Origin of the sequence: Neisseria animaloris (assembly GCF_900637855.1) — a bacterium.
Lineage (GTDB): Bacteria > Pseudomonadota > Gammaproteobacteria > Burkholderiales > Neisseriaceae > Neisseria > Neisseria animaloris.
This window is the reverse complement of record NZ_LR134440.1, coordinates 1,608,278-1,663,926: the sequence shown is the minus strand read 5'-3', so window position 1 is coordinate 1,663,926 and position 55,649 is coordinate 1,608,278. Positions and strand designations below refer to the sequence as shown.

Here is a 55,649-nt window from a genome sequence, read left to right as displayed (position 1 = left end):
CTTCATAAGTAGTTTGTCCATCTTTATGGGTAATGATGGGATTAATGAACACGCGAGGCTCATTTTGTTCTTCCGACAAGTCCATTACCACAACCCGCTCATGCACATTAACCTGCGTGGCGGCAAGGCCGATGCCGCGAGCTTCATACATGGTTTCAAACATATCGGCAACCAACGTCCGGATACGTTCGTCAATTTCTGCAACAGGTTTAGCAACGGTATGCAAACGCTCGTCGGGATACTGGAGAATATTCAATAAAGCCATAAAATTGTCTCGGTAATAACTGTTATGTGTGTTTAATGCTATGATGGTAGCAACATTCAATGGTAAAATAATGTAGTTATTTTTTAGGATATATGAAGAGCTCAAAGCTAATTTCGTTAACTTGAAGCTCAACCGTTAATTAACGCTAAATTGATTCGATTTCAAGGGGAACGATCATGCAAAAACATATTATAACCCTGCTTTGTGCCGTTGGTTTGGCAATTTCCGCCCAAACCGTTGCTGCCGAGCTTAAAATCCGCCCCAACGCTCCTACGCGTTATGTTGTAAAACAGGGGGATACATTATGGGGCATATCCGGCAAATACCTTTACAGCCCGTGGCAATGGAGCCGCTTATGGGGGGCAAATCGCAATGCGATACGCAATCCCCACATGATTTATCCAGGCCAAGTGTTGGTATTACGATACGTCAACGGACAGCCTCAACTGGGATTTGAAAACAACGCTGCCGATAACGGCGGTATTCCGGTCATCAAACTGACTCCTCGCGTACGCGAAGTGTCATCTGGGTACGGCATTCAAACCATTAATGTCAACTTCTACCGCATGTTTATGCAACATCCACAGGTTATTCCGCAACAGCAAACCCAAAATGCACCTAAATTGATTGACGGTCCCGACAACCGGATGCTGTACAACAAAGGTGATCGGGTATACGCCTACGGTATTACCGAGCCGGGCCGCTACCTCGTTTACCGTGCACGCAAAGACATTTTGGATCCTGAAACCAAAAAATATTTAGGCCAAGAAGTCGTGTTCAGCGGCATTGTAAGCACTTTGCCCTACACCAACAGTGCATTGGATGCCCGTAGCGAAAAAGATGCCCAATACCTGAAAGACAACGAATACTATACCCGCCTGAATCCTTTTGTAAAAATACCTACGCAAACAGCTCAGCCGATGGTAGTGGAAGAAACGGTTTCCGAAATCCGCAAAGGCGACTTTTTGCTGAAAATGAAAGATGAAGGCAACAGCTTCCATATGATGCCTCATGCACCCAGCCGCCATATTGATGCGAAAGTAGTGTCCATTTTCGATGGCGTAAGCGAAGCGGGACAATTCCAAACCATTACCTTAAACAAAGGTGAAGCCGACGGTTTAGACAAAGGTACCGTATTAAGCCTCTACAAACGCGGTCGTCAGATTAAAGTAGATTTGGAAGAAGGCAAAAAAGGTAACCGCAGCGTGGTGAAATACGTTTCTATCCCTTCGGAAGAAGCAGGTTTAGCCATGGTATACCGTACCAGCGAACACCTTGCGTCAGCCATCATTTTAGAAAGCCTGACCAATATTACCGTTGGTGATGTCGCTTCTGAGCCCGGCCAAGACTTAGACAATATGCCCGATGATGCCCGCCATGTGAAAAATGCGCCACAAGATTCACACGACACCGAGCATAATGAATACAACATAAAAAGCAACATTAATCTTTATTAAAAAAGGATATTTTAAAAAGCACACCTTAACGGTGTGCTTTTTTAATTGCTTACGTCATAAGACAATTAATTACAAAAGATTCTTTTCGTAAATATTTCTTGAAATGTATTAACAAAGAATTACAAAATAGATAGAATTATATATAAACAAAATATCACGAACATTATTAAATGCCGATTAAAAATAAATAGTCTTACTTCACATTTAAGACACTACGGGGATTTGCCATGAATGATTCAGAACGATCCGCTTGGATACGGCTTGCGCTTACGCCATACATCGGTGCTGAAAGCTTTTTGGCACTAATTCAACACTTCGGCAGTGCACAAGCCGCACTAGCAGCACCTGCCGGAACTGTAGCCAAGCTGGTTCGCCACAAACAGGCTTTGGCTGCGTGGGAAGGAAAAAACCATCAGGCTGAAACCGCCATGGAAGCAGCTCTTGCATGGGAGCAGCAGCAAAACTGCCGCCTCATGCTACTATGCGACAGCGATTTTCCTATTATGTTGACTGAAGGCATTACGCCGCCGCCATTATTGTTTTTACGCGGGCGCACCGAATTGCTGCATCAACCTTCAGTCGCCATAGTAGGCAGCCGCCATGCCACTCCTCAAGCCATGCGTATCGCAAAAGATTTCGCACACGCTATGGGGGAAAACGGTATTGTAGTGGTTTCGGGAATGGCTGCCGGCATTGACTCTGCCGCCCATCAGGGTGCGCTACAGAGCAAATGCGGCACCGTTGCCGTATGGGGAACCGGAATAGACCGCATTTATCCGCCATCGAATAAAGAGCTGGCCTATCGAATCGCCGAAACCGGCTTGATTGTGAGCGAGTTTCCTTTAGATACCCGCCCGCTGGCAGGCAACTTCCCACGCCGCAACCGCATTATCGCTGCTCTCTCGCAAGCTACTTTAGTGGTAGAAGCCGCACCTGAATCAGGTTCGTTGATTACTGCCAAATTGGCTGCCGAAATGGGCCGCGAAGTGATGGCCGTTCCCGGCTCGATCGACAACCCGCACAGCAAAGGCTGCCATAAGCTGATTAAAGAAGGTGCGAAGTTGGTCGAATGCTTGGACGACATTTTGCAGGAATGTCCGCAACTGTTGCAAAAATCCCCCCTGCCTCCATATCCTGTACACAGGACACAAAAGGCAGAAACACAACAAGAGGAAAAAGCAGTACCGTTCCAAACTATACCGCAGCCAACGGACAGGCCGTCTGAACAGCCGTTTTTGGCCGCAATGGGGTATGACCCTGTCCACCCCGACAGTTTGGCACAATCATTAAACCTGCCTGCCGCCGATATATACGCACAACTGCTGGAGCTTGAGCTTGAAGGCATTGTGTCAGCAATGCCGGGCGGACGTTACCAACGAATCAAATAAAAACAAGGAAACATCATGGCTGAAGTAATTGCCTTTTTAATCAAACATTTTCATGATTTCGATGCATGCCCGCCTCCCAGCGACCTAGGTCAGATTCTGGAAGACATCGGCTTTGACGACATTGAAATCGGACACGCCCTGATGCTTCTCGAAGTATTGGCCAACAGCCCCAGCGTTTCCACCACGCAATACCGCAGCGATGCTTTGCGCGTATATTGCCCCGAAGAGCTGGAAGCACTGCCGCAGGAAGTGGTGGACTTGCTATACTTCCTTGACAAGGCACAAGCCATTAACGGGGAACAGCGTGAATTCGTCGTACATGCCCTGTTGCACATGCCGCCGGAAGAAATTACCGTAGATATGGCAAAAGTTCTTACTTTGTTGATATTATGGGCGCACAAATCGGAGCCGCCTATTTTGATCGGCGATGAATTAATGATGGCCTTGCACGGCAAATCCATCATGCACTAACCCGAACGGATATAGCAGGAAACCTCTGCAACCATACCTATTCGGATGTAATCCAATATATGGAAGCATACCATCGGGTATGTACCACAGATACAATTGTATACAGATTTAAAGCCGACAAAACCACATACTGCTCGTTCATTATGAATAAAACCGTATGGCCTTTCAGTTGGCTATGCTTCTGAAAAAAGGCCGTCTGAAGCAGCAAGCCCTGATTCAGACGGCATATCCGCGTTAAGGCGGGCAATATAATAGGGCTGAAGCAGCTTTTATCGCCATATAACATGCAAGCAAAAATTATGTGGCTCAATAAATTAAACAGGCCGTCTGAATAAAATTTTCAGACGGCATCAGTTTCCCTGACGCTGTATTAATATCAATAATTTTTCAGGAACCAACAATGGCAAAAAACCTATTGATTGTGGAGTCGCCCTCCAAAGCCAAAACGCTGAAAAAATATCTCGGAAGCGATTTTGAAATCCTCGCTTCCTACGGTCATGTGCGCGATTTGGTGCCTAAAACCGGCGCGGTCGACCCCGACAATAACTTTGCCATGAAATACCAAATGGTCAGCCGCAACGCCAAGCACGTCGATGCCATCGTTGCCGCCGCCAAAGAAGCTGAAAACCTTTATCTGGCAACCGACCCGGATAGGGAAGGCGAAGCCATCTCTTGGCACTTGCAGGAAATCCTCAAATCCAAACGCGGCTTGAAAAACATCAAGCCGCAGCGCGTCGTGTTTCACGAAATCACCAAAAACGCCGTGCTCGATGCCATCGCCCACCCGCGCGAACTCGAAGAAAATCTGGTCGATGCCCAGCAGGCGCGCCGCGCGTTGGATTATCTGGTCGGCTTCAACCTTTCCCCCTTATTGTGGAAAAAAATCCGCCGCGGCTTGAGCGCAGGCCGCGTACAAAGCCCCGCCTTGCGCCTGATTTGCGAACGCGAAAACGAAATCCGCGCATTCGAAGCGCAGGAATACTGGTCGGTACATCTCGACAGCCACAAAGGCCGCAGCAAATTCACCGCCAAACTCGTGCAATGGAACGGCGAAAAGCTAGAACAATTCTCCCTGCCCAACGAAGCCGCGCAACAGGCCGTCTTAAAAGGTTTGGAAGGGCAAGAAGCCCAAGTGGCCACCATCGAAAAGAAAAAACGCAGCCGCAACCCCGCCGCACCGTTTACCACTTCCACCATGCAGCAAGATGCCGTGCGCAAACTCGGCATGACCACCGACCGCACCATGCGTACTGCCCAGCAACTGTATGAAGGTATCGACGTAGGGCAGGGTGCCATCGGTTTGATTACCTATATGCGTACCGACAGCGTAACCCTGTCGGACGAAGCCTTAACCGAAATCCGCCACTACATCGAAAACAAAATCGGCAAAGACTACCTGCCTTCCGCCGCCAAGCAATACAAAACCAAATCGAAAAACGCACAAGAAGCGCACGAAGCCATCCGCCCGACTTCCGTGTACCGCACCCCCGAAAGCGTGAAGCCCTTCCTGACTGCCGACCAATTCAAACTCTACCAAATGATCTGGCAGCGCACCGTAGCCTGCCAAATGAACCCCGCCAAGTTCGACCAAACTACCGTCGATATTGCCGTGGGCAACGGCGTATTCCGCGTAACCGGCCAAGTGCAAACCTTCGCAGGCTTTTTGAGCGTGTATGAAGAAGGCACCGACGACAACGACGAAGACGAAGACAACAAAAAACTGCCCGAAATGAAAGAAGGCGAAAAACTGCCCGTCGACAACATCTACGGCGAGCAGCACTTCACCACCCCGCCGCCGCGCTTCAACGAAGCAACGCTGGTAAAAGCACTCGAAGAATTCGGCATCGGCCGCCCCTCTACCTACGCCAGCATCATTTCCACCCTGAAAGAGCGCGAATACGTAACGCTGGAGCAAAAACGCTTCATGCCTACCGACACCGGCGACATCGTCAACAAATTTTTAACCGAACATTTCGCCCAATACGTCGATTACCACTTCACCGCCAAACTCGAAGACCAGCTCGACGAAATCGCCACCGGCAAACGCGAGTGGATTCCCGTGATGGACAAATTCTGGAAAGGATTCCACAAACAGGTTGAAGAAAAAGAAGGCATCGAACGCGCCAAATTCACCACCGAAGAGCTTGACGAAATCTGCCCGAAATGCGGCAACCACAAGCTGCAAATCAAATTCGGCAGAATGGGTCGCTTCGTCGCCTGCGCCGGTTATCCCGAATGCAGCTACACCCGCAATGTCAACGAAACCGCCGAACAGGCCGCCGAGCGCATCGCCAAAGAAGCCGCAGAACAAGCCGAACTCGAAGGCCGCGAATGCCCCAAATGCGGCGGCGGACTGGTTTACAAATACAGCCGCACCGGCAGCAAATTCATCGGCTGCGCCAACTATCCGAAGTGCAAACACATCGAACCTTTGGAAAAACCCAAAGACACCGGCGTAGAATGCCCGCAATGCAAAAAAGGCCGGCTGGTCGAGCGCAAATCACGCTACGGCAAACTGTTTTACAGCTGCAGCACCTATCCCGACTGCAACTACGCCACTTGGAATCCGCCGGTCGCCGAAACCTGCCCGAAATGCCAATGGCCGGTGCTGACCATCAAAACCACCAAACGCTGGGGCGTAGAAAAAGTCTGCCCGCAGAAAGAATGCGGCTGGAAAGAACAAATAGAACCGCCTGCTCCGAAAGGCAGTAAAGAAACAGAAGAGTAGCAATAGAGGCCGTCTGAAACAATGTTTTCAGACGGCCTTTGCTTTACAATACAGCCCAAACCATTATCCGATTTCCGTACTCATGAAACATTCCAAACATCAAAATCAAGTCCGCATCATCGGGGGCAGCCACCGTGGTAGGAAACTGCATTTCAACGATGCCGACGGCCTGCGCCCTACTCCCGACAGCGTGCGCGAACGTGTGTTTAACTGGTTTGGGCAGGATTTAACCGGAAAAACAGTATTGGATTTATTCAGCGGCAGCGGTGCATTGGGCTTGGAAGCGGCCTCAAGAAATGCCCGCCGGGTCGTATTGGTGGAAAACAACCGTAGAACATTTGAAACGCTGAAACAAAACAATCGGCTGTTGGGTTTCCGGCAAACCGAAGTCGTGTTTTCAGACGGCCTGTCTTATCTGAAAAATAATCCCCTCTGTTTTGACGTGGTTTTTTTAGATCCCCCGTTTGCATGGAATCGTTGGCCGGAATTGTTCGAATTGTTAAAAGGCCGTCTGAAAACAGAGGCGGTTATTTATCTTGAAGCAGGTGCTTTGCCTGATATACCGGAATGGCTGAACGTTTTTCGTGAAGGGAAATCCGGATTAAGCCGGTTCAAGCTTCTGGTACACGCAACCGAATAAATAACGGTAAAAACATGAGGCCGTCTGAAAAGCTCTTTTCAGACGGCCTCGGTTTGATTGAAACGGCACTAAGTTATTTGCCCGCTTCTTTAGCCTTATCGGCGGCCTCCCGGGCAGCGGCGGCGGCATCATTGGCTGCTTCTTTGGCGGTATTGACGGCTTTATCGGCCGCATCTTTAGTGGCTTCGGCTACTTTAGACGCGGCCTCTTTTACCGATTCTCCGGCTTTTGCGCCTATTTCCTTCGCATCTTTAACAGCGTCTTTAGTGGCTTCTTTGGCTTTTTCGGCAGCAGCTTTTGCAGAATCTTCCGCTTTTACACCGGCCTCTTTAGCTGCGGCTACTGCGTCGCTTACGGCAGAAGAAGCATTTTCTTTGACTTCTTTCACATCGGAAGCCACGGCCTGCGTAACATCTTTTGTTTCCTGCTTAACTTCTTGCGAACATGCGGCCAAAGCAGCAACAGATAGGATAACCGTAAGGAATTTTTTCATATTTTTCTCCATATTTAATATTTGGGTTGATACCGGGCAAGTTTTTTAATCATAACATAATTTAAGATGGGTTCAGACTGCAAAGAGTTTTGATGCAAAATCAAAATCCAAAAAAGGCTTGACATTACTCTTTATGGCAATTAAGATACGCAGCTTAACGGGTCGTTAGCTCAGCCGGTAGAGCAGCGGACTTTTAATCCGTTGGTCGAAGGTTCGAATCCTTCACGGCCCACCAAATTAAAAAAGCCAAGCGAATTGCTTGGCTTTTTCTTTTTGAATAATATGCGTAACAAGCATTCTTTCTTTTCCAATATATCTAACGCCACCCGCTGTTTGCAGCCGAATGAATAATATCTCCGAGCAATAAACGGTTGCTATTATCAGAAAAATCAATCATCCGGCTTTCAATCCAAAACCTTTTCTCAACGCAAACTGTGCAGGAAATGCATGTGTTTATGGTATTGGTCGATAATATCGTTTATCACGCCTTCTTTGCTCCAGCCCATAATGTCATAATCTTGGCCCCCTTCTCCCAAATGCACTTCGGCACGATAGTATTTTTGGCCTTCTGTGATTTCCTGTGCGTTGCTATTGTCCGACTGAACAAAAGCCGGTTGGATATGTTCGGAAGCAACCACCTGGTAAGTAAAGTCGATTTCATTTTCATGATTGGTAGTCAGCATAATCTGGCCGGTTTCCGGATGAACGACGTTGGCTTCAATGCCCAGATTGCGGAGTTCTTCCGCCACTTCGTTGCAGGCCTCTGCCACTAAAGTATCGACAAAACGGTAAACGGTTTTCTGGTCGGGAAAATCCATAATGACTTGCAAACGCTCACGCCACGCACCTTTGGCACGAAGCATCGGCGCTGCCGTAGGTGCGGCGAGTTGTTGCACCAGTTGTTTCTGCATATCAATATCCAAGGCTTTAAACAAACCGTACATTGCTATCATCAATACGGTAACGAAAGGCAAAGCGCTGGCAATTGCCATAGTCTGCAATGCGCCCAAACCACCTGCCAATAGTAAAACTATGGCAACCACACCTGCTCCAACCGACCAATAAATTCGGTAAACAACCCCTTTACTGGTTTCGCCGTGGGCACACAGCATGTCCATAACCAATGCTCCTGAATCGGCGGAAGTAACAAAAAAGACGACGACCATAAACAGGGCAACATAGATGAACAGCGTAGAAAACGGCAGTTGCTCCAAGAAAGCAAATAATGCCAGCGACACATCTTGTGAAACAACGCTGCCCAGCGAAGTTATACCTTGGTTCAAAATCATATCGATAGCGGAATTGCCAAAGAACGTCATCCACATAAAGGTAAAACCGGTAGGCACCATTAGCACGCCGATTACAAACTGGCGGATTGTGCGGCCACGCGATACCCGTGCAATGAACAATCCGACAAACGGAGCCCAGCTTAGCCACCACCCCCAATAAAGAATAGTCCAACCGCCAATCCAATCGGTTTTTTGATAAGCAAAAAGATTGAAGGTCATATCAACAATATTGGAAGTGTAATGGCCAATATTTTGTACCAATGCCTGCAATAGAAATACAGTTGAGCCGGCAAACAACACAAACAGTAATAATATTACTGCCAAACTGAGATTGAGTTCGGAAAGCATTTTCACGCCTTTATCCAAACCCGATGCCACGGATAGTGTGGCCAGCGCGGTAATGGCCGCAATCAGGATAATCTGCGTGGTAGTTGATACGGGAATAGAAGGAAACACATGATTTAGACCGGCATTAACCTGCAATACGCCGTAACCTAAAGAAGTAGCCACGCCGAAAAGTGTGCCGACGACAGCAAACACGTCGACCGCATGACCGATTGGGCCATTAATCTTATCGCCGATCAACGGGTAAAGTGCCGAACGTAATGTTAGCGGCAGATTGTGGCGATAGCTGAAGAACGCCAGAATCAACGCTACAATTGCATAGATCGCCCAAGCATGCAGCCCCCAATGAAAGAAAGTCAGCCTCATGGCTTCACGTACGGAGTTTACTGTACTGCCACCTCCCATAGGAGGGGACAAGAAATGCATAACCGGCTCTGCCACACCGAAAAACATCAAGCCGATGCCCATGCCGGCAGAAAACAGCATAGCAAACCAAGAAATATTGTTGTAATCGGGTTTGGCATGATCCGGACCGAGCCGGATATTGCCGTAACGGGAGATGCCCAAATAAAGGGTGGCCAACAGAATAATGGCTACGGTTAATACATAATACCAACTGCCGTTGGCCACAATAACCGCCTGGACGGCTTTAAATACCCGGTCGGCAGCTTGCGGGGCAATAACGGCAAACAGGATGATGGAAATGATGATAGCGGATGAAGAATAGAAAACCGCCGGGTTGATTTGACCGCCTGCGGCGGAATGAGGTTTGTGTTCAGACAATGTTCTTCCTTTCTTGGGTTTGGGGTGCATTGAAAGCCGTTTAAGCCTACTGGCAGCCATTCTTACGATTGGAGATTGCTGAATCCTATCATCTTGAGGTTTATGTGTAAAATTTTCAATTAATATAAAAATCTCATCATATAATGAAAAATAATCATTCTCTTCAATCTTTTTTTCTTTACACAAATTAAATTTCACCTAATTTTTCTATAATTCAAGCCTCTTATTATGTATGTGTCGGAAATATTTCAACCTTACAATTTCGGAAATATATAGGAATCAATCCCCATGAAAATAAAAAATAAAATTTTGGCTACTGTGATGTCTGCCGCGCTGTTGGTTCTTTCAGGACAAGCCGCTGCCCAAAAAAACAGTTTGTCGCGCATTGAGGCTTTGGAGCAAGTTAAAGTTTCTCCGGTTCAGGCTTTAAACATCGCACAAAAGCAGGTTAAAGGCAAAGCTACCGAAGTTCATTTGAAAAACCCTTATGGCAATCCTGCCTATGAAGTTGAAGTCCGCGATGGACAACAAGAACATTCGGTCTTCGTAGATGCCGTAAACGGTAAAGTGCTGGGCAGCAAAACCAAGCATAAAATGAAACTTGCAGGCTCGCCGGCTGTTTCATTGGAACGTGCCATCCAAATAGCCCACGGCAAAGTGGGCGGACAGGTTTTGGAAGCCGATTTGGATTACAAAGCAGGCCGTGCCTTGTATGAAGTAGAAGTTTTATCCGCAGACCGCGTGCCTTATAAAGTGATTGTTGATGCGGAAAACGGCAGCGTGATCAATTCATATGTAGATTATGATTAAACCGTAACAATATAATAAGAGGCCGTCTGAAATGCTTTCAGACGGCCTCGAGATTATTATCTGCTTAACCTAAACCGAGACCATGAACACCATAAAAAGCAGATAAGCTTTTTTTACTGATTTGTTTCTTTTGGTGGTGTGTTCTATAGTAGCAGCGTAACCATAGGGTTAATTAAGAAAGGGGTGAGGATGCGAGTGTTATTGGTAGAAGACGACAAAATGATCGGCCAGGCCGTTGAAGGCAGTTTGAAAGATGCCCGTTACACGGTGGATTGGGTGCGCGACGGCAAAGCTGCACTCGATTCGCTAGCCTCACAACCTTACGATGTGGTGTTATTGGATTTAGGATTGCCGCAAAAAGACGGTTTACAGGTGCTTGCAAGCCTGCGTTCTCGCGGGTTGGATGTGCCTGTATTGATTCTAACAGCAAGAGATGATCTTGAAAGCCGTTTACAAGGTTTAGATAAAGGTGCCGACGACTATATTATCAAGCCGTTCGACATGTCCGAAGTGCTGGCCCGCATCCGTGCCGTACTGCGTCGTCATGGCGGCAGTGCAGTCAATGAATTGGATAACGGTGCATTGCAGCTTGATCCTTCTACTTATCACGTTAAACGTCTTGATACAGGGGAAACCATTTTCCTTTCCAATCGTGAATTCGCCATTTTACATGCCCTGATGCAGCGACCCGGCACGATTTTTTCGCGTGCGGACTTGGAAGATAAAGTATACGGCTGGGGAGAAGAGCCCGAAAGTAATGCCGTTGATTACCTAATCCATGCTTTGCGCAAAAAACTCGGGCACGACAGCATTAAAAATGTACGCGGCGTAGGCTGGCTGGTTCCCAAGAAAGCGGATTAGTCTTTAGAATATACAGGCCGTCTGAAAAAAAATTAACAGGACCCTATACAAACATGCCCCGCCGCCCCTCCATACAGCTACGGCTGTCTATCTTTCTTACCCTGATTATCTTGCTAACGGCAGTGATTGCAGGTATCGCCTCGTTTTTTACCATGTTCAGCGAGGCGCGTGAGTTGCAAGACGACTTGTTGCGTCAAACTGCCATCCTGATACAGCAACCGGCCGACGCAGGCTATGCCGATATCGACAGCGATATTCGCATTTACATACAACCGCTCAACGAAAAACACCGCTTCAATTTACCAAACGATGTAGACGAAGGCTTCTACGACATTACCGATAAAAAGAAAAACGACCCATACCGGGCTTATGTCCACACCTACCCCGACGGCCAACGGGTTGCATTCATTCAAGAAACCGAATTTCGCGATGACGTAGCGGCCGATAGTGCATGGTATGCCGTTATGCCTCTGTTGATACTCGCCCCGATAGCACTATTGCTGACCGCACTGATTATCTACTTGACACTGCGCCCTGTCAGACAACTTTCCGCACAAACTGAGAACCGCAACGAAAACGATTTATCTCCCTTACCCACCGAGCAAATTCCCCGCGAAATTTACGGCTTCGCAGAAGCCGTTAACCGCCTTCTGGAACGGGTTGGAGAAGGCGTGCGCCAGCAACAACGTTTCATTGCCGATGCCGCCCATGAACTGCGCTCCCCGATGACTGCTTTATCATTACAGGCCGAAAGGCTTTCTACACGCAATCTGCCGGAAGGCACTGCTTTTTTAGTAGAAGATTTGCGCGAAGGCATCCGCCGCAACCGCCGTCTGCTTGAGCAGTTATTATCCATGGCCCGCATGCAAACCGAAGAAGAACGGCCGCGGGAAAACATCAATATCAGTCGCCTGTATCAACAGCTGATACAAGATGTATACCCGCTGGCCGATGCTAAAAATATCGATATCGGCACAGATGTCGGCAATGAAAATGTTCATGTATTCGCCAACGAAACAGAAATCTACACCTTGATGAAAACGCTGACTGAAAATGCCATCTGTTATACACCCGAAGGCGGGCAAATCGATTTACACGCCAGACGGAACAACAGCGGATGCGTTTTGGAAATCGAAGACAGCGGTAATGGTATTCCGCCCGATGAACGCACCCGTGTATTCGATCCCTTTTACCGTATCCTCGGCAACGATACGGAAGGCAGCGGTCTGGGTTTATCCATTGCACAAACCATTGCTAAACGCTACGGAGGTAGGATTACTTTAAGCGATGCCAAACAATTCCCCAGCGGCCTGAACGTAAGCGTGTGGCTGCCTTTACAGGAAGCACCAAAGTAAAACCGGAGGCCGTCTGAAAAATTTTTCAGACGGCCTTTTAAAAAAGATTGACATATAAAATTAACCGCTGTACTATTCCAATTCTTCGGGTCGTTAGCTCAGCCGGTAGAGCAGCGGACTTTTAATCCGTTGGTCGAAGGTTCGAATCCTTCACGACCCACCACATTTTCCAAGCCTAAACAAACGTTTAGGCTTTTTTCTTTGCCACCGCCTATCCTGGGATGTGCCAAATTTGTGCCATGATCTAGACCGGCACCGTCCAATAATGCAGCATGTTCGTGCAGATGTTCGGGAGCGAGATGGGCATACCGCTGCACCATACTGATGCTCTCCCAACCGCCCATCTCCTGCAACGCAGCCAGCGGGACACCTGCCTGAACAAGCCAGCTTGCCCATGTATGGCGCAAGTCATGCCATCGAAAATCGGTAATACCCGCTTCTGCCAGCGCATTCTTCCAAATCCGCGAACTGATGCTTTTCACCGGACGGCCGTTCGGATAGGTAAAAACAAAAGACGGGTGTTTGCCCATCTGTTTTTCCAACACGCCGAGTGCCGTCTGATTCAACGCAACCCCTATGGCACGCCCCGCTTTGGCTTCGTCGGCATCAATCCATGCCGTCTTTCGGCTCAGATTGATTTGTTCCCACTTCAGTTCCAAAACATTCCGCTGCCGCAAGCCCGTATTCAGACTGAACAAAGCCATGTCCGCCATATATTCGGGCAATGCGGCGACCAATCTTTGGGCTTCCGTGCGGTTAAGCCAGCGGATACGCCGTTTAGCTTCGCGGTATAGCGTGATTTTCGGTACATCGTCCAACCATTGCCATTCTTTCGCCGCCTTGTTCAAAATGGCTCTGATCAACGCAAGGTAACGGTTTTTGGTACTGTCCGAACAGCTAAGGCCGCTGATGGTGTCCATGATGAAATCACGGTTCAGATGGTGCAGGAATACGCCTTTGAATTTCCCCAAACCGCGTAAACGGCTGATGTCGTCCCGAATACTTTTCTTTTTACCTCCTTGCTCCTTAATCCATCGGACGGCCGCTTCTTCCCACAGTCGCACAGGTTTCTGCCCCAAGTGTTGCTGCTGCCACAACTCGTAAGCTAGTTTATCGTGCAGTTTTTGGGCTTCTTCCCTGATTTTGGTGCCAGCAGACTGTCGAATTCTACGACCGCCTGCCGTTGTGATGTCAACATACCATATGCCATTGTTTCGTTTGTAAATCGGCATTTTTCTTCACTCCTACTTTTGAGCGAAGCCTGCAACTCCCCATTTTCCAAACCACGAAGAAATGCGTCAAGTGCAGACTGGGTTATACAATATTTACGACCGGGCTTGGATGCTACTAATCTGCCCTCTCTGATATGTTCCCGTATTGTTTCCGGGTGACACTTGCAGTACTCAGCAGCTTCATCCACATCATATGTATTCATAGCTGTTCACTCATATACTGTTTCATACACCGTGTACGTTGCTGTTTTCAGAAATTCGGCCAGTTTTCCGATAGCAAGATGCCGTTTTATTTTCGGCTCAAGTATCAAAAAAATCCTGGGGCTGACGTAAAAAAACAGGCAGTAAAATCTGCCTGTTTCTGTTTGTACCGGCAACAGCCGGTAGTGCGGGTAGTTGTTTTCGGGCGGAGTAAAGCCGGGCGGTATCTTAATGGTACCGACAATAGGTGTAGCATCACTCAGCATGATGATTCTCCAAGTAATCTCAAAACAAAGAGCCAAAATGGTTGAACTATTTTTCTGATCTTTTTGTCATCAAACGATTTGTATAAATTGCAAGCCAAGAACCTAACACCATAAATGCAAAAATTCCGCCTACTAACCACATCTTAAATGTTTCACTGCCCCAATCTGATTCTCCATTTGCAATGCTTAAAACACTGTCTAATAAAACAATAGTAAAAACGATGCCCGCCAATAACATAACAAGGATTATAGCGACTCTCATACTTTACTCCCTATACCAATAATGTTTATTTAAGATTCAAAACTACTAAAAGAAGTAGTAATCCTATACCCCATGCGGCAGAAACAAGCATCAACAGCTTTTTCATGCTATCTATAAAGGCTGCATTAGCAGCCTCTACGTCCTCAATAACACGTTTAGAAACCGACGCATAAACACGATCTTCAGTTTCTTTTATCTGATTGCTGGCTTGTTGAGCCAGCTCAACCAAAAGCTGCTCGCGGTAGGTTTCAAGTTTTGCGGCGGCTACCGTGATGTTTTCGGCATGGGTGGCAATAGCTTCGGCGGCTTGCTCCTGATGTGAAGAAAGCTGTGCAAAAGATTCATCAAACATCTGTTGTTGCATCAGAAGAACCGCCATTACCGGATCATCTTTGGAAATACGAAGACCTGTAAGGCGGAATACTTCAGATATGATGTGGTCAGTTTCACTACTCATCGGCCGCACCGTTTTGCTGATTCACCCAAATGGGAAGATTTTTTAGTTGTGCGAATAAGTCGCGTTTTACAGTACGCAAGCGTTGGCGTGGCATGATGCCCCAATCTGACGATGCCTCAATTTCAGCAAAGGTTAGATTTGCTGAAGTCATAGCCTGAATATCTTTTTCGTAAGTATCAGGATTACGATGCGCGACTTTAATAACCCCAATAATCTTGGACTTATTGTCTTTATAAACCGAAAAATCAGTAAATACCTTGTTATCGGAAGATTTAATAGCACCGTTATATTCATTCAACCAAACAACAACATCTGCATCTATGGCATTGATGGTTTGAGATAAACCTACAACACAATCTTCCAATGCTTGTCCGCCCATAATCGGCACATGGAGAATCAGACGCACACCGTTTTCTTTCAGTAATTCGTCCACATGGTTTTCAGCCATGTAACTCATTAGTGGTACAAACGTTGCTGCCCCGTTGTCCACTACTGCAATGCCATCAGTTTCAATTAGCTTTTCAATCAAACCATCAAACATACGGGTATCAATAGTATTGTCTGCTGTAAGGATGTTAATGATTTCAGGTTTCAGTGAAGCATACCTGCTAAAAGTTTGGTTTACCGGGTCGGTATCGAAGCAAACAACTGGAACCTCATTTTTTCCTTCAACAGCCAAAAATTGGGCAATAATCATGGCTGTAAACGATTTACCAACTCCACCCTTGCCCTGGACAATCAAATGTGCTTCTTTCATTTTATTTCCTTTTTTAAAACGGCCTATCGACCAATCTTTTTACACATTAAAAAACGCCTTAAATCAGGCGCGCTTTAGTCTGTAAAAAGACCGGCGGAGAATGCTAACTCCGCCGGTTGAAGTTGCTCCGGTAGGGTTGGATGGAGGAATGAAACCGGAGCCGAGTGAACTATTTCACATCTACCCAACGACCGCCTTCTTTTTCAGTGCCAACATATTTGACTTTGTCGCCGGTAGTCGTCCATTCGTGGTCGAAATATGCCCGGCAGTAACTGGGTTTTGAATTTTTGACGTATGAGATGTGTACCGTATCATACCAACCGTCTCGTCCACCTTTACCGTGAGGCACATATTTTTGGACGGTATAGGTTGATCTCATTACACGATTCAATTCGCTTGCATCACAACGGCCGGCACCGTTGACCAATGCGTTTACCAAATCAGGCATTTGCCCTTCATGGCTCGACGGACAAAGATTTAAGAAATCCTTACGCGCCTGCAAAGTTTTGTGTAAGCGTTTATGTTTGATGGAGAAATACCGCCTGATAGACGGTTCACATTCAGACGGCCTGTCTCCGCTGGATAAACATAAAACAGCTTCGCAGGCCAAGCGGGTATCACCCGTCAATACATCGGATGCCTGAGCAGGGAATGAAACAAAAGCGGCAACCGCCGCCGAAACTGCAAAAATTTTCTTCATTGACATGTCTCCGCAAGAAAAGGATAATCGCCATACCCCTATGGTTTTATCCCTTTTAAATTAAACAGGCCGCTTTGGAAACAAAGCGGTTTTTTATTGCCACTTCACAGCCTGGACTGTGTAGCCGGTTCCTTTTTCGGACTGCACGATATTGGCGCAGGCATCGGGATCGTTTCCCCGCATAAACAGATCAACCTGCTTTGACGCAGCCTCGAGCGAATCATAAGTGCCGATTACCGATACCGGCACAGGCTTACTGATTTGTATATTGAACATAGTCGTTCTCCTTTTACATAAAAAAGTTGGTAAATAAAAAAGGCCGTCTGAAAATCATGGTTTCAGACGGCCTTTACGGTAAGGCGGGCGTTTCAATGTCCGTGTTAAGATTGGATTTCCACGTCTTCTCTTTACACAAAACAGGAAACGCCCATGAACATTGAATGGATCAGCTTGATTCTGTCGCTGTCTGCAATCGTTTTAAGTTTTATCAACTACCGGCACAGAGTAAAGCCAAGCATAAGAATTGTTTCGGTAACAAAAGGTTTTCATGAAGACATAATCGTTATAGAAATGGAAAGGCTCAAGCACGGTTATCATTTTTACAGTATAAAAACAGCCTGTATGGAAAAATGTACGATTATCGACTACGGGCAAGGCATTTACAGTCCGAGAATCCCCGTCAATCTTCTGCCGAAGAAGAAAGAAAACTTAGGTTATTGGATAAACCCCAAGTCGTCTTCAGATGACGAATCCTGCCTTTTTTGGTTTGCCGTGTCCAAAACCAATAGAGACCGTTGGCTTCGCTTGAAATTCAAAAGCGTCTCATTTCCTTATAAATCAAGCTGCTCGATTCCCATAATAGAAGAAGAGGTTTTAATCGTATAACTTAACGCCAATAAACAAAATTATTGCTGCACAGGTAAGCAGTTTTGCCATATTCTCCGTTGAGCGGAAAGTCGATTTTTTTGTCCATGACCTCACAACGGTTTCTTTGCCGAAAAACCTCCCACTCTTTTTCATCATGCCATTCGTGCAGAGCAAAAATAACGAGGGAAATAATGGTAAGAAATACGGTAGTGGCGACAAGTCTGGACTCACCGGCCAAACGGTCGTCGATATAAGAGTTAAAAATAAGAAAAAGAACAAGGGCAACAACATACGATGAAAAATAAACCCAATCGTGAAACATCGACAGCTCCTTATAAATGCAGAAAAGCGGGCCTTTCACCCGCCCGAACCGGTATCGCGAGGTCTGTAAGCGTCTTCCCACCCCCTTTCGGCCGGAGCAGGTCGAACTCTCAAAGGCTGATTTATGCGTTAACGCCCTGCCACAGGCGAACTATGGTGTGCGAAAAAACATAACGGAGGCCACACCCGAGCCGCTTGCTGCATCCTCCCTGCCGAACGGGATTCAGCCCTAACCTTCGTTATGGTGAGGCCGTCTGAAAATCATCTTTCAGACGGCCTGCTGAAAATCAACCTAAACCATACTACCTCCTTATCCCAACATCCATAATACATAAAATAACCTTAGTTACTTTCCAAGCTGAATAGGTGTACAATACCCACACGGAAGCCCGCTTTAACAAACGGGCTTGGGTCTAGGTACAGACCTAAGACGGTGTACGAGACCGTCTTCTAAAGAGTGTGCGTCATCGGCACACTAAAAGGCTTAAAGCCCTGAATCTGCCCGTCAAGAGGCAGCCTCAAAAAATCAGTATGTAGTTTGGAGCTTGTCCGTAGATTATCGCTCCGCATCGGGGATACGCCCCGATTGTTAAATACGTTCAACAGCCGCCTGTTACCGGACGCCATTGCGCTACCCGGATGCGCGGCTTTTCTTTTGGTGGCGTGTTGAATGCCGCCAGCAACCGTTTGTGCTCCCACCGTTTCAGCGGTTTTGCTTACCCAAAGGCTCGAAGCCTTTTCTACGCCTGCCGCGTTGTTCCTGAGTGAAGCCCGCATTGGTTTTCAAATAAGGAACGGCACGGCTCCGAAGGCCGGTTGCTACGATTTCGAGTTGTTAAAGAACTATTCGGTATTACCCGTTGACTTAATTTTAAGATAACTTAAATTTAATCGCAAGAATTATTTTAAGAATACTTAAATTATAAACATATCTATCTGAAAAAAAAGGAAATTTGATAAATAAATAAGCCGCCTAAAGTGATTTAGACGGCTATAAAAGAATCAATATTTATGAATATGATAAAAAAGTGATTTTAAGTCATTGAAATTACAGAATTTAGATGGACATGGAATCTAATTGAAGTTAAATTCATCTTTTTCTTCGATAAATTCTATGCTCAACTAATATTCCGATGATCTGAATTTCTGCTTCATTTGAAGAGATAGTTGGGTAGTCAAGATTTAATGGCTGAAGACTGAACTGCCCAATATTGTCAATTTTATATTTTCTGAACAATACATCATCTCCAACTCGTGCTAATACAAACTCGCCAGGCTCGGGTTTCACAGCAATATCAATGAAAATAGTATCTCCTTCTAAAAACTCGTTAGCCATTGAATCGCCTTTTAAAGTAAAAGCGAATGTTGATTCTGAATTTTTCAGTTCACTCATGATGAAGTCTCCTGTTATTGGTATAAAAGGAGTTGCAACATCAAGATTTCTAATGTCATCGTAGCTCAAAAGAGGAATTTGTGTGGCGGTAATGCTTGAGATTAGTTTTGCGTTTGTAGTATCTCCTTCACCGCCTTTTAAAAGCCAACCAAAATCACAACCAAATAAAACTGACAACTCATATAAATTTTCAGCATTAGGTTTGGTTGTATTTGATTCCCACTGTGAGATAGCAACGTGGGATACATCCTTCAATTTTTTCGCCAAATCTTGTTGGGTCAAATTCATATCTTTTCTAAGTTTACGAATTCGCTCACCGATAGTTTTCATCTGCACAATCAAATCCAACTCTCAATTTTTCAAGGTTTAAGTTATCTTAACTGATGTTGATTTAAGTGTTCTTTATACATATAATTTAAGCAAACTTAAAAAAGAAAGTTCAATGATGCTTACGAAAGATGTTATCGACTTTTATGGAACTAAAATCGCGGTAGCAAGGGCGTTAGGTATTAGCCCTTCAGCAGTTACTCAGTGGAAAGAGATAGTCCCCGAAAAACAGGCATATCGCATTCAAAGGATGACGGGTGGTAAACTAAAAATAAATCCCCGTCTATATCAAGTACAAGAAGTCTTAAAAGCAAAGAAGCCGTAAACGAGAGTGGCTTTCCATGCTTATTTCAGAACTGCGCCCACTCCTAACCGAAAAATTCGTCCAAGTCTATGACGAGTTTATGCCTGTGTGCGCACATGATTTTCAGGCTGCATCGTTTCTTTCCAATCTGTTTTGGTGGAGCGACGTGGCCGATAAAGAGCCGAAGCGGTGCGGCTGGCTCTACAAGACCGCTGCGGATTTGAAGCAGGAACTCGGTCTAACACGGCGTGGCTATGAAAAGGTGCGCCGCACCCTGCTCAAGCTCGGCTTGGTGCAATACCGGCGTGGCGGTGTCCACGGCAGGATGCACTGGTATCTCAACCGCGAGGTTCTGTTGGCCAAAATCTACGAATTGCGGGGCATCCCCGTTCCCGAGGCGAACAGCCGTTATCAATACGACCGCGACAACTACCGCCTGCCGATGTTTATTCCGCTCGATTTGTGGCATAAGTATTTGGATATGCGTGCAGAGGCAGGAAAAAAAGCGGGTACGGGTGCAAAGAAAGCCGCCATCAAGCAACTGGCGGCACTCCACAATCAAAATCTCGATCTTCGCCCGATTATGGAGATGGCCATTCTCAAAGGCTGGCTGGGTTTTTTCCCGCCCAACCAAAAACAAACCGGTAGGCCGTCTGAAAGCGATCTGAAAGCACAGGAAGAACGCACGCGACGAGAATACGAGGCAGCTGCAAAAGAGCGGCAGCGCGATGAACAGGCGAAGCGGAAGCCGGACAAATCGCCGCCGGAAAATTCGGCAGATTATCAGGCGATACAGAAATATCTAGGCAAAGGCGGTATGAAATCAGGCAAATAAGACCTGATGGTGTACCGCGTCTTACTATTACCCAAATGTCTTAAATAAATGGTTTTCACCCTGCTTTTGAGCGATTCAAAGGCATTTTGATACGGTCGATGCACTGCATTGACCGTTTTTTTATGCTTTTTTCGTAAATTCGGGTATTGAGGCCGTCTGAAACAGGTGCTGTCCGTTTTCAGACGGCCTTTTCTATTTCTGAAATTTTTTGAATTAAATCATATCTTTGTACATATTGTACAAAGTACACTGTACATATCAGCCAAAGTTCTTTGTACGCTAAGGACAATATCTATACAGAGAACACATCAGAGACCACTTACAGATATTAATAAGGCCATTCGGCCTGATGATTTTTTGTGCAATTCTTTTTTTGTTTTGGAAATAGCCGTTTAAAGTGTTTAGCAGGTGGGATATTCACGTTTTTTGTGGATAAGTTGGTTTGGGAAGGCATATTTTTGACACCCAAATCCAAAGTATCTACAATGTAGATACATATCAATGGGAGTATCAGTATGAAGTTACAAAAATGGGGAAACAGCGCGGCAGTGCGCTTTCCCAAAGAGATTATCAGCCAGCTCGGTTTGCAAATTGGTGATGAACTGCAAACCGAAGTCAGAGGGCAAACGATCGTGATTAAGGCAGTGAAACGGCCACGATATAAGCTGTCGGAATTGCTGTCAGAGATGCAAGGTGATACCTCTCGTGTTGAAGGGTGGGAAGAAATGCCGGATGTTGGCAAGGAGATTGCCGAATGACGTATATCCCGGAAAAAGGCGATATTATTCATCTCCGATTTGACCCGGCATCAGGAAAGGAAATGCAGGGAGATCATTTTGCTTTGGTGGTATCGGCCAAAGCATTTAACAAAGCGATGGGACTGGTTTTTGCCTGTCCCATTTCACAAGGCAAAGCCGAAGCCGCTAGGGGAATGCTTTCCAGCCTGCTCGGAGCCGGAACCCATACTCAAGGTAATATTCATTGCCACCAGCTCAAATCACTGGATTGGAAGGCACGAAAAGCAGCATTGAAAGAGAAGGTTCCCGATTATGTGGTGCAAGATGTATTATCCCGCATTGAGGCTATTTTGGAACTTGATTGAAAAATGGTGATTTGAGGCCGTCTGAAAAAATCAGACGGCCTTATTTACATCAATTTTTTCGCATCAACGTCAGAAGGGTTAAATTTAAATTTTCGAGGCTCACCCGGCAGAGTTTCAGAGGATTCTGAATTAGCCTCATTTGTTGGCTTAAGATTACCAGCTTTTTTTTCAGTTTGTTGCGCTACATCTAATTGAGATTTTCGCACTTCTTCTTGCTGCTGATTTTGTGCCGAGAAATCCTCGATTATCTCCGGTTTTGCCGAAGATGCCTGACTAGGAAATTTCGGGTTCTGCTGCACAGATTTTTTTTCATCAGTTTCTGTCCGGCTACGGATAAACCAGTTTAACGTTGTCATTCCCACTGTAACGTCATTCATCTTCAAAAAATCTAGTATTTGCTGCTGAGTGTAACCTTGAGATTTAAGCAGCAGAATATCTTCTCGGTATGGTTCCAGCTTTGAGCACCTACCTTTTTTCTGATGAGCTTGAATAAATTCGGCTGCTGATATTTTCGGCATGCTAATCCTATCCAATGATTATCTAAATTAATCTAATAAAGTCTATATTTATCGACAAATATACCAATTAATATCTATTTCTGTCTAGCTAAATATCTAATAAATACCAAAAAACATCTAACGTATATCTATTATTATCTAATTAGTATCTACATAAAACTATTTATAACTAATGCAATCTAAAGTTGCAAACGTTACTATCCAAGTCCACGCGTACCTCACCCCTGCTAAAAACGAAAAACTTCCCCAATAAACCCATTTTCAAACTAGACGCAGGATAGGCAGCAGGTGCCAAAAACACCGCTAAACGGTGTATTCCGCCAAAGGCGGAAACGCCGCAAGCGGCTGTCCCGTAAACAACCATCGGGGGCGGTCGCCGCCGTGTTGTCTCCTGATGTCTAAATTTCAAAGCGCAAAAAGTCCAGACCAAGACAAGTGTCTTTGCACGTCTTCCACCTTTTCCACCACGCCGCTAGGGGCGCACCGGACAAAGATGAAAGACGCACAAAGCCAGTCTGGACTTTTTGCGCTTTGAAATTTTTAACGACATCACAACACGGCGGCGACCGCCCCCGATGGTTGTGTGTTGTTAATTATTTCGCATGAAAGGAATGACTATGGGATTGGACATGTACGGCTACACCATGCGTGCCGAGTTTGCGGGCGACCGACAAACCGATGTGATGCCGAAAACCGATGAAGAGCGCGAGCAAGCGCAGCTAACCGACATAGCCTACTGGCGTAAATTCAACCACCTGCACGGGTGGATGGAAAACCTGTATCGCGAAAAAGGCGGGCAAGACGAAGTGTTTAACTGCCGAACGGTAAGGCTGGAGTTAGAGGACTTGGAACGCTTAGAACAGGCGTTAGACAACAACGAACTGGAATATACACCGGGCCTTTTCTTCGGCGGCGAGGAGGTATACCCCGAAGATATAGAGGATACCAAGAAATTTATTGCAGCCGCCCGCGAAGCCATAGCAAACGGCTTGGCAGTCTTTTATGACAGTTGGTGGTAATCGTTAAACCCTGTTTCAGACAGCCTGTTGAGGCCGTCTGAACAACACAACGGAGATTAAGCGGTATGGCCGACATCAATAAAGAGATTGTCAGACTGTTTCAGTCGTTTGGTACAACCTATCGGGTTGCGGATTTATTCAGGGATTTTATTGAAGTAACCGCTATTGTATTGATTAACCAATACGCATTTGACGATAAGTGGGAAAAAAGAGAGAACCGTTACCACGAAATCCGCAAACAGTATGCGGAAAGCGATTTTAAGCGGTTTTCTGAAATATTAGGCGTATTGATTGTTGAAATCCATAACCATAGAGAACAGGGCTTATTTGCCGATATTTTAGGCTGCCTGTATATGGATTTAGGTTTGGGCAACCCAAACAGCGGGCAATATTTTACGCCTTACAACATCAGCAAACTGATGGCGGCCATTGTTAATCAGGATTTGGCCGAAAAGCTGAAAACCGAGCCATTTGTAAGCGTTTTAGAGCCTACCTGCGGAAGCGGGGCGAACGTGATTGCTTTCGCCGAAAACGTCCGTTCACTTGGCTACACACCTGCACAGCACATGGCCGCTATCAGAATTGATATTGATGCCTTGTGCGTTTGGATGTGTTTTATCCAATGCCAGCTTTACCGTATCCCCGCCAAAATCGTGCATGGCAACAGTTTGACGAACGAATTTTGGGCGGCTTGGTGTACTGCCAATTGGATACTCGGCGGCTTTGGACAGGCAATGGCGGACAGAATATCCGCCGCCAAGAAAGAAGCAGCAGAAAGCACAGAAAATCCGATTACGGTAATTCCGCAGCGCATGTTTACGCTTGAGGAACAGCTTGTTTTATTTTGAACGTTTCAGACGGCTTTAAGTGGCCGTCTGAAAGAAAGGAAATTTCTATGAAATACCATTTTCAGTATGGACATGCAGACACGCGCGAGATAGTTATTTTTTTAGATGAAGCAGCATTAAAAGACAACATATGGGCTGATGATGATGGGGATATACGGGTTTATAAGGATTTAACGGTTACGTTCGATATAGACCGCTATTTACGGCTGATACAGCTTTTGAAACCCTTGAAAGAAATTGATGCCGGATTTGGACGGGTGCAGATGACCGCGGATATTGACAGTAAGAGCGCGGCCGAGACTTACAAAATACGCGGCACATTTACAGAAGTTTATTACAAGGGAGATTTGAATCTTGATGCGAGATGGTGGTGCGATGGAGCTTTGATTGATTTTGGCGTTTATCTAAATATGCCGAATCAGTTTTATACCGACCCTACGGCATGGTTTGAGCAGGAAATAGCAGACAAAGGCATTAAAAATCATTATGAAAGCGGGGTATGAAATGATGTTTTGGGATGATGTGGCAGACGATTTCGACCATTGGGTTCACTTGTTGGAACAACTTGGCGGATACAGTTTTATCAACTTCGAGCAGGATGTTTGGGAGATGGCGCGGGAGTATAAAGAACCGCCGCATATAGGCGACATCCGCCAGCATCTGCTACTGGAGCGGCTCAGACAAACCATAGAAGGGCGTTACTGGTTTTTACCTGTGGAATATAGCATTAATGCAATGGATACACACCTATATGTCAACGGATACAGCGTTGCCACCTTATCCGATTTTGACAGAGCGTTAGGGGGATATTGTAGGGAAAACGACGTAACGATTACTGAAAAAGGAGATAAACATGAATGAAGTAAAAAACTGTGTAGAGAATACGGTGTCTCTGTTTGAAAAACTCGAACCGCATGAAATGCGTGAAGTTTTTATGGCTTTATGGAGGAACACCGACCGCCTGAATGCAGCTTTGACAGTAGACGACTGCATAGAAATTTTTGCTTCGTCCTTAAAAGGCAGTTCGGATTTTACTTACGATTTACTGGCGCAAACATGTGCGGATTACAGTGTCGGCACGATGACGGAAACATTTGCATTATTGCCCCGCGCAACGTATGACAAGCTGTTTTCAGACTGCCTGAAAGGGGATTTTCCACCCAATACAAGGCTAGACACAGTAGCCTTAACTAATCTGCTGATGCTGGAAAATGTCTCCAATGTGGAGGCCAGTATAAGAAATGGTTGTATAAGAGCAACACATTTTATAGGTTCTGATGGAAAATTTATCTATGATACAGGGATTGATGATGAAGATAATCTATGGGAAATTGACGAATTTAGAGAAGCCTACCCTAAAACTTGGTGGACAATCGAGCAAGTAATCTTTAATTTTTGATATAGCAGGCCGTCTGAAAGAGACGGTTTCAGACGGCCTGAATATGGCAGATGGGAAACCCGTTTGTCAAAATCCAGCCCGCAGCAGCCCCGTTCCCGGCTTCGTACCTCCGCCCGAAACGTCCCCACGCCCCCAAGCCGGACTTGACCATGCCGACCGCTCCGGCACCTGCGGCAACCTACGCAACCGGCAAGCCCAAGCCCGACTTGCCCCCTCCTGCGGGAGGATTATTGTTATTACCATTACTTCTTTGTTGAAACATATGTTGAAACATATGAAGTGAAGAAAGCTGCCTGTAAAGGTTCTGGCAGCTTTCAACGTTCAGGTAATGAAGGATTCCTCTCTTTAATTTGGGCTAACAAACTCCCATACAGATTAATCCGTGCCTGCATCTGTTCGGCAGGCGAAAGCCCTTTGATTACGGCTTCGCCCGTCTGTATTACTTGCTTTTGGGCAGGGGATAAAAGATGGGTGTTCTTTTGGAAATCCTCCCGAATTTTCCCGAGTTCCCGCTCATTGCGGTGTAATTCATAATCGATAGCTGTGCCGGGCATCTGCCCTACATGGATACGGTCATCAAAAACCAAGCCGTCTCTGTTATACACCCTGAAATGATCAGCCTTCCCTGATAAAAAAACGGTATCCGCATTTTTCGGCAGCAATTCCACCACCAAATCATGATGCGCTTTATCGGTGTATCGGGGCATTTCGCCTAACAATTCCATTTGTTCGTATCGCTCGAGTGTGCTTTGCCAGCTCACTTCTGCCGGTGTAGTTTGGATATAGACGGCCGTTTCATAACCGTGGCGGCGCATATCATCTAAGGTTTTCATCGGCACGTCGGCTGTGCGAAAAGTACCCTCGACACTCACGTTATATCCTTCAGCAAGAGCCTTTGCTATAACCCTTTCTGTCATCATTCCTGAAAAAGCGGCCGTATATTTGGGAGCATCCTTGCCATATTGAGCCTGAATATCGTCAAAATCAGGATGGTAGCGGCGGAACTCGTCACCGTTGATAACCAAAAGATTGCGGTTGAGTTCGGCCCTGATTTTTTGAACCAAGTTGGATTTGCCCGCCCCGGGTTGCCCACCCAATACAAAACCTTTGGGCAAAGAAGAAGGACGGACTTGTGTTTCAGACACCAAGCCGTCCCAAATCATTTCAAACGCAGCATCTTCTTGCTTTGTCATCTATGCAGCAGCCTCCAATTGAGGCTTCGGTAATATTGAATATTTCTGATAAAGCGCATTGCATTCATCCGCTATCGCCTGAAAATCAATATTTTCGGGAACGGAATCATAAAGGAAGCTGCGTATTTCCACGATCCTTTGCTGATCTGCCGTCCGATTTTCCGTGCGCGGGGTTTTGCGGGCAATCAATGCCTGCACAGACGCTACACGTTCGATCAGTGCGTCTTTTTGCATCAAGGTACACATGGTTTGCCGTTTCTTTCTCTGTAATTCAGTTTAGGCATTATATCACACAGATACCTAATCAACTGAAAACAAAATGATTTATCAAATCGTGAAATGGGGTAATGATAAACGCAAAAAGCCCCGCCGCCATACAAATAATGTATGGTGGCGGGGCTTAAAAAACTCAGCGACAAGAAGGCTGAATTTTACGGTAACTAAAGCTAAACGGTCTTTAGTGGTCAGAGTGTCCATCGGCGCAGTCAGATCGCGGGCATCACCGTTTTCGTAATAGTTAATCATAAATGCGGCAACCTTAAGCTCGCGTTCTTCTGTGTCTCCCTGCTCGCAAACGGCCAACGACGTTTTTCATGCTCAATTTCAGAGCATTTATTAAGTGACTAGAAGCGTTATCTACGATATGGCTAACAATAAATAATATTTAGTCAGCTGTTTCATCTTCACAATTCACAGTTAAATTCAAAAAATAAAAGTGATTATCAATATTTATAGAATCATAACCATATGTTTTTATTAAGATTAAAAATATATCTATATATTTACTTTTTCAATTAAATAATATAAACTATGTAATAGTACATATTAAGATTAATATGTACATTGTGTCTTTAACATATTACTTTAATCAAGGAGAATCAATTATGAAAAAAACTTCTGCAGTTGTTTTGAGCTTGATGTTGTTAATGACTACAGCAGTAGCAGAAGCTCGTGGTTTCAAATGTACCCAATGGAGTCATTCTGGACCTTTTGCAGTATGTAAACATTGGATCTTTGTTTGGTAATTTTTGAAGTAAAGTACAATTAATTGCATTGCCGTAATTTCCATTTTATGAAAATCATTTAGATAATCTCTAAATTCAAAGTAAAGCCGCCTAGAATATAATTCTAGGCGGCTGTTAGTATTTCTATTTTACACACTCCTATGCCTACAGCAAAACAAATAAACTTGCCAAAGAAAAATTAGGTCTCTATAGCTGCCCCATATGTACTATGAACGTGATATGTTTCTATTTTGAGTATTTTTCTCATATTCTGCTAATTGCCGCTTCCGCTTATCGTGTGCAGACTGAATCCCCTTAACGGTGTCGTACTGGTTTTGCGCTTTGGTATCAAACGATTGCCCGGCCACTTCTTTTGCCAGTTTGCTGATGATGCGGGCTTCTGTTTTATGCCCCATCTTGTACAGTTCTTTGGCTATTTGGCTGTATTGCTCCAGGATAATACCGCGCGTCTGTATGGTTTCTTTTAGATACGGATGCTTGGGGCGGTCACTATTTTTCAGGGCTTCCATCAATTCGACGGCCTGTTGTCTTGCCACATTGGATAGCACACCACGTTGCCGCATGGCACGCAGCAGGCTGTTTTCCGGCTTTTGGACTTTGCCCCGGTGTATGCGCTTGGTAGCCGCGCACATTACGCCTTCTTCGCGTAACTTTTCCGCAAAACGGACGCGCCACTCGAATAAATCCGCTTTACGAGGATTGAGCCGCTGCCCGAACTCGTCGCGCATCAACACGCATAAATGGACGTGGGGGTGTTTAGGCTCGTCGGGATCGTGGCTGTCGTGGTGCAGGCCGAACACATATTGATGCCCGGCAAACTGTTCGGCGGCGAAGTTGCGGGCGGCATTCAACACCGCGTCCGGCGGTGTGCCTTCGGGCATGGACAGCACAATATTGAGTGCTTCCTTATGTTTGCTCTCTTTGGGGATGCCGAGTTTCCGCCAGTCGTCTGAAAAATCCATGACTACACGTTTGCCGATCAGCTTTTCGCCGGATTGTGTCTCCAGCGGCACTTCGCCATTACGCGATACATAATCCAAATGGTTGCGTACACCGCGCATACCTTTGGAGTTGTTACTGAGCCGCTTTGGGATTTTAACCATCACTTCGGGATGTTTAAGTGCGGCGGCCCGCAAGTTGGCCAAACCGCTGCCGGGCTTCAACGGCTTGGCGTTGCTGCGGCGGCTACTGCCGAAATACAGCCCGCCGTCTTTTTTGGCTTTGACGGCACGGGTTTTATAGCCTAAAAACCAATCGTCTATTTTTCGGTGCATCGATCTACGCTCCTTAATGGCTTACTCGCGCTTGCGGCGGCGGTTGGTTTGCAGCACATGGTTTACCCTGACGACGTGGGCATCAATGAACTTTTTCAGTTCCGTAATCTGTTGGCTGCTCAAAGATACGTTTTCGCCCGCATTCAAACGGCGGGCGATTTGGTTGAGGTTTCTGCCTATCATGACCAACTGGTAGTTGGACTGCGACAGCACATCGGCTTCAAATGCCGACAAAATCGGATGATGCGAGATATGGGATTGGATAATATCTCTGACGACATCGTTAATGGAGCCGCGACGTGTCTCCGCTGCCGCCTCAAGATAAGCACGGTCTTTATCCGGTAGGCGCAGGGTGATGCGCTTTTTACATTTGGGCGGCGGCAGTTGTACCGGATCGGGTTCGGCGGCTGCTTCTAACTCCGCCTGCAACAGTTTTTTGGCCAACAAAGACACACTAGCCTTCCCGAAACGTTTAAAAGCGACTTCACGCAATGCGTTAATTTCTGCATCGGACAAACCGTACACATCAAATTTTTTCGGCATAGACAAACCTTTAATGGGCATCATCTTAAAAAGCCTGCCCTTCAGAAGGGCAGGCTTTCAGGCGAATTGTTTATGAATCACCGCTCAATACCGGTTTCAGCTTGACGCTCCGCCGTAACCTCATATTTATTTGCGACTGCCTGCGTTTGCGAACGGTAAAAATTAATCCGTGCCTGTAACTGCACGTCGGCAGGCCGGCCGGCGATGGTTTTTTCCAACGCATGTTCCAAAACGGTGCGGTGCTGTTTATCCGCTGCGGACAAAGTGGCCGTCTGCATCAGGTATAGGTGCTTAAGTACATTCAAGCTGCCTTGCGTACTTTGCTCCGACATACCATTGGAAAAAGCCGTCTGAGCTATTTCAGACGGCTTTTTCCAACGGTTCATGGTCGCTTGTCCGTTGCGCTTGTCGTTAAGCGGTTGGCCATTTGCAGACTGCACATCGTCGAAATGCGCCTGTAATTTGTTGTCAAAAGCAGTCTGCTTTTTGGTCAAAGACTGCTGTAAAACCTCCATGCGTTTACTGCCGGCGGGTTTGCTTTCGTTCTCCATGCACTTTCTCCGAAACAAAATAAGCCCGAACTGTGGTGTCCGGGCTGTACGGTTCAAATGTGAATATGGCCGTCTGAATTTCAGACGGCCTTATCTCAAAGGAGCAGCATTAACGCTCGATTTCCATTTCTTTACCTTGCGAACGTTCATGCTGTTGGTTGCGTTCGGTTGTTTGGTTGGTCGGCGATTGCTGATGGGCTGGCTGCTTAATCGGCTTGGGCAGTTTCAGCTTGGAACCGCTCATCTGTTTGGCCGTATTCTCGTAATAGTTGGTCAGTGCCAATGTGCGGGCATCACCTTTCAGGCCGCGGATAGTGTCTAGAACATTTCGCTCGTGCCATTGCAGGTGCTGTTTGTTCGCTTTAGACAACTTGGCTGCCTTATCCGCGTAAACCGCTTTGGCCGACAGATAGTTCGTTTCCAAAGCAGCCGTTTTCATACGGTTGGCCTGTACGACCACTTCGGAGCGGATTTCGGATTGTCCGACGGCTTGCAACGGCACACCGAGCTGTGTGTCGGCGGCATGGGAAGAATTGATCGTGGCATCAGACGGCAACTCATTCTGCGCCATCATCTTATCTGCCTTCGACAGCATCTCCACGTCGGGCTTTGTGGACACCTTTTCCGGCTCGCCTTTAGCCGGCGTTTCTTTCTCCTTCTGCTGCCGGTTGTCTTGCACAATCTCCATTCTGAAAAGATTGCGCTCGACTTCTTTTTTCTCAGTGCCGGTGACTTTCCCGTTTTCGTCGCGCACGTTTACCTCAATCTCGACGGGCTGTTTGCCTAATTTGTGCAAATGGATGCGGTCTCCGACTTCGGCTCCGCTGCGCGCCATTGCATCGGGAATATCCACGCCCCACACGGTGCGCTCCTTGCCTTCTTTTTCCAACACGATATAAGGGCTAAGCTGCTCATTGGGGTTATGGCGGTAATGTGCCGTGCCCACATCCACAATCCGTTCGCCCACTTCTGCGGCCGCTGCGGTTTTGGTCGCTGCACCCGCTTGGGTTTCAGACGGCCTTTGCCGTTTATCGCCGGGGTAAGGCGCGGGTGCGACTTTTTCCGCTTTCGGTTCAACAGCGGGTGCACGTTCGGGCTGCGGTTCGATGGCATTCAGTGACCGCTCTTGGCGCATCCGCTCCAATAAGGCCAAGTCTTCTGGTTTGGGGCGGTATCCGGTGGTGCGGATACCCCGGCTTTCCGCCGCCACATACATCATGGATTTAAACTCTTGGCTGCCGCTGATTTTGATGCTGTCCCAGCCTTTCTCTTTGGCCACCTCGAGCATATCGTTGATGGTTTGCATATCAGTCTTGGCGGTACTGATTTTTTTACCCGCATCCGTGAACATCACGGTAGTGTGGTTGGCTGCCGACAAATACTTGCCACCGGCAACAACGTAACGGCTCTCGATACCTACCGGCGGGATACGGTAATTCAGATCGGTTACGGGCTTTTTGACGGTTGCAGCTTCCGGCTCCGGTACGCCGTCGGTCTTTTCTGCTTGGTCGGGTTCGGATGTTTGCTCGGGCGCATTGCCCGGTAATGGGGATTCCCACCCGTCAGCAGTTTTGCTGAACGGCACCAATTCACCGTCATGGGTTAAACCTTCATATCCGTAAATATCTCCGGCCTTGTCCAAATCGGCTTGGATTTCCTGCGGGGTATTTCGCAAATATTGGATATTGGTGCGCGGATCGAACATTTCGTAATGACGAAAGTCACCTTCATAAAAAACTCGCTCGCTTTCACCCGTTGCAGTTTGGGTGGTAGTGCGGCCGCTGCCGTAAACATGATCGGGGTTCACGCCCTGATAGGGTTCGGGTTCTTTCGCCGGTCTCTGCGCAGCGTATTCGATGGTGTTGTCCGGCAGGGAGGTGTTTTCAGACGGCTGTTCCGCAACGGCTTTGTCGGTCTGAAAATCTGCACCGTTCAAAGCAGTTTCCCGTTCCTGCTGCCACGTCTGCACACGTTCGATCAAGTCATCCAAAATCTGTGAGGCCGTTTTTTCATGGTCGGCAACCGACATCTCGTATTTTTGGGAGAGCCTGCCCCCGCCTCGTATTTGGCTAAATTCAATCTCCACAGGCCCGCCTTCCCGTGCGTTGGCCGTCAGATGGATGCCCCATTCTGTTTTTCCGGCATGCAGATAGCTGCCATCGGCTTTCATGTAGGGTTCGGGGACGGTGTCGAAAAAGCCGTCCGCACCGGTGTAGGCCGTATCTAGTTCGGCTTTCATCTCTCGGATAAGGTCCCTGCCGTTGAAAGGGGTGTCGGTCGAACCGTTCATTTCCTGCTCCTGTTGCTGTAAAAAAGAAGCCGCCGGAAGTTCGGCGGTTTGGTTTGGCGGTGCAGCCGTCGGTGCGGGGCGACCGGACAGCCGCGCTTCTTCGGACACCACGGCCGCCCACTCTTCGTCGCTGAAGGCGGGTGCGGTGGCGCGTGTCGGCTCGGCTTGCAGCGTGGCAGTCGGTGCCGTTTCAGGCCGTCTGAAAACCGATTCCATTTTTTCACGCACGGCTTCGATACCGGCCAAATAGTGCAAGTCGTTAAAATCGCTCGGCAGCTTGGGACGGCCTTTGTCGTCAGTGCCGTTCTCCATCTGATACCGGCGGATTTGCGCCATCGTAAATTCAGGTTCGACTACTTGGGCGCGGTCTCCGAAATATGCCGCTGCCTGTAAAGCCTTTTTGATACCTGTCTGACTGGCATCGTTATCTACCGCAAACACAACCGGTACATCTTTGGGCAGGTTTTGGGCAAGCCGCTCCGATATTTCGGGCATATTGCCCGCATTGAATGCCACGATTACGGTTTTACCCGTGGCTTGGTGGATACTTGCGGCCGTTGCGAAACCTTCGGCGATAACGATACCGTTTTGCGTGTTGGCGGCATCGCCCACCACCGCAAAGCCGCCTTGTACTTGGCCGTCGGCAAAAAACCGCTTGCCGCCGTCTTGGTTGATGGATTGCAAATTCACGATTTCACGGTTGAAATACACCGGTACCAACAGATTATTGTCGCCCTGATACATGTTTTGGCGCAGCCCGGCGATAGCGGCTGCATCCGTAATGCCTTTGTCTGCCAAATAGGGATGGCTGATGTCAGCGGGTGTAGCACCCGCCCAAATCCGTTGGGCGAGATGTTTTACTTGTTCCCGGCGTTCAGCACGGGCTTGTTCCACAGCCAAACGGACTGCTTCCCGTTCGGCCTTAATCCTTGCCTGCTCTTCGGCTGACGGCGGCGTGTAAGGTTTGTCGGGGCGGTAGCCGTTGGCGCGGGCGTGATAAAACAGAGAGCCAATGTGTACCAGCCCGGGTTTGAATGATTTCCAAGCTACTTTAGCATCACGGGCATTATAGTTATCCGCTCCTTGAGACCAGTTGTCCCACAGATTAAAACCTTCCTCTCCCAGCTCGTCTTTCAGTGCCGCGCCAACCTGTATCCAAGTATCACGATCGTGTGAATCGATATAAGTTAGTGCATTACGGATATCGTCGTAGTTGCTCATAATGTATTCTCCAAAAAAAATCGCCGTCTGAAAACTTCAGACGGCCTATGAGGAATTTGAATCGGGGCTTATAAATATTACTCAAATACAATTTCTTCATTGAGCTTATTGTAAATTTCAACTTGAGTTTCTACCTGTAACTCGGTTACCAGCCACCCCCTCAATGATGCCTGATTAATAAACTCTCCAATCCTATTGACGCCTTTGAGTTCTTTTAATGTTACAACTACACCAAAGCGTATTCCCTCTCCATCTCTTTTTTTGAGGCGTTCAATGGTTTTAACGCTCATTCCCCATTGTGGGTTGGATGTATTGAGAATAGATTTTGCTTTCTTCCTTGGCGTAAAAGGCTCGCAAATATGCTTGGTATTATCCCATTTTCTAAAAATAGCTCGTGCGGATTCTTCCCTGATATAACCGGGAGCATCATCGAAATGTTGTCTATCATCATTAATCGCTCTTATCCCTTTGTGACCCAATCTACCAAATGTTATATTCAATTCTGTATTAGTATAATCTACCCCTTGATTGCGTGAACATCTAGGGAAATAACACATTGTAACTTTCGCAACATAAGGATATTTGCCATCCGATATCGGGACTGGGAAATTATAATTATAAGAATCGTATTTTTCCGAAACATCTGAAACAATAAACTTAATTTCATCGTCTGGGCTGGAAAGAATATCTTCCATTTTGATCGGGACCACCCCATTACCGATCAAAATCATTTCTTCAAACGATCGTTTAGAATTCCAACCTATTGCGGAATCAATTAACAATGCTTTTGCCTCTTCACGTTTTAGGCCCATAATATAAATCAAATATGCTAACTTCCTAGCGACAAGAGGGGCTGCGTAACTAGTTCCTGCAACTCTTGCTGAACCCAATGGTTCACATACGTTAATAAAGTCTCCATTCCCACCGCCATAATAGGCAATGTCAGGTTTTGTAAAAAATGACAATACAATACCTTGTCGGGAATAATTAGCTGGTTTATCTTTAAAATCAACTGAATTGACGATTAGTGAATTTAATGAATCAGCAGGAGAACCAATCTTCGTACGCTGTCCATTTTTTATTGTTCCGTTCGTACCCGCGATAACAAAAATAACATCATTTTCAAATTGGATTTCATCTAAGGTAGCAGCTTCAGCAGAAATAAAATTGGCTTTTATCTCATCATTAGATCCAAGTGATAAATTCCAAACTTTAATATCGCTATTTTGTGAAACGATTTCTTTAATCTGTTTAACAATGTTAAACGAATTAAATCCACTATGCAGAGATACACCAAAATGACGAACTTTAAACCGACCACAACCATCATCAAGATGTTTGTTTAAGTTAGGGGCATCTACGATTAATGACGATACCGCTGTCCCGTGTTTATAATCAGCTGGTATTTTACGGATTTCATCAGATATTAAATCATGATATTCAACCCATTCACTAAAATAGACCCTACTGTCAAACAATGTGTCAATAACACCGATAATTGGCTCGTTTTTAGGAGAAGGGATAGGTATTTCCACCTGCTCTTCCATTGCCAGAAATTCTTCCGGTGATAGTGATGAGAAGTTCTCAACAGCCATTGAAACCAGATAGGGGATTCTTGAAAGGACTATTTCAACATTTTTTTCATCAAGCAAGGCAGTAGTACTGTCTAATACATTGGCATTTGATACATCTATGTCGACCTTCCCCAAGAGATCATGAATATCAGTTTTAACATCATAAAATGTAATGATGGAATTTTTCAGATTTTGCTTTTCCGCTACTTCAATATCAAATTTTTCAACATAACAGGAATCTTTCAGATATTGCTTAAAAGTATTTTTTTTAAAAGGATACTCATCATATCGTAAATCATCGAATACTTTTGAGTCATTAAAAACCTCAGCAGTTAATTCGCCATTTGGAAATGATTGCTGGAATAATGCAATAATCTGGCTAGAAATAGAAATAGTTTTATCTAAAGTATCTCTAGAAATATAATGGGTGATTATATGTTTTGTTTTTTCCGAATTGAATTTCGCACCGACTACCGTATGAGTTGGTTCAAAATTATTACCACCATTTAGATAGCCGTTTATACGGTTACTTTTAGCAATAATCCGATCATAGTAAACACTAACTAAAACTCCCTCTATTATTTTATTGTCCCCCCACGTTTCCTTTACCTTTATTAATGATTCATGAAGCTCCTTAAGTCTAGATAATTTTACTATTAAATTATTAGATAGTTTGGGTGGCCCCATTTGTCCATTACGCTTTTCTTGAGTAAATTTATTTCCCCTCAATGTCAGAATACTATTCATTTTTTGTCCTCATTTAATTCTCTTGACACACTACTTTTAGATATTCCAGTTAGCATTTCAATCTCACGCACTGTAAATTGCAAATCACTCAATTGGTTAACTGTCAATGTTTTTCCTTTATGCATGCTTTTTAGAAGACGTTTCAAATAATCATATGGATCATTGGAATCACTGAAAGCTAATGACGTTCTAATAAGATTTTTTAACTCTCCGGGATTTGGAATACTTTTAGTACTTTTTATAATTTTCTTGAAAAGACGTATATCTTTTGCTGCATGTTTGAATTGTTTTAGTAGATGATTAAGAATTACTTCAGCAACTTCAATTCTGTCATCTTCCGAATACCTATCGAAATCAATTGTCGCATCAAAACGTCTAACTAAAGCTTTGTCTAAATTTGAAAACAAATTTGTAGTAGCGATAATTAGAGCATCAGGATTCAAATTATCTAAGGCTTTTAGAAATGTCGAGGTAACACGTCCCATCTCTCGAATATCATTTTGGTTAATGCGATCTAATGCAATCGTATCTATCTCATCGAAAAGAATAATGTAGTTCTTTAAAAATGGCAGCTTGTTGATTTCACCAAAAACGTCTGTCAGATTTTTAGCAGTTTGCCCCAGTTTACTGTCTACCAAATGGCTAAAGTCTACCATCAGTAATTCTCTATTAAGCAATCTCGCAATCTGTTTTGCACTTTCTGTTTTGCCTGTACCTGGAGAGCCAACAAATAAAAATTTATTAATCCCAATGTTATGATTTACTGCATTAATTATTCCTTTTAAATCGTTTGTAATAGTTGTGGGCAATGGTAGTGGAGCAGTATCTAATTTAACAGACACAAGACTGTCACTATGGTCACCATTTTGAGGAACAAATCTATCTGATTGGGATATTAATCCCATAACATATTGTGCAAGTTGTGAATCGCCTGCTTTATCGAAACTACGCGCAATTGAAATTGCTTGATTTCGAAATTCAGCTTCTTTGTTCTCAAAATGATATTTGATTAAATCCAGTACATCAGCTTTTTTCATATGATATTTCCTCTCTTTTTGAATTATACGACATATCTGGGACAAATTGAATCTACTTAGGGACAATTTTTATTAATAACTACCTAACTGAAGGTCACAATAGCTTGATATTGGCTAATTGAAACGCATTTACTAGTATGAATAGAGTATTAGTAAAATGAAGAATATATAAGTTAGGTTGCGATTTTCATTGCAATAAATTAGACGGCTTCTTATGGTCAGTCCTTGATACAAACCTAAATTAAGCCGCTGCCGGCTTGTCGTCTGTTGAGGTGTTCTTCAGGATTTCAGAAACGATACCAAAACGTCCTTCACCCCAATTTTGGATGATTACCGGTACTAATTTTTCCACAAACTCCAGCTTGCTGTCCGGTGGAATCAGTGCCGTAATCAGTGCACGGGCAATCTCTTCGTTGTTGGCCGCGTCTCCCCATTTGAAGCTCGCCATATCTTCGGGTGAAACATAATCAGGTGTAACCACTTGTGGCGGTTGCTTCCGAGTAAGGGTGACTTGCAATTCAGGCACATGGGGAACCGGTAAATTGGCACGCTCACGCAAAATCGGGTCTTCGTGGTAAATGATTTTGTCGGCATAGATAGGCCGGATACCGGTCATGTTGATAATCACATCACTATCGGGCATGATTTTGAGTTCGTCGGGATTCATGACCGCGCGTTTTTGATCGCTCACACTGTTACTGCTGCTACTGCTGTTTTTGCCACGGGAACGCGACGACGACTTAGCTTTGTAGGTGTAGTAACCAATCAGCTTACTGAGTTCTTCAGCTTCATCCTGCTCACGCGGGGCAAACACCAAGCGGCAGGTGAAGTTACTGAAAAACGTTTGACGGCCGGTTCTGCCGTAAACCTTCTCAACTTGTCCGGGTGTCTGAAATACAATGGTTGGGCGGATACCGTAACCGGCCAAGTAACCGACACCTTCTTCGATAGCTGGGATGCGGCCGAGTGCCGTAAATTCATCCAACATCAAAAGGCACTGGTATTTAAGCTCCTTATTGTCTTTCGGCAGCCCTTGCCGCACGTTGACATCGCACAATTGGCTGAAAAACAGATTCAGTAGCGTGCCGTAAACTTTGATTTCTTCCGGCGAAATGCCTAAATAAATCGTGGTGAGTTCACGGCGCACATTATCCAGGTAAAAATCATCGCCGCCGGTGGCCGCTTCAACCGCAGGGTCAAGAAAAATCGCCAGCGGCGCGGTCATGGTGGACAAAACATCACCGCCGGTCTTTGCGTTACCATTAGCGAAGCCCATCAACAGTGTTCGGCAGTTACTGCTGAGTTGTGTTGTCTCCGGCTGCGCTGCCCGCAATTCAAACTCTGCCCGTATCCACTCTTGCAGTGTTTTGCCGTCGGTTGGCGTGGTAAGGCGGAACAGGTTGGCCATCGTGGTTTTGTTTTCCGGCTGGCTTAAATCCCGCTCCTGTTCGGTCTCGATCATATAAAGCAACAGGCCGACAAACAGTTTTTGCGCTTCTTGTTGGAAAAACTTTGCGCTACCGCGGTCTTCGGTTGGTAACGGGTAAAATACCGCGGCCACCGCCAGCGCATCCTTGTAGGTATTAATCGGGTTTCGGCGCACATAAGTCAGCGGATTCCACCGGTGACTGATCAACGGTGCAGATGGATCGCGATCATGATAGGGCATGGTGCCCGAAGGATTGAAGAAAAACACCTTGTGGCCGCAGCGGGCACGGAATCCTGCCGTGATCAGGAAGTTTTCTTTTTTTGGGTCATTGACGGCCATGCTGTGTCTATAATGTAAACAGTTAGGGACAACAAAGCCGACACCCTTACCGCCACGGGTACGCGCGGCCAAATACACAAATCCGTCGTTTGCCCACCGCAGGTATTCGCCTTGATACTTGCCCACCAGTAAATCGGGCGGGTCTGAATCTTCAAAATCGTTTCTCAACAGCCCAGTCTTCTTTATTTCCCGAAGGTTGGCAAAACGCGCCGAGCCGTGCAGTTCTTTTTTCGGGCGGGAAAACACTGTTGTCAACACTACAACTAAAACAAAAACCGGCAGGATAGCTGCGGCAATAGAAGAAACATACAGCCACAAAATCATGTTTTCAGGTAATTGTTCTATATGCTGCCAATATTTGATAAGCAAAGATACCGACGGTTCGGTTTTTAATCCTAACCATTGTGTATAAATCATCGCTCCGACATACAAACCGCCTAAGACGGCCACGGCCATCACAAGGCTGAATAATAGAGCCGCTACCAAATATTTCTTCATATTGGAACTCCAAAGCAAAGGCCGTCTGAAATTTCAGACGGCCTGAAAAACAACCTCAGCTTACATCATGTCGTAAATGCCACCATTCTGCGAGACATCATTACCGGATTGTGTATGACGGTTTGCAGTATGGATAATCTGCATTTCGTTGGCGATTACTTCAGTTACGTTGCGTTCGATACCGTTTGAATCGGTATATGGGCGCGTCCGCAATTTACCGTACACCTGTATGCAATCGCCTTTTTTCATATACTGGCAGACGACTTCGGCGTGACGGCCGTATAGCAAGACAGGGAACCATTCGACGTGTTCCTTCAATTCTTTTGTTTTTTTATCTGTCCATTTTTCGGCTACGGCAACAGTGATTTTGGTTGTAGGCGTTCCGTCGGGCATGTAACGTAACACTGGGTCTTTGGCCAAGTTGCCCATTACTTCGATTTTGTTTATATTTGGCATCCTTCAATATCTCCTACATTGCAAGTTAAAATAATAGGCCACCTTTCTCAGATTGGAAGTGGCCTTAATGTTCAGTTGGTAGTACGTTTACGGTAGAAAATTTATTGGTCGGTTAGGGTTAAGCATTAAAGAATCATCAGGATTGAGTTTCTTAACAGAATTTTTTCTAATAGTCCCATTTTTATTGCAAACAATAAAATTCTTATCTGCCGTTAATTTTGATATGGCTTGGTGGGTATCTGATTCAGTTCCCGTTGAACGGGAAGTCAGTCTATTTGTCAACTGAGAGATAGTCTCAGATCTTCTGTACCCTTGTGAATATACTTCTCTCGCCAAAAAGTCCATAATATTAGAAATTGACTCTTGTTTACTATCTTGAGAAAAATTAAATCTTTGTGAAGGGGTGTAATCATTATCTAAATTTACATCATATCCTAAATTAAATATGCCAGGAGTTAAGTCATGAAAACAAAAATTTGCATATTTATAATGTAAATGCTTCATATTATCATGTGCCCTAAATTGATTTGATAAGTGTACAAGCCAATAAGATAATACCTTCTCATTATTTTTTTGCTCAGGAGAAATATAAAACAGGGTAGCAAATTTTGCTTGAGATTGTGTTTTTATAGCATTACCTAACAAGCTTTGAACGCTTCTATACCCATGCCTCTTATCAGATTTCATCATTTGAGTAATGCGTTCTATTGGTATATGGTTTAATAAACCTATATTTCCTAAAGCTGTTCTGTTGCCTTTTGTATCTGATAAATAGTTTATTAGGGTAGTAAAATTAAAATTGACAATCACTTCTACATTGTCATATTTGGTAAATATTTTAGCCAGACCGCTGTAATCCACATCTTTATAAGCATATTGATCAAGAAATAACAGTATTCTTTTCTTAGGAAAACGTTCTAGTGTTGGAATTAAAGACTTATAAAAAAAATCTTTGTACTCCCTTACAGCTGGAGAATAAATAATATTATCTTCATGCTGTACATTAGCATTTTTTTTAAACTCTCCTAATTCATATGTAAGACTATCAATAGCAGATTGATCGTTATCAAGAAAAATATATTCAGCATGCACCCTACGAGTCTTTTCTCTACCTTGATTTATAGAAACTCTCGCAGCCTCTACTGCATACAAGATCGATATAGGGGAGCCGTAATGAAATGAGCGACCTGTTTGCATAAGAAGATTTTCGTCTGACATATATTTTCCACCGCCAGCAAAAGCATCTACAAATGTAAAAGACATTTCGGGGATTATCTGCTTATACATTAGTGTTTCAATGTACCAAGTAACATAATCCGAAATCAATTCGTGTTTTACTATGCTATGTTTATTTAATTCAGGATATTTACCTTGCCTAAACTCATTCCATGAATATTTGCTTTTTTTCTTTGTTGTCTTACGTTTTGAGTTATTTCTCTTATCGTTTATTTCCAATTCGGGAAATAACTCATCTGTGTTATGGTAGTTGTTTGGCATATTTGTTCTATGTAAAATATTTATATTAAATAGAAATATGAGGCATTTCTTCCCATATTTGCCCTTTTAAAATACGACCATTCAGTTTTTTAGCCCTTTTTACTCCATCGGCTCCCCATCCTCCCCATTGCTTAAAGAAAAACGCAACTTGTGCTTTAACACACTGTTCTTGAATAGATTCTACCCATTCAGTCTTCATAGGTCTAGCTTTGGGGCCTGATTCACCACCAACAATAACCCAATGAATATTACGCAAGTCAAGCTCTCCTAAATCTTCTAGAAGTGGTTCTATTGAAAGAAATCTAATTGAAGCCTGTATTGTTCTCAATAAATCAATACGAGGAATACCATATTTTTTATCTTCAACAGATACTCCAATCCAGGCATTTTTTGGAGGGTTGTGTGTCTTAAAAAATTCAGCTAAACGATCAGCACGCTTAGTTAGTATTTGAAAGGTATGCCAATGGCACTGTTCAATGGTAGAAAATACTTGTTCAATGAAACTGAAAGGAACATCTTCGTGGAACAAATCAGACATAGAATTAACAAAATAAATGGTGGGCTTTTTCCTTTTGAGTGGATCTCCTAATCTATCAGGTAAGAGTGTAAGTTTAAAACCATTTTCGTAGCCTGGAGTACGCATAGCTTTTAAACGGCAAGCCATCCCTTCTGCATAACAGTTTTTGCATCCTGGTGAAATTTTGGTACATCCGACAGTCGGATTCCAAGTTTTTTCAGTCCACTCAATTTTTGTTGTTGCCATAAAATATTGTCCAAATACTGTAATTTACTATGATGGTTGAAATAGATAGAAAGAATAATGGCAGTTATGCATTATAGAGTACCTAATATGGCCTGTTAATATGTAATCCCCAAGAACACGTTATTGCAGCAACAACGATGGAAACACAAAGCCATCAAAAATAACTTTTGGGTACTTGCGTCTTTCATGCTGTCAATACAATGAACAAGGAATAGTGATACCGACGGTTTTTTTATTTTCGGGTATTGTTTGTAAAATATCGCTACAACATACAAGCCACATAACAGGCTGAATACAGAGTAGTTATCAAACTACAAGTTGCCCATTACTTCGACTTTGTTGATATATGGCATTTTTAATCCTTTCAAAGCAAAGGCCGTCTGAAATTTTCAGACGGCCTTTAGCAACATAAGATATTAGTATTAGGGACGCTCTTGTAACTGTTGGATTTGCGAAATAGTCTGAAACGCCATTCTTAAATCAAGTTTGGCATCTTCAGGAGAAACATAGGTCTCAAGCGTATAATCAGCTTCATTTCTAGCATTTCTCAGTTTTTCCATCTGACGACCGATAACCTTTAAGTCTCTTCGGTTTTGCTGCTTGAAAAAATCAATAAGCTGTTTGTGCATGGAATAACCAGATGTATATGTAAATCCCAAACAATTAAAAGCAAACTGCAAACCTGTATGATAAACACCGTAATACATCCGACTGACTGCATTACGGTTGCCTATTTCAGTTTCACCTATCATAGCTTTTGCACTATCTACAAAATCTTTTGGGTCAATCATAATCAACTGCCTATGCCGTAATTCGGATTATAAGGGCGGCACGAAATATTGAAATTAATCAGATTTTTATCAACAGATTCTTCCATATCCACTAATAGGCGGGATAGGGATTCATCTGCTTCGGCGAGCCGTTCTACATCGGTTTCAAAACAGAGCATTTTTAACTCAATAAAAATATCGTATTCCACTGAATAACCAAAAGAGTAGGTTGGGATCTGCAAACCTTTTTCTGCAAGAAGTTTCTTGGCGGCTAAAATAGCCTGAACCATTGCAGATTGAGAAACTTCGGTATCTTTCAACAGCAGATAAATTCTCTCCAAGTCATCTTGGTAGTTTGGCTCCAACGATTCCATCCGTTTCAAACGTTCGATAACGTAACCGGCATCATCAACAAATCCGTAAATCATACCCATGTAAGCCAAAGGTTTCAGATAGCCAGGATCATCTGTATTGTTTGCCGAATCAAACATCTGCTTGAGGTATTCCGTAGCCTCATCGAAAAATCCCATTCGATTTAATCCGTTCACACGGAAAAAATCTGCCAATGTCGGTTTTCCGTATGCCGAAATAAAATCAAAATGCTTGTCAAATTCCGCTTTCCGGTTGTTAATGGCATCAAGCATACCCAGTATCATGTACCCAGCTGCGTCATTTGGCGTTGACAATAAAGACTTGGCATCGCGTTCCAAACCGGAAATCAACAAAAAGGATGGATCCGGCTTTTCCAATGCAAGGGAAAGCCGTTGGATTGCACTAGGTGCGATAGTAGCTGCAACAGCCATTTGAGACCTTTCTAAAACTCCCAACAATGATATAAGATTTTGTGCGTGTTGACAAAATTACAAGCGACCGCTCATGGCATAAAATTTCTCAACCGGATCATAATACAACTCGGTCATGCGGGTTTTTTCAAAGTAGCAAATAACATCAATAGTGGCTCGCACGGTATTTAATATATAAGAATGATCCATATTTTGACCTGCCGGGGATTCCATCGCCAACTGCGCGATACGATAATGAACCGAGCGGGCATCGTTGGCATGGACGGAAGTTAATCCGCCCGGGTGTCCGGTATTGAGAGCGGCCAAGTAGTCCCACGCTTCATCGCCACGAAGCTCTGTCAAAAATATACGGTCAGGTTTCAGCCGCATACAGGCAGCCACAATCATTTTGGCCGAGATGTGTTCTTTATAAAAAAGATGGGCATGATTGGGATGATTAGGCAGGTTTAATTCGTGTGTATCTTCAATGGTAATCAAACGCTCGTTTTCGGGGATTAAATCGGCAAGGGCTTTAGTAAACGTGGTTTTACCGGAACCCGTGCCGCCAACCATGCAGATATTTAATTTACGGGCAATCGCTATTTTAAAAAACTCGACCAAATTCCCATTGGCTTTGTGTTCCAACATCTTATATTGCCAGTCGGCCAGCTTCACGTCGTGGGGCAACTTCATCTTGTCGCAAACATCACGGACATAACGGCTGTCAATTTCAATTTCGGATGCCATACGACGTTCAGGCACACCGTGAGATGAGACATCGTTAAAGTCTTTCAGACGGCCTGTATTGATATAGTCATCCAAGCTGAAACGGTTGTTCGATGGTTTACGGAAGGCAAACACCATTGTTCCATCTTCGCAGGAAGGCGGCATCATAATGTGGCCACGCTCTCCATCGGGTAAGGTAACGGAATGAATGGGAGATTCGTGGGAGATATATTTTTTGTTATAAGTACACAAAGTGTTCGCCAACTTTTCCAATGTATGGAAAGTCAAATCCTCTCTTTCTAATCGGCGGCGGCCATCGGCGCCTTCCAAAAATACTTCGCCCGGCCGATTGATAAATACTTCCGTTATTCCCGGTATATTGAGATATTCAGTCAGTCGTAACTTTTCCAATAAATTTCGGGATGATACTGAATTGTCGTGAGCCATATCTTTCTCTCAAAATACTTATTGTGGATACCTCAAAAAAGCCGTTCCCATATAGGAAACGGCTTACGGTCAGTAGGTATCGGGAACGGTAATATTTTCATATACCCCTGAAAAATCGACATCGCGGGCAACAAAAATCATGATTTCCGTGCCTTGATTGACATAACCTGTCGGCGGAATATTAATGCTGTTTTTCAATATCTCGGTTGCCAAGTCCTGAGCGGATTCTGTTGTGCTTTCAAAACTCACATCGGTTCCCTTGCTACTACGGCGGTTTCCTGCGACAGCCACAACATCTTGTATCATGCTGATCATGACCGCACCGCCGATTCTGCGCCAAAAATGGTGTTTGACTTTTGCCGGATGACCCGACGCACCAAGCGCATCAGCACCGGGACTGTCTATCGCCACACGGATACCTTCAGGTGTTTCAAGGGTGTTCCACAATACAAAAACCCGAGCCTGACCCTGCGTCAGTGCGGAGGTTTGCTCTCCGATGACGGTTGAACCGCGCTCGACCAAAAGTGTTTTGCCGTTCACAGAATATACGTCTTTGGTTACTTGGCAGCGGGTTAAGCCGGGATGAGTGGTTACGATTTTGCTTGTAGTGACACAAGGAATCCCTGTTGTTCTACCCAATATATACGTTAAATCGCCACGGTTTTCTGCTAACGCCGTCTGATATGTTCCGGGTCGCAACTTGGATGTTAAAGCATTATCAGAAGGGGAAGAGATGCTACCGGTAGGAAGGTTCCCATCCATACTTCCTCTCTCACCAATTGACGCAATTTGACCGGCTGCATTGCTGCCGGAATTGCCTATCCCTTGTGGAGACAAGTCCGAATCGAAACGTTCGTCGGGCGGCGGCGGAACTTGAGCCGGAATTGAGGGTTCATTGATAGTTACCTTTTCGGATGCAGAAGAAGCAGCTTCAACTTTTTCTTCTTCCGCAGGTTCGGAAGCGGTAGTTTCGGGCTTTTGCGTCATTTCCAAGATTTCTTCCTGTTCAGATGCAAAGCTTTTGCTACCGGCTTTATTATTAACAGTTTCTTCCTCTTTTTTAACCGGTGCTTCGTCAGAACCGCCGGCAAACATCATTAAACCGCCAACAGCCAAGCCTGCAACCATCAAGCCGATAAGGAACAGCACAAAACCTAGCATACTGTTCTTTTTTTTCGTATTGAGGTTTGTAGGGATACCGCGTTCGATAGTGTTATCGCCGATGCGCTCTTGCAGGGTCTGACGGTCTTCTTCGGAAGGAATATGATTACGGTTCATTTCTTCTCCTTTTTCATACGCACAGTGCGACTTTGGGTCGTACCGGTAATGTTGAATTTACCTTTGGGGTTGTAACTGCGGTTTTCGATGCCGAGAACCGATTTACCCAAACGCAGTACAAAATGCTTGGCGGTTTCATGTACAACCAAAGTATCACCTTCAACATGGCTGTTGACGGCAGCTTCCGTACCGTCGGCTTTAACCCGGAATACCGCAGGCAGGTCTCTTGCATTATCAAAACGGAAGTAGGTAAAACGTCCGTTATCGTAAATTTCCGTAGGTGCCAATGATTTTTTCCCCCGCCCCCAATAGTCAAAGTTATATCCTTTACGAACAGGATTGTTTACTTCTTCTATACGAAGTACGGCTTCCGCGTTGGCATATTTAGCCATTTCGGCCTGCTGTCGTTTGCGTACTTCTTTCGGATAGCGGAATTCAAGCACATAGGTTGGCGGGTGGTTTTGATTAGACATTTTCAAATCGAGCAAATAGCGGCGGTTTTTACTGGAAACCATCAGCAGATTGGTTACCGGTTGCGGCTTTGTCGGCTTAAAAAAAATATTGTTACCGCGAACGGAAACGCTCCATGCCTTCCCGTATCCTGTCACCAAGCCTTCATTGACAGGATTAGCCACATCAACCGTCTCACCTTCCTCCATCTGAAGCATTGAGACATAACCAACTTTTGCCCTAACAACAACCACATCGTAGGGATTGTAATTGACATATTGAATCCTTTTGTCGTAAGAGGAATGTTTGGGATTGACTGCGGCCGTGGCCGTCTGAAACGAAAAACCGGCCATCAGGCCGGTTATCAACAAGGTAGTTTTTATCATGGTGCAACCTCTTCGGTGACGTTGTAACTCAACGCCTGAAAACCTAGCGGGTTAATCAGGCGGTCAGCTTCACTCATTGGTGTTGACTTGAATTCAAATGCCATTGTGGCAATCATTTTTTGCGGAGGTGCAGATTTGGGATCCGCATCCGCCCCCACCGGTATGGTTCTCTTTTCAAAACGAACCTGAGCCATATCACCTACAAATGAAATATTGGTTACTTTTACCGTAATTTTAAAATGGTTTTTCAAAATTTTGTGTGGTGCGGCCGGATGGTTGTAAATGTTCCTGAACTCAGTCTGTACCGCGGGAGAACTAAGCAGATTGGTTGCATCATAAGTGGCTTGAATCGTATTCCAATCATATGATTCACGATAACGGACATATTGAGAGAGCCAATAACGGTTAATTACTTCGTCATATTTCATTTCCTTATTTTTTATCGTGGTCATAATATCCACCGCGCCGGTAGTGTCATTGACGCGGGCAACATAAGGCACGGCTTCCTTTAATGGTGTCAGCCCCATAACGGCAGCAACTGATAAACCGACAATAACAAGGCAACCGATACCGACCCGTTTCCATATCAGTGCATTTTTCTGAGATGCATCAACGAGAGATTTTTCAAAACCTAAAGCCATGTTGATCATTTGGTTCACTTCTTTATGAACGCTTTTTTTCTGCTCTTTATACAATTGCTCAGGTGTTTGAGGCTGTTTATTGGATTTGCGTTTGAACATTATTTCATCCCGTTCTGTTGAGCGTTAATCGGAAAAGCCTGTCCGTAAGGCTGTTTGGGTGATGATGAACAGGCCGAGAGAATGGCAGCCAAAACTGCCAGTAATATAACTTTCTTCATAGCGGTATTCCTTGTCGGTAAACATAAAGCCCGACAAGATATCTTGTCGGGCTTTAGCTGTTGTCGTCTAAAATCAGTCGTCGTACCAATCACGGCGACGACCGGAACAGGCCACTGCAAACAATGCAGCGGGAAAAATCAAAATCATCATAATTGCCGGAGCAATGTTACTATCCCGGTTGAAGTAGGCAACCAAAACCAGTGCCCATACCACACCTATTCCTAACAGCATTTTCATGATGAATTCTCCTTTTGGGCTTACCTTATATGCTCAAAAGCATAATTGTTTACTTCGGCACTCCAATCACGTCCGTTGTACAGATTTCTAATGGTAACAATTCTACCGTATCTGTCCAACAGGTAAACGGTATAGCTATGGGCAGCCCATCCAAAGACGCTTTGCCCATACTGTACTTGATCGAAGTTTTCCCACCGTATGCCGCGTATGCCTTTTGCCCAGGGCAGCAGGCCGCTGTAATACCATACTCCTGTTTCATCAACATAGGCGCGACAGCGGCTCAGTTGGAACATCACCCATCCGAAGCCGGACAAATACAGCAACGTCAACCCGTAAAATACACTCTGGGCGGCAACTTTTCCCAAAGCCAAGCCGAGTAGCCCCGATATAATCGAAAATGCCGATGAAACGACAAATAAATACAGCAGGACACCGATAGCAAAATATTGGATATACACTACCCAAGACAGACGGGCGGTCATATTGTACTCCTACATGAATAAGGTTAAGAAGGCCGCTTGTTGAGCATAGGGGATATACCGCCGCCGCTGCGCCGTGTAGAGGCAGCAGACAACATGGCTCCACCCGCACGACCGGCCAAGCGGCCGACAGTACCCATGCCGCCTGCTAAAGAGTTCAAGTGTCGGGTTGCACCTGACAATATGGCCCCGCCGGTCAAAGCCGAAGCGATGCTTGGAATATTGAAAACAACCACTAGGAAAATAATGGTTTGCAATAGAAACAACGGCGGCAGCAGTTCGGCAGCAGCGTAATCGGCTACCCCGCCGCTGAGTGCCATATTGATTGCTTTATCAAACGCGGTCATTTGGACTTTAGCCAGCAAAACAAACATCGTGCAAGTAATGATATGGTTCATACATTGCCCGATCCAATTGATTGCATATTGACGGGTGGCTGGGAAAAGCATGAACGCGAGAAAAAGCGGTCCGATCATCAAAACCAATGCCAGTGATATTTTTGCCACCATATAAAAGGCAAACGATAATCCGACAACCAATGCGCCGCAAATCAGGATAATGGCACTTATCTTTACAGACAAACCGAAATGTACCCCCAAGTCATACCATTGATATTGTGCATGTAATTTTGAAATACTATCCAATAAGTCCATTAACAGTTTCCAACTGGCATCCAATGCGGAAGCATCAACGGTATAACCGCCGGCAAAAATACCCGCAATTTCATCCGGTAAACCGTATGTAAGTACGGCCAGTTTCATGTACGCTGCCGGGGCAAAGGCAAGACTGATAATAACCATCCATCCGCAACATTTTTTGATGAAATCAACCAGCGTGGTATCAAAACTTTGTCCGTAATAGTCCCATATCACCAACAGCACATACAGGGAGAAGCCTGAGAGAAACAACGGGGAAATCTGACTGATAAAGTCCCCGGTCTTATCAAGAAGATTCTGTCCCAAATCTGCGCCAAGCGTTTTTGCCACATCTGCAAAAAAAGTAGACATAAACGTCTCCAATTAAAAAGCCACCGTTTTACCGGTGGCTTTAGAAGGTTAATCGTGGTTAATTTTTAGGGATAGGAAACTTCTCATGGCAATCAACATTGGTATTATTGATTCTATTATCTCTAATACAATTATCACGCTCTTGGCGAATTTTACTGATTTCCATATCCTTGTTCATCTTTTCATAAAACTTCTCTTCTTCGGATTTGCCGCAGGCAGATAATAACAAAGCCGCACTGATTAAGCCCAACAGTTGAAGTTTCATTTCAGATGTCCTTTCAATATTTAACCACAGGATTTATTTGTGTTGTTGATACGGTTATCACGGATACAATTATCAACAGCTTGTCGCTTTTTAAATTGTACTTTTTCTTCCAACGCCATAAAGCGTTCCAACATATCCAATTGGGTTTGGTTTTGCTGGATATAGGCATTTTCCAATTGAATACGGTTCATCAGGTCGGCAGCCGCCTTCGCATCTTGGGTTGTGTTGACCTGATTCATCAATGCCTTGATGTTTTTAAAACGCAGTTCTGAATCTTTAATGGCTTTTAAAGTCAGATCATAATGCTTAACCAAACGGTTATCGTCGGCATTTTTGTCATAGCCTTTGGAACTCAGTAAATCTTCAAAGTTCCCGTTTTTAGCCTTCATAGCTTGGCTGTAAACCGACTTCCACTCGTCCGGCAATCGCTCGAATGCTTCGGTTTTTAAGATATTACCGAGGTTGCGGTTGCCGGTAATGGCTTTTAGTTGATTTTTAATTTCTGCAATCTGCTTCACTTGGTTTTGGATTTGCTGCCCCATTTGAATTGTCTGCTGAACTTGCTGCGCTAACCCTAGCGGGTTAGTTACTGGAATACCAGCCGTAGCAGGGGCGAGGGCACCAAACATTAATCCTGTAGAAATCAAAGTTGTCATGGCTGTTTTTTTGAGTTTTCGAATATTCATGATTACCTCACTTTAGATAAAGAAAAAGCCGCCAAATGGCGGACAAAAGCAAATACCGTCTGAAAAAATCAGACGGTATTTGTTGGCGGCACACCGCATTGTTTAGGCGGTATCGGCGGTCGTTTTCCCCAGTACCGTCTGATAAAGCAGCGGGAGCCATACTTCGGGATCTTCGCTGCCGGTCTCTTCCATGATGCGGTGCATATGAGCTACGTTTTCCGACGTGCCGGACAACACAATCAGTTCCTTGTCGAACTCATGCAGATCAAGCGTTGCCAACGTGCTTTGTTTTCCCTGCTTAATCAGGAATGTGCGACTGAGCGGGTGCAGCTTGATGACTTCCTCAGCCTCTTTATACGTCAGTCCGCATTGCATATAAGCGTCTTTGCTGGCATCAGGATTAGGCAGGAAAATCTTAGTTGGTGTCTGCTGAACAATTGCAGCTGCATTGGGAGATTTGGCCGCGTCCTCGGGAGATTGTGAATCCAAAAACATAAATTCACCCAACTTCCGGCCGGTCTTCAAGGTTTTAAGCATCAACTCGGAAGTAATATCGAAACGGTCTGCATACCAAAACTCGGCAATAACCGAAGCCAACAGACTACCTTCCTGTGCTACACGCTCCGACATGATTTCTTTCAGGTAAAACAGGTACGACAATACTGGTCCTGTTGGCTCATAATTTGTTTTCAGAATACAAGTGGCATCCATTCCTATCCGGTAGAAAGCGTCGGGATTGAAACGGTTTTGCAGGCTGTCTAGACACCATGCGTACTCCCCATTTTCGCTTCGACACCACTTTGACAAACGGGTGCGTAGCGAATTTTTGGAAGTGGAAAAAGGCAGGTTATCCAACAAAGTGCTGAAATTTCTATGCTCTGAAGCCAGCTCATACAAGGTATCTACCGCCAATTTGATCTGCCTTTCTTCCGAAGCGTCCGCACCACCGGCACACAGATTGACCAACCGGTACAGAAAACTGCGATTTTTCGGCAGATCCGGCAGTTGGAACGGATTTAACCCGCTATCCACGCCTTCTTCCAGGGCGAAATATGACCCACCCAACACTCTCACAAAAATCTCCATCCCCCTATCCAAATCCAACACAAACATATAGGGATTAAAGCGTTCCATAAAGGCCAAAACAGTCGTTTCGAGTGCCGTCTTACCTGTACCCGTCGCACCGGTAATCAGAGTATGCCCCGCTATTTTTTTACCAACCATATTGAGGTTTTTCAGGCTGTAATGCAGACTTAAATTAAACAGCGTATTGGACAGAGTTTTCAGCGGCATAACGGGGGAACCATCACCAATTGGGTTTCCCCAACTTTTACCTTGCGGGTAATTGTGCATACCGAAAACAGTGGCAAGGTTGGTAGTGGTTTTGGGAATCATGCGAGGACGTTGGCGATAGCCGGGTATTTGGCTGAAGAAGGTTGAAGGCATAGAGCCAGTCGCCCGGACAAAGCGGAAGGCATGGGCACTTAGAAATGCCGTCACAGCTGCCGAACCGTTTCTATCGGCGGCCTTTTCTGTCTTACCATAAACCACAAGAGAAGCGGAATAATCACCAAACATGGTTCTGCCTGCTGCCAGCTCCCCTTTACCGATCAGTAACTCTTCCTGCTGATCTGTTGCTTGGTCGTTGGCACTGATCAAGGCATTATTCTGTTTATTAATGGCCGTCTGCATCTCCGAATTTTCAGTAAAGACAAAACTCTGCGTCAGTGTAAATTCACAAGGCAACGAGAGAACGGGCAGCAAAACCATGATTTTGCTTTTGCCAAAGTCCTTTAAGTCATAACATGTGGCGAATTTACGGTGTTCAGCACTCCTGATTTCCAAAATATCCGTACCGAAATGTAGATCTGCCGATGGAATGACCTTATATGCCGCAGAAGCGGTTAAGGGAATTTCTTCGCGCAAGCCGCCATTGCACAAAGTACCTAAAAACTGATATGCCTCGGAGAAGATCACGCCTGAATCATTTTCATAAACCGACAAAGGCTGCGGCTCAAAGAGTGACAACCCTTTTACCATCAAGTCCAAAAGCTCTCGAGCCTCCTCAAGGCCGTCTGAAAAATCTGTATATTTCAATACGGCTGTTATGTAAAACAGGTTTTCATAGTAATTTTTGCCACCGAACTCTTTGATATAGTGTTCTGAAAATTCCTTACAAAAAGTCGAGGAAAACTCATACTTGTGATCTAAGCTGATTTCCTGTCTCTGAATTGTTGTCCACAACCCTAACCGGCTACCATACTGTTTACCAGCGGCATTAAGCACTCTTTTCAATGTTTCATTGGCAGCGATCAAATGCCCATCGTTAACACCTTCAAAAGGGATACCTTCAAATTGAAGGGTAAAACCGAAGTAGCCGCTGTCGTAATGAAAAATATGTTCAGAAACGTGCTGACTGACTTTCGGAAAAAAGTCTTGCTGCGGCGGCTGCTTCCTCAATATCTTCATTAATAAATCGGGTATAATCATCTCGGTCTCTTCCAAATTTAGTTGCAGAAATAGTTAAAGTGTCTCCGAATAAAACGGACTTCCGTCGGACAAACCACCAGTAGATTTCCAATCCTAATATCCGTATTGCCTGATCATCCCTTTTTACCAAGATGCGCAAAAAAACAATAACAGGAATACCCAATAAAAAAATGGATAGAGCTTTTAAGCCCAACAAAGGTATCAGCCCCATTGCACTAACCATCAATGCGATAAGCAAAATAAAAGCCGGTACAATCGGTACACCGGCTATCATGGCTTCGCGGGACAGTCCGTCATAGGTGCTGTATTCGGTATCTATATCGACTTCCGGTAAATTCCGCATTTTTAGTTATCCTAAGAAAAGTAGGCTTGTTTGCCCCAATCAAAGATCGCCTTGGCTATTGCCAAACTTGCACCGGCAAAGAAAATCCAGGCACATACTTCAACGACGTCTTTCAGGGTTTTATGACCCAAATAACCCCAAACAGCCGTTACAAGCATGGCCAGCCCTGCCAAAATGGCCACGATGCCGTAAAAACTCAAAATAACATCTTTAAGACTGCTCTCTGCCGAAGACAGTCCACCAGCAGCCAATGCAGCTTGTGCGCCGCCAAGCATGACGGACAACAAAAAAGCTTTAATCCATTGGCGAGTATTTTCACTTACATATTTCATACGAATCTCCAAAAAAAAACCGCCTAGAGGCGGACACACAAAAAAACTTCATATGTAATTAATCAAAAGTCACCAAATACATCCCAAGACGCATGCTGTTTAGGAGCCTGAGCATAAGCGGCTTCTAACGGTTCGGCTCGTTCTGTTTTAGCGACGGGTTTGGCTCGGGAAACCGCTTTAGTGAATGCCGTACGTGTACCAGCTACATGAGCAGGGTTCCCACTCAATTGTGCGTAGCGGTTACGAACCAAGCGCACATAATTTTGTGTCTCTCTGTATGGAGGGATACCTTTGTATTTGTCCACGGCTCCCTCTCCAGCGTTATACCCTGCAAGCATCAAGTCAATATTGCCGTTATAACGCTCACTCAAGAATTTCAAGTAACGTGTTCCAGCCATGATGTTATGTTCAGGGTTGTAGAGATACTTGGGGTTTACGCCCATCCGGGCTGCCGTTGGCGGAATCACCTGCATCAACCCACGCGCATTTTTGGGTGAAGTTGCATTCCATCGGCCACCGCTTTCACGGGCAATCACCGCCCATACTAGATTTACGTCCAAACCTTGCTTCTCCGCATGTTTTTCTACTAAATGTTGATATTGAGGATACGGGGCGGCGGAGCAGATGGCGGAATATAATGCTGCTGCCAATACGAAAATAGTCTTATTTCGTTTCAATTTACATACTCCTATGTGAAGGGTAAAAAAGCCGTCTGAAATACTTCAGACGGCATCACGATAAATGATATATAAGCATTATTTAGAGACTGGTATTAAGTTGTGGGAAGTTCTAAACTCAATGGCTCTTCAATCGTGAAATTACGAATAGGCAATGGCTCCTTTAATTTTATTTTTGGTAATTGTGGTTTGGCTTTCACGATACAAACAAAAGAACCGTCTTCAGTAAAATAAAGGATAAAAGAAGATTCGGGTTTCAATATGAAACGCCGTCGTAAAATTTGTTTTTTTCGGAAGTTCATAATTTATTCCTCTAATGGATTTTCTCAGATACCACAAAATCGAATCAAAACAACGGCGGCAGCGCGGTTTAAAATCCATCCACACTTACCAACGCAAATTGATATTACAAAAAGCCGTTACAGCTTCTATATTGTTGTCATCTATCGTCAGATATGGATGTTTCTCTTGATAAAATTTGATGCAACGGTGAAGATTCTGTTTTTGAGTGGTGGAACCATATTTGTTTGAGGTTTCAATACTTGGTCCCAAATTTACAATTAATATATATCCAATTATTCCTGCGAAAATTACTGAAGTGATAGATGCCCCTTCAAAAATAACACATAAGGAAAAAACTAAAATTACTATGGAGCTAATCGTTAAAGTGTTAAGGAAACCATAATCATTCAGCAACCATTGAATTAAATTCATTTTTTAAAATCCTCTTCAAATAATTAACGCTTTTTTACAGATAAGCTCAAAATAAAAACGAAAATTTAAACATACCCTATACGATAGGCAGGCTTAAGTTTTCGTTTTAAAAGTGTGCCGTATTTGTGCCTGAATGCACTTTAATACGGCTGTATATGACTGTAATTGCAGGCTTAACTCTTCTTTAAAAACAATTAGTTATATTTATATTCTAGGACTTTTAATCCGTTGGTCGAAGGTTCGAATCCTTCACGACCCACCAAATAAATCAACAACATAAGCCGCAATTGCTTGCGGCTTATGTTGTTTTAGACAATCTCCAATTTTACAAGGCTTTTAAAGTTTACCTTTAGGCTTTTTCGGTCTAAAAATTTTCCCAATCTTAAAAATAAGAAACCGTTTTCATTTTACAAATTTTTATCAGGCCGTCTGAAATTTCAGACGGCCTCCAAATGTTTACCAAAATTTCCTTTATACAAAGCAATATCAAACTCCCAATCCCGCTTTTCTATTTTCTTTAACAATCAACCTCTTCTCAATCATGTATCTAAGGCATTTGTATAACCGTAATTGCCGACTGTTATACTTAC

At 44.8% G+C, this 55,649-nt stretch carries 63 protein-coding genes, 2 tRNA genes and 3 pseudogenes (1 of these 68 cut by a window edge); 23 read left to right on the top strand and 45 right to left on the bottom strand.

The window, feature by feature from the left end:
* Positions 1-265, bottom strand: the 5' portion of a protein-coding gene (gene def / locus EL216_RS07775) for a peptide deformylase (protein ID WP_085390760.1). The gene continues 239 nt to the left of window position 1, outside the view; 265 of the gene's 504 nt are visible here — the first part of the coding sequence; the start codon lies at positions 263-265; its stop codon lies off the left edge, out of view.
* Positions 266-441: 176 nt separating this feature from the next.
* Here def and EL216_RS07770 point away from each other — a divergent pair, with 176 nt between their 5' ends.
* The 6 genes and pseudogenes from EL216_RS07770 (at position 442) to rsmD (ending at position 6,949) form a co-directional block, all read left to right on the top strand.
* Entirely contained in the window at positions 442-1,722 is a 1,281-nt protein-coding gene (locus EL216_RS07770; protein ID WP_085390758.1) for a LysM peptidoglycan-binding domain-containing protein, read from the top strand.
* Positions 1,723-1,949: 227 nt separating this feature from the next.
* A pseudogene (dprA, locus tag EL216_RS07765) lies at positions 1,950-2,838 on the top strand (DNA-processing protein DprA); the annotation flags it as partial.
* Between the two features lie 119 nt (positions 2,839-2,957).
* A pseudogene (locus tag EL216_RS11510) lies at positions 2,958-3,110 on the top strand (DprA-like winged helix domain-containing protein); the annotation flags it as partial.
* A gap of 15 nt (positions 3,111-3,125) precedes the next feature.
* Complete coding sequence (locus EL216_RS07760; RefSeq protein WP_085390728.1) at positions 3,126-3,581, top strand: DUF494 family protein; 456 nt, start codon at positions 3,126-3,128, stop codon at positions 3,579-3,581.
* Positions 3,582-3,981: 400 nt separating this feature from the next.
* Positions 3,982-6,309 carry a type I DNA topoisomerase gene (gene topA, locus EL216_RS07755; RefSeq protein ID WP_085390726.1) on the top strand — a complete coding sequence of 776 codons (2,328 nt, stop codon included), beginning with the start codon at positions 3,982-3,984 and terminating at the stop codon, positions 6,307-6,309.
* An 82-nt stretch (positions 6,310-6,391) separates the two neighbouring features.
* Positions 6,392-6,949: a 16S rRNA (guanine(966)-N(2))-methyltransferase RsmD gene (rsmD, locus tag EL216_RS07750; protein ID WP_085390724.1), complete on the top strand. Its 558-nt coding sequence runs from the start codon at positions 6,392-6,394 to the stop codon at positions 6,947-6,949.
* 73 nt (positions 6,950-7,022) lie between these two features.
* On the opposite strand, the gene EL216_RS07745 is transcribed toward rsmD, so the two are convergent.
* Positions 7,023-7,442 (bottom strand): lipoprotein, encoded by a 420-nt coding sequence (locus EL216_RS07745; protein ID WP_085390722.1) that lies wholly within the window; start codon positions 7,440-7,442, stop codon positions 7,023-7,025.
* A 159-nt stretch (positions 7,443-7,601) separates the two neighbouring features.
* Between EL216_RS07745 and EL216_RS07740 the strand changes: the two genes are divergently transcribed.
* Positions 7,602-7,677 (top strand) — tRNA-Lys (locus tag EL216_RS07740).
* Between the two features lie 187 nt (positions 7,678-7,864).
* Here the strand turns inward: EL216_RS07740 and EL216_RS07735 are convergent.
* Positions 7,865-9,859: a BCCT family transporter gene (locus EL216_RS07735; protein WP_232005238.1), complete on the bottom strand. Its 1,995-nt coding sequence runs from the start codon at positions 9,857-9,859 to the stop codon at positions 7,865-7,867.
* 288 nt (positions 9,860-10,147) lie between these two features.
* On the opposite strand from EL216_RS07735, the gene EL216_RS07730 reads away from it, so the two are divergent.
* The 4 genes from EL216_RS07730 to EL216_RS07715 all read left to right on the top strand — a co-directional run bounded on the left by EL216_RS07730 (position 10,148) and on the right by EL216_RS07715 (position 13,048).
* Positions 10,148-10,669 carry a PepSY domain-containing protein gene (locus EL216_RS07730; protein ID WP_085390718.1) on the top strand — a complete coding sequence of 174 codons (522 nt, stop codon included), beginning with the start codon at positions 10,148-10,150 and terminating at the stop codon, positions 10,667-10,669.
* A gap of 189 nt (positions 10,670-10,858) precedes the next feature.
* Positions 10,859-11,530, top strand: a complete 672-nt coding sequence (locus tag EL216_RS07725; RefSeq protein ID WP_085390716.1) for a response regulator transcription factor — start codon at positions 10,859-10,861, stop codon at positions 11,528-11,530.
* Positions 11,531-11,583: 53 nt separating this feature from the next.
* Positions 11,584-12,885 (top strand): ATP-binding protein, encoded by a 1,302-nt coding sequence (locus EL216_RS07720; RefSeq protein WP_085390714.1) that lies wholly within the window; start codon positions 11,584-11,586, stop codon positions 12,883-12,885.
* A gap of 87 nt (positions 12,886-12,972) precedes the next feature.
* Positions 12,973-13,048, top strand: a tRNA-Lys gene (locus tag EL216_RS07715).
* 34 nt (positions 13,049-13,082) lie between these two features.
* Here EL216_RS07715 and EL216_RS11320 read toward each other — a convergent pair.
* From EL216_RS11320 to EL216_RS07675, 7 genes and pseudogenes are all read right to left on the bottom strand, one after another.
* Positions 13,083-14,075: pseudogene (locus EL216_RS11320) on the bottom strand (tyrosine-type recombinase/integrase); the annotation flags it as partial.
* Positions 13,991-14,320 carry a helix-turn-helix domain-containing protein gene (locus EL216_RS07705; RefSeq protein ID WP_085390712.1) on the bottom strand — a complete coding sequence of 110 codons (330 nt, stop codon included), beginning with the start codon at positions 14,318-14,320 and terminating at the stop codon, positions 13,991-13,993. The pseudogene EL216_RS11320 and the gene EL216_RS07705, both read right to left, overlap by 85 nt.
* A gap of 310 nt (positions 14,321-14,630) precedes the next feature.
* Entirely contained in the window at positions 14,631-14,846 is a 216-nt protein-coding gene (locus EL216_RS07695) for a hypothetical protein (RefSeq protein ID WP_232005237.1), read from the bottom strand.
* A 25-nt stretch (positions 14,847-14,871) separates the two neighbouring features.
* Positions 14,872-15,303: a hypothetical protein gene (locus tag EL216_RS07690; protein ID WP_232005236.1), complete on the bottom strand. Its 432-nt coding sequence runs from the start codon at positions 15,301-15,303 to the stop codon at positions 14,872-14,874.
* A complete protein-coding gene (locus EL216_RS07685) occupies positions 15,296-16,060 on the bottom strand; it encodes a nucleotide-binding protein (RefSeq protein ID WP_085390708.1) in 765 nt (254 codons plus the stop codon). The genes EL216_RS07690 and EL216_RS07685 overlap by 8 nt, the downstream gene beginning before the upstream one ends.
* Positions 16,061-16,229: 169 nt before the next feature.
* Complete coding sequence (locus EL216_RS07680; protein WP_085390706.1) at positions 16,230-16,760, bottom strand: TrbM/KikA/MpfK family conjugal transfer protein; 531 nt, start codon at positions 16,758-16,760, stop codon at positions 16,230-16,232.
* Positions 16,761-16,853: 93 nt separating this feature from the next.
* Positions 16,854-17,036, bottom strand: a complete 183-nt coding sequence (locus EL216_RS07675) for a hypothetical protein (RefSeq protein ID WP_085390704.1) — start codon at positions 17,034-17,036, stop codon at positions 16,854-16,856.
* A gap of 153 nt (positions 17,037-17,189) precedes the next feature.
* Here EL216_RS07675 and EL216_RS07670 point away from each other — a divergent pair, with 153 nt between their 5' ends.
* Complete coding sequence (locus tag EL216_RS07670) at positions 17,190-17,645, top strand: hypothetical protein (protein ID WP_085390703.1); 456 nt, start codon at positions 17,190-17,192, stop codon at positions 17,643-17,645.
* 1 nt (position 17,646) lies between these two features.
* On the opposite strand, the gene EL216_RS07665 is transcribed toward EL216_RS07670, so the two are convergent.
* The 3 genes from EL216_RS07665 to EL216_RS07655 all read right to left on the bottom strand — a co-directional run bounded on the left by EL216_RS07665 (position 17,647) and on the right by EL216_RS07655 (position 19,689).
* Complete coding sequence (locus EL216_RS07665) at positions 17,647-17,949, bottom strand: hypothetical protein (RefSeq protein ID WP_085390701.1); 303 nt, start codon at positions 17,947-17,949, stop codon at positions 17,647-17,649.
* Between the two features lie 449 nt (positions 17,950-18,398).
* A complete protein-coding gene (locus EL216_RS07660; protein WP_085390699.1) occupies positions 18,399-18,725 on the bottom strand; it encodes a hypothetical protein in 327 nt (108 codons plus the stop codon).
* Between the two features lie 313 nt (positions 18,726-19,038).
* Complete coding sequence (locus EL216_RS07655; protein ID WP_232005235.1) at positions 19,039-19,689, bottom strand: LexA family protein; 651 nt, start codon at positions 19,687-19,689, stop codon at positions 19,039-19,041.
* 94 nt (positions 19,690-19,783) lie between these two features.
* Between EL216_RS07655 and EL216_RS07650 the strand changes: the two genes are divergently transcribed.
* From EL216_RS07650 to EL216_RS07635, 4 genes are all read left to right on the top strand, one after another.
* Positions 19,784-19,993 carry a Cro/CI family transcriptional regulator gene (locus tag EL216_RS07650; RefSeq protein ID WP_232005234.1) on the top strand — a complete coding sequence of 70 codons (210 nt, stop codon included), beginning with the start codon at positions 19,784-19,786 and terminating at the stop codon, positions 19,991-19,993.
* Positions 19,994-20,009: 16 nt separating this feature from the next.
* Positions 20,010-20,807 carry a hypothetical protein gene (locus tag EL216_RS07645; RefSeq protein ID WP_085390694.1) on the top strand — a complete coding sequence of 266 codons (798 nt, stop codon included), beginning with the start codon at positions 20,010-20,012 and terminating at the stop codon, positions 20,805-20,807.
* A 515-nt stretch (positions 20,808-21,322) separates the two neighbouring features.
* Positions 21,323-21,565: an AbrB/MazE/SpoVT family DNA-binding domain-containing protein gene (locus EL216_RS07640; RefSeq protein ID WP_085390692.1), complete on the top strand. Its 243-nt coding sequence runs from the start codon at positions 21,323-21,325 to the stop codon at positions 21,563-21,565.
* Positions 21,562-21,909 (top strand): type II toxin-antitoxin system PemK/MazF family toxin, encoded by a 348-nt coding sequence (locus EL216_RS07635; protein ID WP_054600261.1) that lies wholly within the window; start codon positions 21,562-21,564, stop codon positions 21,907-21,909. Before EL216_RS07640 ends, EL216_RS07635 begins: the two co-directional genes overlap by 4 nt.
* A gap of 44 nt (positions 21,910-21,953) precedes the next feature.
* Here the strand turns inward: EL216_RS07635 and EL216_RS07630 are convergent, their stop codons facing one another.
* Positions 21,954-22,427, bottom strand: a complete 474-nt coding sequence (locus tag EL216_RS07630) for a hypothetical protein (RefSeq protein ID WP_085390691.1) — start codon at positions 22,425-22,427, stop codon at positions 21,954-21,956.
* Positions 22,428-23,044: 617 nt separating this feature from the next.
* Between EL216_RS07630 and EL216_RS07620 the strand changes: the two genes are divergently transcribed.
* The 6 genes from EL216_RS07620 (at position 23,045) to EL216_RS07595 (ending at position 25,976) form a co-directional block, all read left to right on the top strand.
* The gene (locus tag EL216_RS07620; RefSeq protein WP_232005233.1) at positions 23,045-23,446 is read left to right on the top strand and encodes a phosphoglycerate kinase; all 402 of its coding nucleotides are present in this window, start codon (positions 23,045-23,047) and stop codon (positions 23,444-23,446) included.
* A 65-nt stretch (positions 23,447-23,511) separates the two neighbouring features.
* A complete protein-coding gene (locus EL216_RS07615; RefSeq protein WP_085390687.1) occupies positions 23,512-24,294 on the top strand; it encodes an N-6 DNA methylase in 783 nt (260 codons plus the stop codon).
* A gap of 47 nt (positions 24,295-24,341) precedes the next feature.
* Complete coding sequence (locus tag EL216_RS07610) at positions 24,342-24,797, top strand: hypothetical protein (protein WP_232005232.1); 456 nt, start codon at positions 24,342-24,344, stop codon at positions 24,795-24,797.
* Positions 24,781-25,155, top strand: coding sequence for a hypothetical protein (locus EL216_RS07605; protein ID WP_085390685.1), 375 nt, complete (start codon positions 24,781-24,783; stop codon positions 25,153-25,155). The genes EL216_RS07610 and EL216_RS07605 overlap by 17 nt, the downstream gene beginning before the upstream one ends.
* Positions 25,148-25,693 (top strand): hypothetical protein, encoded by a 546-nt coding sequence (locus EL216_RS07600; RefSeq protein WP_085390683.1) that lies wholly within the window; start codon positions 25,148-25,150, stop codon positions 25,691-25,693. Before EL216_RS07605 ends, EL216_RS07600 begins: the two co-directional genes overlap by 8 nt.
* Before the next feature lie 43 nt (positions 25,694-25,736).
* Positions 25,737-25,976: a hypothetical protein gene (locus tag EL216_RS07595; protein ID WP_085390681.1), complete on the top strand. Its 240-nt coding sequence runs from the start codon at positions 25,737-25,739 to the stop codon at positions 25,974-25,976.
* A gap of 31 nt (positions 25,977-26,007) precedes the next feature.
* Here EL216_RS07595 and EL216_RS07590 read toward each other — a convergent pair whose 3' ends face one another.
* The 3 genes from EL216_RS07590 to EL216_RS11315 all read right to left on the bottom strand — a co-directional run bounded on the left by EL216_RS07590 (position 26,008) and on the right by EL216_RS11315 (position 27,411).
* Positions 26,008-26,886 carry a zeta toxin family protein gene (locus EL216_RS07590; protein ID WP_085390679.1) on the bottom strand — a complete coding sequence of 293 codons (879 nt, stop codon included), beginning with the start codon at positions 26,884-26,886 and terminating at the stop codon, positions 26,008-26,010.
* Positions 26,887-27,132, bottom strand: coding sequence for a hypothetical protein (locus tag EL216_RS07585; protein ID WP_232005231.1), 246 nt, complete (start codon positions 27,130-27,132; stop codon positions 26,887-26,889).
* Positions 27,133-27,213: 81 nt separating this feature from the next.
* On the bottom strand, positions 27,214-27,411 hold the full coding sequence (locus tag EL216_RS11315; RefSeq protein WP_232005230.1) for a hypothetical protein: 198 nt from the start codon (positions 27,409-27,411) through the stop codon (positions 27,214-27,216).
* 359 nt (positions 27,412-27,770) lie between these two features.
* On the opposite strand from EL216_RS11315, the gene EL216_RS11080 reads away from it, so the two are divergent.
* Positions 27,771-27,911 (top strand): hypothetical protein, encoded by a 141-nt coding sequence (locus EL216_RS11080; protein WP_158087731.1) that lies wholly within the window; start codon positions 27,771-27,773, stop codon positions 27,909-27,911.
* Positions 27,912-28,117: 206 nt separating this feature from the next.
* Here EL216_RS11080 and EL216_RS07575 read toward each other — a convergent pair whose 3' ends face one another.
* The 28 genes from EL216_RS07575 to EL216_RS07435 form a co-directional block, all read right to left on the bottom strand.
* Positions 28,118-29,185 (bottom strand): relaxase/mobilization nuclease domain-containing protein, encoded by a 1,068-nt coding sequence (locus EL216_RS07575; RefSeq protein ID WP_085390675.1) that lies wholly within the window; start codon positions 29,183-29,185, stop codon positions 28,118-28,120.
* Between the two features lie 21 nt (positions 29,186-29,206).
* The gene (mobC, locus tag EL216_RS07570) at positions 29,207-29,728 is read right to left on the bottom strand and encodes a plasmid mobilization relaxosome protein MobC (RefSeq protein WP_085390745.1); all 522 of its coding nucleotides are present in this window, start codon (positions 29,726-29,728) and stop codon (positions 29,207-29,209) included.
* A 77-nt stretch (positions 29,729-29,805) separates the two neighbouring features.
* Positions 29,806-30,279 (bottom strand): hypothetical protein, encoded by a 474-nt coding sequence (locus EL216_RS07565; protein WP_085390673.1) that lies wholly within the window; start codon positions 30,277-30,279, stop codon positions 29,806-29,808.
* 109 nt (positions 30,280-30,388) lie between these two features.
* A complete protein-coding gene (locus tag EL216_RS11310) occupies positions 30,389-33,790 on the bottom strand; it encodes an LPD7 domain-containing protein (protein ID WP_232005228.1) in 3,402 nt (1,133 codons plus the stop codon).
* Between the two features lie 77 nt (positions 33,791-33,867).
* The gene (locus EL216_RS07550) at positions 33,868-36,111 is read right to left on the bottom strand and encodes a S8 family peptidase (RefSeq protein ID WP_085390671.1); all 2,244 of its coding nucleotides are present in this window, start codon (positions 36,109-36,111) and stop codon (positions 33,868-33,870) included.
* The gene (locus tag EL216_RS07545; RefSeq protein ID WP_085390669.1) at positions 36,108-37,148 is read right to left on the bottom strand and encodes an ATP-binding protein; all 1,041 of its coding nucleotides are present in this window, start codon (positions 37,146-37,148) and stop codon (positions 36,108-36,110) included. The genes EL216_RS07550 and EL216_RS07545 overlap by 4 nt, the downstream gene beginning before the upstream one ends.
* Before the next feature lie 241 nt (positions 37,149-37,389).
* Positions 37,390-39,414, bottom strand: a complete 2,025-nt coding sequence (locus EL216_RS07540) for a type IV secretory system conjugative DNA transfer family protein (protein WP_085390667.1) — start codon at positions 39,412-39,414, stop codon at positions 37,390-37,392.
* 60 nt (positions 39,415-39,474) lie between these two features.
* Positions 39,475-39,870 (bottom strand): single-stranded DNA-binding protein, encoded by a 396-nt coding sequence (locus EL216_RS07535; protein WP_085390665.1) that lies wholly within the window; start codon positions 39,868-39,870, stop codon positions 39,475-39,477.
* 87 nt (positions 39,871-39,957) lie between these two features.
* Positions 39,958-41,367 carry a three-Cys-motif partner protein TcmP gene (gene tcmP, locus EL216_RS07530; protein WP_085390663.1) on the bottom strand — a complete coding sequence of 470 codons (1,410 nt, stop codon included), beginning with the start codon at positions 41,365-41,367 and terminating at the stop codon, positions 39,958-39,960.
* Between the two features lie 25 nt (positions 41,368-41,392).
* Positions 41,393-42,130, bottom strand: coding sequence for a DUF5131 family protein (locus tag EL216_RS07525; RefSeq protein WP_054599952.1), 738 nt, complete (start codon positions 42,128-42,130; stop codon positions 41,393-41,395).
* A gap of 422 nt (positions 42,131-42,552) precedes the next feature.
* On the bottom strand, positions 42,553-42,921 hold the full coding sequence (locus EL216_RS07520) for a hypothetical protein (protein ID WP_054599951.1): 369 nt from the start codon (positions 42,919-42,921) through the stop codon (positions 42,553-42,555).
* 2 nt (positions 42,922-42,923) lie between these two features.
* Positions 42,924-43,703 (bottom strand): hypothetical protein, encoded by a 780-nt coding sequence (locus EL216_RS07515; protein ID WP_232005227.1) that lies wholly within the window; start codon positions 43,701-43,703, stop codon positions 42,924-42,926.
* Between the two features lie 57 nt (positions 43,704-43,760).
* Positions 43,761-44,855 carry an ATPase, T2SS/T4P/T4SS family gene (locus EL216_RS07505; RefSeq protein WP_085390661.1) on the bottom strand — a complete coding sequence of 365 codons (1,095 nt, stop codon included), beginning with the start codon at positions 44,853-44,855 and terminating at the stop codon, positions 43,761-43,763.
* A 69-nt stretch (positions 44,856-44,924) separates the two neighbouring features.
* Complete coding sequence (gene virB10 / locus EL216_RS07500; RefSeq protein ID WP_085390659.1) at positions 44,925-46,133, bottom strand: type IV secretion system protein VirB10; 1,209 nt, start codon at positions 46,131-46,133, stop codon at positions 44,925-44,927.
* A complete protein-coding gene (locus EL216_RS07495) occupies positions 46,130-46,969 on the bottom strand; it encodes a TrbG/VirB9 family P-type conjugative transfer protein (protein ID WP_085390657.1) in 840 nt (279 codons plus the stop codon). Before EL216_RS07495 ends, virB10 begins: the two co-directional genes overlap by 4 nt.
* On the bottom strand, positions 46,966-47,709 hold the full coding sequence (locus tag EL216_RS07490) for a virB8 family protein (RefSeq protein WP_197720424.1): 744 nt from the start codon (positions 47,707-47,709) through the stop codon (positions 46,966-46,968). Before EL216_RS07490 ends, EL216_RS07495 begins: the two co-directional genes overlap by 4 nt.
* Positions 47,709-47,828: a lipoprotein gene (locus EL216_RS11505; RefSeq protein ID WP_158087730.1), complete on the bottom strand. Its 120-nt coding sequence runs from the start codon at positions 47,826-47,828 to the stop codon at positions 47,709-47,711. Before EL216_RS11505 ends, EL216_RS07490 begins: the two co-directional genes overlap by 1 nt.
* A 73-nt stretch (positions 47,829-47,901) precedes the next feature.
* Entirely contained in the window at positions 47,902-48,066 is a 165-nt protein-coding gene (locus EL216_RS07485; protein WP_085390655.1) for a pesticidal protein Cry5Aa, read from the bottom strand.
* A gap of 20 nt (positions 48,067-48,086) precedes the next feature.
* Positions 48,087-48,548, bottom strand: a complete 462-nt coding sequence (locus EL216_RS07480) for a cytochrome C oxidase subunit III (RefSeq protein WP_085390653.1) — start codon at positions 48,546-48,548, stop codon at positions 48,087-48,089.
* A 23-nt stretch (positions 48,549-48,571) separates the two neighbouring features.
* On the bottom strand, positions 48,572-49,552 hold the full coding sequence (locus EL216_RS07475; RefSeq protein ID WP_085390651.1) for a type IV secretion system protein: 981 nt from the start codon (positions 49,550-49,552) through the stop codon (positions 48,572-48,574).
* Positions 49,553-49,610: 58 nt separating this feature from the next.
* Positions 49,611-49,817: a conjugal transfer protein TraH gene (locus EL216_RS07470; protein WP_085390649.1), complete on the bottom strand. Its 207-nt coding sequence runs from the start codon at positions 49,815-49,817 to the stop codon at positions 49,611-49,613.
* A 20-nt stretch (positions 49,818-49,837) separates the two neighbouring features.
* The gene (locus EL216_RS07465) at positions 49,838-50,503 is read right to left on the bottom strand and encodes a type IV secretion system protein (protein WP_085390647.1); all 666 of its coding nucleotides are present in this window, start codon (positions 50,501-50,503) and stop codon (positions 49,838-49,840) included.
* Positions 50,504-50,605: 102 nt separating this feature from the next.
* Positions 50,606-52,993, bottom strand: a complete 2,388-nt coding sequence (locus EL216_RS07460; protein WP_085390645.1) for a VirB4 family type IV secretion/conjugal transfer ATPase — start codon at positions 52,991-52,993, stop codon at positions 50,606-50,608.
* The gene (locus EL216_RS07455) at positions 52,905-53,336 is read right to left on the bottom strand and encodes a VirB3 family type IV secretion system protein (RefSeq protein ID WP_085390643.1); all 432 of its coding nucleotides are present in this window, start codon (positions 53,334-53,336) and stop codon (positions 52,905-52,907) included. Before EL216_RS07455 ends, EL216_RS07460 begins: the two co-directional genes overlap by 89 nt.
* Before the next feature lie 11 nt (positions 53,337-53,347).
* Complete coding sequence (locus EL216_RS07450; protein ID WP_085390641.1) at positions 53,348-53,668, bottom strand: hypothetical protein; 321 nt, start codon at positions 53,666-53,668, stop codon at positions 53,348-53,350.
* Between the two features lie 62 nt (positions 53,669-53,730).
* Positions 53,731-54,228 (bottom strand): lytic transglycosylase domain-containing protein, encoded by a 498-nt coding sequence (locus EL216_RS07445; protein WP_232005226.1) that lies wholly within the window; start codon positions 54,226-54,228, stop codon positions 53,731-53,733.
* 212 nt (positions 54,229-54,440) lie between these two features.
* Complete coding sequence (locus EL216_RS07440) at positions 54,441-54,605, bottom strand: hypothetical protein (protein ID WP_158087729.1); 165 nt, start codon at positions 54,603-54,605, stop codon at positions 54,441-54,443.
* Positions 54,606-54,732: 127 nt separating this feature from the next.
* Positions 54,733-55,059, bottom strand: coding sequence for a hypothetical protein (locus tag EL216_RS07435; RefSeq protein ID WP_126300853.1), 327 nt, complete (start codon positions 55,057-55,059; stop codon positions 54,733-54,735).
* Positions 55,060-55,649 lie beyond the last annotated feature (590 nt).

Excerpts from the sequence above, each read along its gene's own strand:
- EL216_RS07770 (WP_085390758.1), top strand. The coding sequence starts at position 442 with ATGCAAAAACATATTATAACCCTGCTTTGTGCCGTTGGTTTGGCAATT.
- EL216_RS07760 (WP_085390728.1), top strand. The coding sequence starts at position 3,126 with ATGGCTGAAGTAATTGCCTTTTTAATCAAACATTTTCATGATTTCGAT.
- topA (WP_085390726.1), top strand. The coding sequence starts at position 3,982 with ATGGCAAAAAACCTATTGATTGTGGAGTCGCCCTCCAAAGCCAAAACG.
- rsmD (WP_085390724.1), top strand. The coding sequence starts at position 6,392 with ATGAAACATTCCAAACATCAAAATCAAGTCCGCATCATCGGGGGCAGC.
- EL216_RS07745 (WP_085390722.1), bottom strand. The coding sequence starts at position 7,442 with ATGAAAAAATTCCTTACGGTTATCCTATCTGTTGCTGCTTTGGCCGCA.
- EL216_RS07730 (WP_085390718.1), top strand. The coding sequence starts at position 10,148 with ATGAAAATAAAAAATAAAATTTTGGCTACTGTGATGTCTGCCGCGCTG.
- EL216_RS07725 (WP_085390716.1), top strand. The coding sequence starts at position 10,859 with ATGCGAGTGTTATTGGTAGAAGACGACAAAATGATCGGCCAGGCCGTT.
- EL216_RS07720 (WP_085390714.1), top strand. The coding sequence starts at position 11,584 with ATGCCCCGCCGCCCCTCCATACAGCTACGGCTGTCTATCTTTCTTACC.
- EL216_RS07705 (WP_085390712.1), bottom strand. The coding sequence starts at position 14,320 with ATGAATACATATGATGTGGATGAAGCTGCTGAGTACTGCAAGTGTCAC.
- EL216_RS07695 (WP_232005237.1), bottom strand. The coding sequence starts at position 14,846 with ATGAGAGTCGCTATAATCCTTGTTATGTTATTGGCGGGCATCGTTTTT.
- EL216_RS07690 (WP_232005236.1), bottom strand. The coding sequence starts at position 15,303 with ATGAGTAGTGAAACTGACCACATCATATCTGAAGTATTCCGCCTTACA.
- EL216_RS07685 (WP_085390708.1), bottom strand. The coding sequence starts at position 16,060 with ATGAAAGAAGCACATTTGATTGTCCAGGGCAAGGGTGGAGTTGGTAAA.
- EL216_RS07680 (WP_085390706.1), bottom strand. The coding sequence starts at position 16,760 with ATGAAGAAAATTTTTGCAGTTTCGGCGGCGGTTGCCGCTTTTGTTTCA.
- EL216_RS07675 (WP_085390704.1), bottom strand. The coding sequence starts at position 17,036 with ATGTTCAATATACAAATCAGTAAGCCTGTGCCGGTATCGGTAATCGGC.
- EL216_RS07670 (WP_085390703.1), top strand. The coding sequence starts at position 17,190 with ATGAACATTGAATGGATCAGCTTGATTCTGTCGCTGTCTGCAATCGTT.
- EL216_RS07665 (WP_085390701.1), bottom strand. The coding sequence starts at position 17,949 with ATGTTTCACGATTGGGTTTATTTTTCATCGTATGTTGTTGCCCTTGTT.
- EL216_RS07660 (WP_085390699.1), bottom strand. The coding sequence starts at position 18,725 with ATGCGGGCTTCACTCAGGAACAACGCGGCAGGCGTAGAAAAGGCTTCG.
- EL216_RS07650 (WP_232005234.1), top strand. The coding sequence starts at position 19,784 with ATGATGCTTACGAAAGATGTTATCGACTTTTATGGAACTAAAATCGCG.
- EL216_RS07645 (WP_085390694.1), top strand. The coding sequence starts at position 20,010 with ATGCTTATTTCAGAACTGCGCCCACTCCTAACCGAAAAATTCGTCCAA.
- EL216_RS07640 (WP_085390692.1), top strand. The coding sequence starts at position 21,323 with ATGAAGTTACAAAAATGGGGAAACAGCGCGGCAGTGCGCTTTCCCAAA.
- EL216_RS07635 (WP_054600261.1), top strand. The coding sequence starts at position 21,562 with ATGACGTATATCCCGGAAAAAGGCGATATTATTCATCTCCGATTTGAC.
- EL216_RS07630 (WP_085390691.1), bottom strand. The coding sequence starts at position 22,427 with ATGCCGAAAATATCAGCAGCCGAATTTATTCAAGCTCATCAGAAAAAA.
- EL216_RS07620 (WP_232005233.1), top strand. The coding sequence starts at position 23,045 with ATGGGATTGGACATGTACGGCTACACCATGCGTGCCGAGTTTGCGGGC.
- EL216_RS07615 (WP_085390687.1), top strand. The coding sequence starts at position 23,512 with ATGGCCGACATCAATAAAGAGATTGTCAGACTGTTTCAGTCGTTTGGT.
- EL216_RS07610 (WP_232005232.1), top strand. The coding sequence starts at position 24,342 with ATGAAATACCATTTTCAGTATGGACATGCAGACACGCGCGAGATAGTT.
- EL216_RS07605 (WP_085390685.1), top strand. The coding sequence starts at position 24,781 with ATGAAAGCGGGGTATGAAATGATGTTTTGGGATGATGTGGCAGACGAT.
- EL216_RS07600 (WP_085390683.1), top strand. The coding sequence starts at position 25,148 with ATGAATGAAGTAAAAAACTGTGTAGAGAATACGGTGTCTCTGTTTGAA.
- EL216_RS07595 (WP_085390681.1), top strand. The coding sequence starts at position 25,737 with ATGGCAGATGGGAAACCCGTTTGTCAAAATCCAGCCCGCAGCAGCCCC.
- EL216_RS07590 (WP_085390679.1), bottom strand. The coding sequence starts at position 26,886 with ATGACAAAGCAAGAAGATGCTGCGTTTGAAATGATTTGGGACGGCTTG.
- EL216_RS07585 (WP_232005231.1), bottom strand. The coding sequence starts at position 27,132 with ATGTGTACCTTGATGCAAAAAGACGCACTGATCGAACGTGTAGCGTCT.
- EL216_RS11315 (WP_232005230.1), bottom strand. The coding sequence starts at position 27,411 with ATGATTAACTATTACGAAAACGGTGATGCCCGCGATCTGACTGCGCCG.
- EL216_RS11080 (WP_158087731.1), top strand. The coding sequence starts at position 27,771 with ATGAAAAAAACTTCTGCAGTTGTTTTGAGCTTGATGTTGTTAATGACT.
- EL216_RS07575 (WP_085390675.1), bottom strand. The coding sequence starts at position 29,185 with ATGCACCGAAAAATAGACGATTGGTTTTTAGGCTATAAAACCCGTGCC.
- mobC (WP_085390745.1), bottom strand. The coding sequence starts at position 29,728 with ATGCCGAAAAAATTTGATGTGTACGGTTTGTCCGATGCAGAAATTAAC.
- EL216_RS07565 (WP_085390673.1), bottom strand. The coding sequence starts at position 30,279 with ATGGAGAACGAAAGCAAACCCGCCGGCAGTAAACGCATGGAGGTTTTA.
- EL216_RS11310 (WP_232005228.1), bottom strand. The coding sequence starts at position 33,790 with ATGAGCAACTACGACGATATCCGTAATGCACTAACTTATATCGATTCA.
- EL216_RS07550 (WP_085390671.1), bottom strand. The coding sequence starts at position 36,111 with ATGAATAGTATTCTGACATTGAGGGGAAATAAATTTACTCAAGAAAAG.
- EL216_RS07545 (WP_085390669.1), bottom strand. The coding sequence starts at position 37,148 with ATGAAAAAAGCTGATGTACTGGATTTAATCAAATATCATTTTGAGAAC.
- EL216_RS07540 (WP_085390667.1), bottom strand. The coding sequence starts at position 39,414 with ATGAAGAAATATTTGGTAGCGGCTCTATTATTCAGCCTTGTGATGGCC.
- EL216_RS07535 (WP_085390665.1), bottom strand. The coding sequence starts at position 39,870 with ATGCCAAATATAAACAAAATCGAAGTAATGGGCAACTTGGCCAAAGAC.
- tcmP (WP_085390663.1), bottom strand. The coding sequence starts at position 41,367 with ATGCCAAACAACTACCATAACACAGATGAGTTATTTCCCGAATTGGAA.
- EL216_RS07525 (WP_054599952.1), bottom strand. The coding sequence starts at position 42,130 with ATGGCAACAACAAAAATTGAGTGGACTGAAAAAACTTGGAATCCGACT.
- EL216_RS07520 (WP_054599951.1), bottom strand. The coding sequence starts at position 42,921 with ATGATTGACCCAAAAGATTTTGTAGATAGTGCAAAAGCTATGATAGGT.
- EL216_RS07515 (WP_232005227.1), bottom strand. The coding sequence starts at position 43,703 with ATGGCTGTTGCAGCTACTATCGCACCTAGTGCAATCCAACGGCTTTCC.
- EL216_RS07505 (WP_085390661.1), bottom strand. The coding sequence starts at position 44,855 with ATGGCTCACGACAATTCAGTATCATCCCGAAATTTATTGGAAAAGTTA.
- virB10 (WP_085390659.1), bottom strand. The coding sequence starts at position 46,133 with ATGAACCGTAATCATATTCCTTCCGAAGAAGACCGTCAGACCCTGCAA.
- EL216_RS07495 (WP_085390657.1), bottom strand. The coding sequence starts at position 46,969 with ATGATAAAAACTACCTTGTTGATAACCGGCCTGATGGCCGGTTTTTCG.
- EL216_RS07490 (WP_197720424.1), bottom strand. The coding sequence starts at position 47,709 with ATGTTCAAACGCAAATCCAATAAACAGCCTCAAACACCTGAGCAATTG.
- EL216_RS11505 (WP_158087730.1), bottom strand. The coding sequence starts at position 47,828 with ATGAAGAAAGTTATATTACTGGCAGTTTTGGCTGCCATTCTCTCGGCC.
- EL216_RS07485 (WP_085390655.1), bottom strand. The coding sequence starts at position 48,066 with ATGAAAATGCTGTTAGGAATAGGTGTGGTATGGGCACTGGTTTTGGTT.
- EL216_RS07480 (WP_085390653.1), bottom strand. The coding sequence starts at position 48,548 with ATGACCGCCCGTCTGTCTTGGGTAGTGTATATCCAATATTTTGCTATC.
- EL216_RS07475 (WP_085390651.1), bottom strand. The coding sequence starts at position 49,552 with ATGTCTACTTTTTTTGCAGATGTGGCAAAAACGCTTGGCGCAGATTTG.
- EL216_RS07470 (WP_085390649.1), bottom strand. The coding sequence starts at position 49,817 with ATGAAACTTCAACTGTTGGGCTTAATCAGTGCGGCTTTGTTATTATCT.
- EL216_RS07465 (WP_085390647.1), bottom strand. The coding sequence starts at position 50,503 with ATGAATATTCGAAAACTCAAAAAAACAGCCATGACAACTTTGATTTCT.
- EL216_RS07460 (WP_085390645.1), bottom strand. The coding sequence starts at position 52,993 with ATGATTATACCCGATTTATTAATGAAGATATTGAGGAAGCAGCCGCCG.
- EL216_RS07455 (WP_085390643.1), bottom strand. The coding sequence starts at position 53,336 with ATGCGGAATTTACCGGAAGTCGATATAGATACCGAATACAGCACCTAT.
- EL216_RS07450 (WP_085390641.1), bottom strand. The coding sequence starts at position 53,668 with ATGAAATATGTAAGTGAAAATACTCGCCAATGGATTAAAGCTTTTTTG.
- EL216_RS07435 (WP_126300853.1), bottom strand. The coding sequence starts at position 55,059 with ATGAATTTAATTCAATGGTTGCTGAATGATTATGGTTTCCTTAACACT.